The sequence below is a fragment of the Geodermatophilus sp. SYSU D01105 genome (genome assembly GCF_054050095.1).
The window spans coordinates 56,571-112,171 of the sequence record NZ_JBJGYR010000014.1; the positions used below are offsets into that span (position 1 = coordinate 56,571).

Annotated in this window: 57 protein-coding genes and 1 pseudogene (2 of these 58 cut by a window edge); 26 read left to right on the top strand and 32 right to left on the bottom strand. The window is 74.6% G+C overall.

All coding sequences use genetic code 11. The features are described from left to right. Window positions 1–1,008, top strand: the 3' portion of a protein-coding gene (locus ACI79I_RS14710; protein ID WP_456993050.1) for a zinc-dependent alcohol dehydrogenase family protein. Its footprint begins 15 nt before the window's first position; only the last 1,008 of its 1,023 coding nucleotides appear in the window; the start codon falls outside the window, past its left edge; its stop codon occupies window positions 1,006–1,008. Between the two features lie 71 nt (window positions 1,009–1,079). Here ACI79I_RS14710 and ACI79I_RS14715 read toward each other — a convergent pair whose 3' ends face one another. From ACI79I_RS14715 to ACI79I_RS14730, 4 genes are all read right to left on the bottom strand, one after another. Further along, window positions 1,080–1,922: an ABC transporter permease gene (locus tag ACI79I_RS14715; RefSeq protein ID WP_456993051.1), complete on the bottom strand. Its 843-nt coding sequence runs from the start codon at window positions 1,920–1,922 to the stop codon at window positions 1,080–1,082. Further along, window positions 1,919–2,902 (bottom strand): ATP-binding cassette domain-containing protein, encoded by a 984-nt coding sequence (locus tag ACI79I_RS14720; RefSeq protein ID WP_456993052.1) that lies wholly within the window; start codon window positions 2,900–2,902, stop codon window positions 1,919–1,921. Before ACI79I_RS14720 ends, ACI79I_RS14715 begins: the two co-directional genes overlap by 4 nt. A 117-nt stretch (window positions 2,903–3,019) precedes the next feature. Next, the gene (locus tag ACI79I_RS14725) at window positions 3,020–3,676 is read right to left on the bottom strand and encodes a DUF2306 domain-containing protein (RefSeq protein ID WP_456993053.1); all 657 of its coding nucleotides are present in this window, start codon (window positions 3,674–3,676) and stop codon (window positions 3,020–3,022) included. Window positions 3,677–4,074: 398 nt separating this feature from the next. Continuing rightward, on the bottom strand, window positions 4,075–4,239 hold the full coding sequence (locus ACI79I_RS14730; protein WP_456993054.1) for a hypothetical protein: 165 nt from the start codon (window positions 4,237–4,239) through the stop codon (window positions 4,075–4,077). Window positions 4,240–4,614: 375 nt separating this feature from the next. Between ACI79I_RS14730 and ACI79I_RS14735 the strand changes: the two genes are divergently transcribed. Genes ACI79I_RS14735 through ACI79I_RS14750 form a run of 4 tightly spaced genes read left to right on the top strand, consistent with a single transcriptional unit; the run spans window position 4,615 to window position 8,612 of the window. Next, window positions 4,615–5,643, top strand: coding sequence for an ABC transporter substrate-binding protein (locus tag ACI79I_RS14735; protein ID WP_456993055.1), 1,029 nt, complete (start codon window positions 4,615–4,617; stop codon window positions 5,641–5,643). Then, window positions 5,640–6,683: a FecCD family ABC transporter permease gene (locus ACI79I_RS14740; RefSeq protein ID WP_456993056.1), complete on the top strand. Its 1,044-nt coding sequence runs from the start codon at window positions 5,640–5,642 to the stop codon at window positions 6,681–6,683. The genes ACI79I_RS14735 and ACI79I_RS14740 overlap by 4 nt, the downstream gene beginning before the upstream one ends. Beyond that, complete coding sequence (locus ACI79I_RS14745; RefSeq protein ID WP_456993057.1) at window positions 6,680–7,732, top strand: FecCD family ABC transporter permease; 1,053 nt, start codon at window positions 6,680–6,682, stop codon at window positions 7,730–7,732. Before ACI79I_RS14740 ends, ACI79I_RS14745 begins: the two co-directional genes overlap by 4 nt. Before the next feature lie 34 nt (window positions 7,733–7,766). Then, entirely contained in the window at window positions 7,767–8,612 is an 846-nt protein-coding gene (locus ACI79I_RS14750; protein WP_456993058.1) for an ABC transporter ATP-binding protein, read from the top strand. Window positions 8,613–8,640: 28 nt separating this feature from the next. Here the strand turns inward: ACI79I_RS14750 and ACI79I_RS14755 are convergent, their stop codons facing one another. Then, on the bottom strand, window positions 8,641–11,310 hold the full coding sequence (locus ACI79I_RS14755; protein ID WP_456993059.1) for a PEP/pyruvate-binding domain-containing protein: 2,670 nt from the start codon (window positions 11,308–11,310) through the stop codon (window positions 8,641–8,643). Between the two features lie 212 nt (window positions 11,311–11,522). Here ACI79I_RS14755 and ACI79I_RS14760 point away from each other — a divergent pair, with 212 nt between their 5' ends. Next, the gene (locus ACI79I_RS14760; protein WP_456993060.1) at window positions 11,523–12,089 is read left to right on the top strand and encodes a hypothetical protein; all 567 of its coding nucleotides are present in this window, start codon (window positions 11,523–11,525) and stop codon (window positions 12,087–12,089) included. 171 nt (window positions 12,090–12,260) lie between these two features. Here the strand turns inward: ACI79I_RS14760 and ACI79I_RS14765 are convergent, their stop codons facing one another. The 11 genes from ACI79I_RS14765 to ACI79I_RS14815 form a co-directional block, all read right to left on the bottom strand. Continuing rightward, window positions 12,261–12,521 (bottom strand): CsbD family protein, encoded by a 261-nt coding sequence (locus ACI79I_RS14765; protein WP_456993061.1) that lies wholly within the window; start codon window positions 12,519–12,521, stop codon window positions 12,261–12,263. Window positions 12,522–12,594: 73 nt separating this feature from the next. After that, a complete protein-coding gene (locus tag ACI79I_RS14770) occupies window positions 12,595–13,614 on the bottom strand; it encodes a hemolysin family protein (RefSeq protein ID WP_456993062.1) in 1,020 nt (339 codons plus the stop codon). Further along, complete coding sequence (locus ACI79I_RS14775) at window positions 13,611–14,996, bottom strand: hemolysin family protein (protein ID WP_456993063.1); 1,386 nt, start codon at window positions 14,994–14,996, stop codon at window positions 13,611–13,613. Before ACI79I_RS14775 ends, ACI79I_RS14770 begins: the two co-directional genes overlap by 4 nt. A gap of 205 nt (window positions 14,997–15,201) precedes the next feature. Continuing rightward, on the bottom strand, window positions 15,202–16,092 hold the full coding sequence (locus ACI79I_RS14780; protein ID WP_456993064.1) for an alpha/beta hydrolase fold domain-containing protein: 891 nt from the start codon (window positions 16,090–16,092) through the stop codon (window positions 15,202–15,204). Window positions 16,093–16,129: 37 nt separating this feature from the next. Beyond that, window positions 16,130–16,888, bottom strand: a complete 759-nt coding sequence (locus ACI79I_RS14785; RefSeq protein ID WP_456993065.1) for an SDR family NAD(P)-dependent oxidoreductase — start codon at window positions 16,886–16,888, stop codon at window positions 16,130–16,132. Window positions 16,889–16,898: 10 nt separating this feature from the next. After that, window positions 16,899–17,873: an ABC transporter substrate-binding protein gene (locus tag ACI79I_RS14790; RefSeq protein WP_456993066.1), complete on the bottom strand. Its 975-nt coding sequence runs from the start codon at window positions 17,871–17,873 to the stop codon at window positions 16,899–16,901. A 73-nt stretch (window positions 17,874–17,946) separates the two neighbouring features. Further along, entirely contained in the window at window positions 17,947–19,068 is a 1,122-nt protein-coding gene (locus ACI79I_RS14795; protein ID WP_456993067.1) for an LLM class flavin-dependent oxidoreductase, read from the bottom strand. Between the two features lie 219 nt (window positions 19,069–19,287). Next, window positions 19,288–19,752 (bottom strand): MarR family winged helix-turn-helix transcriptional regulator, encoded by a 465-nt coding sequence (locus ACI79I_RS14800; RefSeq protein WP_456993068.1) that lies wholly within the window; start codon window positions 19,750–19,752, stop codon window positions 19,288–19,290. 26 nt (window positions 19,753–19,778) lie between these two features. Beyond that, window positions 19,779–20,408, bottom strand: coding sequence for a cysteine hydrolase family protein (locus ACI79I_RS14805; RefSeq protein WP_456993069.1), 630 nt, complete (start codon window positions 20,406–20,408; stop codon window positions 19,779–19,781). Window positions 20,409–20,602: 194 nt separating this feature from the next. After that, window positions 20,603–20,869 (bottom strand): hypothetical protein, encoded by a 267-nt coding sequence (locus ACI79I_RS14810; protein WP_456993070.1) that lies wholly within the window; start codon window positions 20,867–20,869, stop codon window positions 20,603–20,605. Window positions 20,870–21,823: 954 nt separating this feature from the next. After that, window positions 21,824–23,044, bottom strand: coding sequence for a PucR family transcriptional regulator (locus tag ACI79I_RS14815; RefSeq protein WP_456993071.1), 1,221 nt, complete (start codon window positions 23,042–23,044; stop codon window positions 21,824–21,826). A 165-nt stretch (window positions 23,045–23,209) separates the two neighbouring features. Here ACI79I_RS14815 and ACI79I_RS14820 point away from each other — a divergent pair, with 165 nt between their 5' ends. Further along, complete coding sequence (locus ACI79I_RS14820; RefSeq protein WP_456993072.1) at window positions 23,210–23,581, top strand: hypothetical protein; 372 nt, start codon at window positions 23,210–23,212, stop codon at window positions 23,579–23,581. 196 nt (window positions 23,582–23,777) lie between these two features. Here ACI79I_RS14820 and ACI79I_RS14825 read toward each other — a convergent pair whose 3' ends face one another. From ACI79I_RS14825 to ACI79I_RS14840, 4 genes are all read right to left on the bottom strand, one after another. After that, window positions 23,778–24,233 (bottom strand): anti-sigma factor antagonist, encoded by a 456-nt coding sequence (locus tag ACI79I_RS14825; RefSeq protein WP_456993073.1) that lies wholly within the window; start codon window positions 24,231–24,233, stop codon window positions 23,778–23,780. Between the two features lie 46 nt (window positions 24,234–24,279). Then, the gene (locus ACI79I_RS14830) at window positions 24,280–25,560 is read right to left on the bottom strand and encodes an NAD(P)/FAD-dependent oxidoreductase (protein ID WP_456993074.1); all 1,281 of its coding nucleotides are present in this window, start codon (window positions 25,558–25,560) and stop codon (window positions 24,280–24,282) included. Between the two features lie 169 nt (window positions 25,561–25,729). Continuing rightward, on the bottom strand, window positions 25,730–26,059 hold the full coding sequence (locus tag ACI79I_RS14835) for a TraR/DksA family transcriptional regulator (protein WP_456993075.1): 330 nt from the start codon (window positions 26,057–26,059) through the stop codon (window positions 25,730–25,732). Between the two features lie 76 nt (window positions 26,060–26,135). Further along, entirely contained in the window at window positions 26,136–26,327 is a 192-nt protein-coding gene (locus ACI79I_RS14840) for a hypothetical protein (RefSeq protein WP_456993076.1), read from the bottom strand. A gap of 411 nt (window positions 26,328–26,738) precedes the next feature. On the opposite strand from ACI79I_RS14840, the gene ACI79I_RS14845 reads away from it, so the two are divergent. From ACI79I_RS14845 to ACI79I_RS14865, 5 genes are all read left to right on the top strand, one after another. Further along, on the top strand, window positions 26,739–27,374 hold the full coding sequence (locus ACI79I_RS14845) for a TetR/AcrR family transcriptional regulator (protein WP_456993077.1): 636 nt from the start codon (window positions 26,739–26,741) through the stop codon (window positions 27,372–27,374). Between the two features lie 302 nt (window positions 27,375–27,676). Continuing rightward, entirely contained in the window at window positions 27,677–28,687 is a 1,011-nt protein-coding gene (locus ACI79I_RS14850; RefSeq protein ID WP_456993078.1) for a phosphotransferase enzyme family protein, read from the top strand. Between the two features lie 45 nt (window positions 28,688–28,732). Next, a complete protein-coding gene (locus ACI79I_RS14855; RefSeq protein ID WP_456993079.1) occupies window positions 28,733–30,049 on the top strand; it encodes an aspartate aminotransferase family protein in 1,317 nt (438 codons plus the stop codon). 103 nt (window positions 30,050–30,152) lie between these two features. Then, window positions 30,153–31,634: an APC family permease gene (locus tag ACI79I_RS14860; protein WP_456993080.1), complete on the top strand. Its 1,482-nt coding sequence runs from the start codon at window positions 30,153–30,155 to the stop codon at window positions 31,632–31,634. Between the two features lie 87 nt (window positions 31,635–31,721). Continuing rightward, window positions 31,722–32,492, top strand: coding sequence for an SDR family NAD(P)-dependent oxidoreductase (locus ACI79I_RS14865; RefSeq protein ID WP_456993081.1), 771 nt, complete (start codon window positions 31,722–31,724; stop codon window positions 32,490–32,492). A gap of 49 nt (window positions 32,493–32,541) precedes the next feature. Here ACI79I_RS14865 and ACI79I_RS14870 read toward each other — a convergent pair whose 3' ends face one another. Next, on the bottom strand, window positions 32,542–33,528 hold the full coding sequence (locus tag ACI79I_RS14870) for an ABC transporter substrate-binding protein (RefSeq protein ID WP_456993082.1): 987 nt from the start codon (window positions 33,526–33,528) through the stop codon (window positions 32,542–32,544). Between the two features lie 291 nt (window positions 33,529–33,819). Between ACI79I_RS14870 and ACI79I_RS14875 the strand changes: the two genes are divergently transcribed. Further along, a complete protein-coding gene (locus ACI79I_RS14875; protein WP_456993083.1) occupies window positions 33,820–34,836 on the top strand; it encodes a zinc-dependent alcohol dehydrogenase in 1,017 nt (338 codons plus the stop codon). Window positions 34,837–34,898: 62 nt separating this feature from the next. On the opposite strand, the gene ACI79I_RS14880 is transcribed toward ACI79I_RS14875, so the two are convergent. The 5 genes from ACI79I_RS14880 to ACI79I_RS14900 all read right to left on the bottom strand — a co-directional run bounded on the left by ACI79I_RS14880 (window position 34,899) and on the right by ACI79I_RS14900 (window position 39,673). Continuing rightward, complete coding sequence (locus ACI79I_RS14880; RefSeq protein WP_456993084.1) at window positions 34,899–36,077, bottom strand: 3,4-dihydroxy-2-butanone-4-phosphate synthase; 1,179 nt, start codon at window positions 36,075–36,077, stop codon at window positions 34,899–34,901. A 165-nt stretch (window positions 36,078–36,242) separates the two neighbouring features. Continuing rightward, window positions 36,243–36,932, bottom strand: coding sequence for a GntR family transcriptional regulator (locus tag ACI79I_RS14885; protein ID WP_456993085.1), 690 nt, complete (start codon window positions 36,930–36,932; stop codon window positions 36,243–36,245). A 29-nt stretch (window positions 36,933–36,961) separates the two neighbouring features. Next, window positions 36,962–37,465, bottom strand: a complete 504-nt coding sequence (locus ACI79I_RS14890) for a flavin reductase family protein (protein ID WP_456993086.1) — start codon at window positions 37,463–37,465, stop codon at window positions 36,962–36,964. 32 nt (window positions 37,466–37,497) lie between these two features. After that, the gene (locus tag ACI79I_RS14895; RefSeq protein WP_456993087.1) at window positions 37,498–37,929 is read right to left on the bottom strand and encodes an ester cyclase; all 432 of its coding nucleotides are present in this window, start codon (window positions 37,927–37,929) and stop codon (window positions 37,498–37,500) included. A gap of 46 nt (window positions 37,930–37,975) precedes the next feature. Continuing rightward, a complete protein-coding gene (locus ACI79I_RS14900; protein WP_456993088.1) occupies window positions 37,976–39,673 on the bottom strand; it encodes a BCCT family transporter in 1,698 nt (565 codons plus the stop codon). A 282-nt stretch (window positions 39,674–39,955) separates the two neighbouring features. Between ACI79I_RS14900 and ACI79I_RS14905 the strand changes: the two genes are divergently transcribed. From ACI79I_RS14905 to ACI79I_RS14940, 8 genes and pseudogenes are all read left to right on the top strand, one after another. Then, window positions 39,956–40,675 (top strand): amino acid synthesis family protein, encoded by a 720-nt coding sequence (locus ACI79I_RS14905; protein WP_456993089.1) that lies wholly within the window; start codon window positions 39,956–39,958, stop codon window positions 40,673–40,675. Between the two features lies 1 nt (window position 40,676). Then, complete coding sequence (locus ACI79I_RS14910; protein WP_456993090.1) at window positions 40,677–41,228, top strand: amino acid synthesis family protein; 552 nt, start codon at window positions 40,677–40,679, stop codon at window positions 41,226–41,228. A gap of 9 nt (window positions 41,229–41,237) precedes the next feature. Further along, window positions 41,238–41,969: an alpha/beta fold hydrolase gene (locus ACI79I_RS14915; RefSeq protein ID WP_456993091.1), complete on the top strand. Its 732-nt coding sequence runs from the start codon at window positions 41,238–41,240 to the stop codon at window positions 41,967–41,969. Beyond that, window positions 41,962–43,449: an aldehyde dehydrogenase gene (locus tag ACI79I_RS14920; RefSeq protein ID WP_456993092.1), complete on the top strand. Its 1,488-nt coding sequence runs from the start codon at window positions 41,962–41,964 to the stop codon at window positions 43,447–43,449. The genes ACI79I_RS14915 and ACI79I_RS14920 overlap by 8 nt, the downstream gene beginning before the upstream one ends. A gap of 2 nt (window positions 43,450–43,451) precedes the next feature. Next, window positions 43,452–43,667, top strand: a complete 216-nt coding sequence (locus ACI79I_RS14925) for a 2-hydroxymuconate tautomerase (RefSeq protein WP_456993093.1) — start codon at window positions 43,452–43,454, stop codon at window positions 43,665–43,667. 39 nt (window positions 43,668–43,706) lie between these two features. Beyond that, complete coding sequence (locus ACI79I_RS14930; protein WP_456993094.1) at window positions 43,707–44,750, top strand: LLM class flavin-dependent oxidoreductase; 1,044 nt, start codon at window positions 43,707–43,709, stop codon at window positions 44,748–44,750. Window positions 44,751–44,946: 196 nt separating this feature from the next. Continuing rightward, on the top strand, window positions 44,947–46,152 hold the full coding sequence (serA, locus tag ACI79I_RS14935; protein WP_456993095.1) for a phosphoglycerate dehydrogenase: 1,206 nt from the start codon (window positions 44,947–44,949) through the stop codon (window positions 46,150–46,152). Between the two features lie 173 nt (window positions 46,153–46,325). Further along, window positions 46,326–46,520, top strand: a pseudogene (locus ACI79I_RS14940) (ABC transporter permease subunit); the annotation flags it as partial. A 242-nt stretch (window positions 46,521–46,762) separates the two neighbouring features. On the opposite strand, the gene ACI79I_RS14945 reads toward ACI79I_RS14940, so the two are convergent. The 5 genes from ACI79I_RS14945 to ACI79I_RS14965 form a co-directional block, all read right to left on the bottom strand. Next, the gene (locus ACI79I_RS14945) at window positions 46,763–47,095 is read right to left on the bottom strand and encodes a YnfA family protein (protein WP_456993096.1); all 333 of its coding nucleotides are present in this window, start codon (window positions 47,093–47,095) and stop codon (window positions 46,763–46,765) included. Window positions 47,096–47,766: 671 nt separating this feature from the next. Beyond that, on the bottom strand, window positions 47,767–48,210 hold the full coding sequence (locus tag ACI79I_RS14950) for a DUF5313 family protein (RefSeq protein WP_456993097.1): 444 nt from the start codon (window positions 48,208–48,210) through the stop codon (window positions 47,767–47,769). A gap of 115 nt (window positions 48,211–48,325) precedes the next feature. Then, window positions 48,326–48,844 carry a MarR family winged helix-turn-helix transcriptional regulator gene (locus ACI79I_RS14955; protein WP_456993098.1) on the bottom strand — a complete coding sequence of 173 codons (519 nt, stop codon included), beginning with the start codon at window positions 48,842–48,844 and terminating at the stop codon, window positions 48,326–48,328. Window positions 48,845–48,853: 9 nt separating this feature from the next. Beyond that, window positions 48,854–49,687: a CPBP family glutamic-type intramembrane protease gene (locus tag ACI79I_RS14960; RefSeq protein ID WP_456993099.1), complete on the bottom strand. Its 834-nt coding sequence runs from the start codon at window positions 49,685–49,687 to the stop codon at window positions 48,854–48,856. Window positions 49,688–49,853: 166 nt separating this feature from the next. Then, complete coding sequence (locus ACI79I_RS14965; RefSeq protein WP_456993100.1) at window positions 49,854–51,038, bottom strand: acyl-CoA dehydrogenase family protein; 1,185 nt, start codon at window positions 51,036–51,038, stop codon at window positions 49,854–49,856. 168 nt (window positions 51,039–51,206) lie between these two features. Between ACI79I_RS14965 and ACI79I_RS14970 the strand changes: the two genes are divergently transcribed. The 5 genes from ACI79I_RS14970 to ACI79I_RS14990 are packed head-to-tail and all read left to right on the top strand — an operon-like array spanning window position 51,207 to window position 54,781. After that, on the top strand, window positions 51,207–51,686 hold the full coding sequence (locus ACI79I_RS14970; RefSeq protein WP_456993101.1) for a DUF2975 domain-containing protein: 480 nt from the start codon (window positions 51,207–51,209) through the stop codon (window positions 51,684–51,686). Continuing rightward, window positions 51,686–51,931, top strand: a complete 246-nt coding sequence (locus ACI79I_RS14975) for a helix-turn-helix domain-containing protein (protein WP_456993102.1) — start codon at window positions 51,686–51,688, stop codon at window positions 51,929–51,931. Before ACI79I_RS14970 ends, ACI79I_RS14975 begins: the two co-directional genes overlap by 1 nt. Further along, window positions 51,928–52,866 carry an ABC transporter ATP-binding protein gene (locus tag ACI79I_RS14980; protein ID WP_456993103.1) on the top strand — a complete coding sequence of 313 codons (939 nt, stop codon included), beginning with the start codon at window positions 51,928–51,930 and terminating at the stop codon, window positions 52,864–52,866. Before ACI79I_RS14975 ends, ACI79I_RS14980 begins: the two co-directional genes overlap by 4 nt. After that, on the top strand, window positions 52,863–53,660 hold the full coding sequence (locus tag ACI79I_RS14985) for a hypothetical protein (protein ID WP_456993104.1): 798 nt from the start codon (window positions 52,863–52,865) through the stop codon (window positions 53,658–53,660). The genes ACI79I_RS14980 and ACI79I_RS14985 overlap by 4 nt, the downstream gene beginning before the upstream one ends. After that, window positions 53,657–54,781 (top strand): NAD(P)/FAD-dependent oxidoreductase, encoded by a 1,125-nt coding sequence (locus ACI79I_RS14990; protein WP_456993105.1) that lies wholly within the window; start codon window positions 53,657–53,659, stop codon window positions 54,779–54,781. Before ACI79I_RS14985 ends, ACI79I_RS14990 begins: the two co-directional genes overlap by 4 nt. Window positions 54,782–54,853: 72 nt before the next feature. On the opposite strand, the gene ACI79I_RS14995 is transcribed toward ACI79I_RS14990, so the two are convergent. Continuing rightward, a protein-coding gene (locus ACI79I_RS14995; protein ID WP_456993106.1) for a fibronectin type III domain-containing protein crosses the window boundary here: on the bottom strand, window positions 54,854–55,601 show its 3' portion. It continues 812 nt past the right edge of the window; the window shows 748 of its 1,560 coding nt (coding positions 813–1,560); the start codon falls outside the window, past its right edge; it ends in the stop codon at window positions 54,854–54,856.

A 55,601-nucleotide genomic window follows, 5' to 3' on the forward strand; every position in this document is an offset into this window, starting at 1 on the left:
CTGTACGCCCCCGGCGACGTCCGCGTCGAGGAACGCGACATGCCGAGGATCGAGGAGCCCACCGACGCCGTCATCCGGCTGGCCGCCGCGTGCGTCTGCGGCTCGGACCTGTGGCCCTACCGCGGTGTCGAGGCCGTCGACGGGCCCGCGCCGATGGGCCATGAGTACGTCGGCGTCGTAGAGGAGGTCGGCAGCGAGGTCCGCACGATCCGGCCCGGCCAGTTCGTCGTCGGCTCGTTCTTCGCCTCCGACAACACCTGCGAGATCTGCCGCGCCGGCTACCAGACCCACTGCGTCAACCGGCAGCCCGGCGCCGCCACCGGCGCGCAAGCCGAGTACACGCGAGTCCCGCTGGCCGACGGCACCCTCGTCGCCACGCCGGGCATGCCGTCGGACGACCTGGTCCCCGGCCTGCTCGCCGCCTCCGACGTGCTGGGCACCGGCTGGTTCGCCGCGGTCGCCGCCGAGGCCGGACCCGGGAAGACCGTCGCCGTCGTCGGTGACGGCGCGGTGGGACTGCTCGGCGTGCTGGCCGCCCGGCAGCTCGGCGCCGAGCGGGTCGTCGTCTTCAGCCGGCACGAGGACCGGCAGCGGCTGGCCCGCGAGTTCGGTGCCACGGACATCCTCACCACCCGCGGCGACGAGGGCGTCGCCGAACTGGAGGAGCTCACCGGCGGCCTCGGTGCCCACTCGGTCATCGAGGCCGTCGGCACCCAGCAGTCGATGCTGCAGGCGATCCGCTCGGCCCGCGCCGGTGGGCACGTCGGCTACGTCGGCGTCTCCCACGACGTGACGCTGCCCGGTGAGGAGCTGTTCTTCTCCGGCGTGCACCTGCACGGCGGCCCCGCTCCGGTGCGCCGCTTCCTGCCGGAGCTGATCGACCTGATCTGGCGGCGCGAGATCGACCCCGGCCGCGTCTTCGACCTCCAGCTGCCCCTCGACCAGGCCGCCGAGGCCTACCGGGCGATGGACGAGCGCCGCGCGATCAAGGCCCTGCTGCACCCCTGACCCACCCCCTGAGGAGCACCGTGCAGATCACCCGCAGCTCGATCCGCACCGTCTTCGTCACCGGCCTCGGGTCAGTCGCGGGAGCGACGTCGGAACGCCGTGACGGCGAGCGGCGCGAAGACCGCGGTGAGGACGACCGACCAGCCGACCGACACCGCGACCGGGTGCTGCAGCGGCCAGGCGGCATCCGGCGCCGCAGCCGGGCCGTTGCCCCACAGCTCCCGGCAGGCCTGGGTGACCGCCGAGACGGGGTTCCACTCGGCGATGGCCCGCAGCCACGCGGGCATGCTCTCCGGCGGCGCGAACGTGTTCGCGACGAAGGTCAGCGGGAACATCACCGTGAACATGAAGCCCTGCACGGCCTCGACGGTCCGCATCATCGACCCGACCCAGATGCCGAGCCAGATCAGCGCGAAACCGAACAGCAGCAGGAGCAGGAACGCGAGCAGGCCCTGCACCGCGCCGTTGCGGATCCGCCAGCCGATCAGCAGGCCGGTCAGGGCCATCACCCCGACGCCGATGCTGGAGTGGATCAGGCTCGAGATGCTCCGGCCGACCAGGACGGCCGACCGTGCGATGGGCAGCGACTTGAACCGGTCGACGATCCCCTTCTGCAGGTCGCTGGTCAGGCCCATGGCCACGATCGCCGAGGAGAACACCATGGTCTGGACCATGATCCCGGGTAGCAGGAACTCCTTGTAGTCGGCGCCCTGCACCGCGATCGCCCCGCCGAAGACGTAGGCGAACAGCAGCACGAACATCACCGACTGCACCGTGACGTCGAGCAGCATCTCCGGCATCCGCCGGATGTGCAGCAGGTTGCGCCAGACGATGGTCGACGACGCCCGCAGCAGGGACGGCGGGGAGATGGGCGGCCGGGTGGCCGGTGCCCGGGTGGTCTGGACGGCGGTCACGGAGTGGCTCCCTCGTTCGTCAGGTCCGAGGCGTCCTCGTCCTCGGCCCGGTGTCCGGTGAGGTGCAGGAAGACGTCGTCCAGGCTCGGCCGGGCCAGGCCCAGGTCGTCGAGCTCGATGCCACTGGTCTCGAAGACCGCGGCGATGCGGGTCATGTCGCCGAGCCCGCCGGCCTGCGCGGTCAGCCGCCGACTGCCTCGTTCGACGTGCACCTCCTGGCAGCAGGAGTTCATGAGCTCCGCCGCCCGGTCGACGTCTGCGGCGTGGGTCAGGGTGACGACGACGCTGGCCCGGCCCGCCTGGTCCTTGAGCTGTGTCGGCGTGCCGGCGGCGATGACCCTGCCCTTGTCGACCACGACGATCTCGTCGGCCAGGTGGTCGGCCTCCTCCAGGTACTGGGTGGTCAGGACGAGGGTGGTGCCCTCGCGCACGAGCTCCCGGAGGACCGCCCACAGCCCCGACCGGCTCTGCGGGTCCAAGCCGGTCGTGGGCTCGTCCAGGAAGAGGATGGGCGGTGCGGCCAGGAGGCTCACCGCCAGGTCGAGACGGCGACGCATCCCGCCGGAGTACGTCTTCGCCATCCGGTCAGCCGCGTCGAGGAGGTCGAAACGGGTGAACAGCCGCTCGGTGGCCTCCCGGACGTAGCGCTTGGGCAGCCCGTAGAGACTGCCGATCAACTTCAGGTTCTCCCGCCCGGTGAGGACCTCGTCGACCGTCGCCGCCTGCCCGGTGAGGCCCAGGCTGCGGCGGACCTCGGTCGGCTGCCTGAGGATGTCGAAACCGGCCACCCGGCCCGTTCCGCTCGTGGGGATGCTCAACGTGGTCAACATCCGCACGAGGGTGGTCTTGCCCGCCCCGTTGGGCCCGAGCAGGCCGAGGACCGAGCCCTCCGGGACGACGAAGCTGACGCCGTCGACGGCTCGGGTCGCCCCGAAGTGCTTGACGAGGTCGATCGCCTCGACGGCTGGTGCGGCGTTCATGCCGCGATCCTGCTGCCGGGCACTGACGATCCGAGGGCGCGGGTCATGCGGCCAGCATGCAACCTCGAGTTCCCTCGAAGGCAAGGGATTTCCAGGACCCGAGGGGGTGGGTGTCGCTCAGCCGGTGAGCGCGGGCGTGTGCCGGAGCCACCACTCCGCTGCCGAAGCGTGCAGCGCGAACGACAGCCAGAACGCGACCGCGAACGAGCCCTCGAAGGTCAGCAGCCCGGTCGCCTGGAACACCCCGATCCAGATGCGGATCGTGCCCACCGCCACCCCGATCGCGAACGCGCGGATCATCCAGCGTCGGTGCTGGGCCACGTCGTCGCGCCGGATCGCCCGGAAGGCCAGCACCAGGCAGGCCAGGAACCACACACCGAACACGACCGTGGCCGCGGCCTGCCACGACCCGCCGAACGCGAACGGCACCCCGAACGCGAGGGCGAAGACACCGCTGACCAGCGCGAGGCCCAGCAGCACTCGACCCAGCCGCCGGTGCACGGCGTAGTGGCGGGTGCGGAACCGGCGGGAGAGCTGCAGCGGTGCGCCGACCAGGTAGAGGACGCCCGGCACGATGTGCAGGTACGCCAGCCACGGGTGCTCGACGTACCGCCGGTCGAAGGAGTCCTCCGGCAGGCTGCCCGCCGCCAGGTTCGGCACGTCGACGACCAGCCGGTGGGCGAAGAACCCGAGCACGATCGCGATCAGCACGGCCAGGACGCCTGCGACCACCCGCAGCCGGCCCCGGCCGAGCGTCGTGACGGGTGTGCTCACGACCACCACCTCCCGCGGGTGCGCCGTCATGGCGACCGGTCGATCCACACGGGTCGGGACGACCCCTCGTCGACGGGCTCATCAGTCTCGGTCGTGTCGGTCTCTCGACGTGCCGCCTGGTTCGGGACACCACCACGATCGGCGCGACGGCGGTGTGGGACAACGTCGGAGTGCGCGACGGTCGTCGACGCAGACGTCCACTGTTCGAGCGCGCCAGCTCGAGTGGAGCCGACACCGATCGGTCGCCGGCCGGGCGACGAGAGGCGGCCCGCTCACCAGCAGGTCCCAGACGCTGTCGACCGGGCGGTGACGGCCGGCTCCGACCCCCGGGCCGGGCGCGTCCGTGGTCGGGGACGGCGTCAGCGCGGCCGGCCACCGACCCGACGGACGCGCCGACCTCAGCAGGGACGAGAGGTCGCCGGCCGGCCCAGGTGCACCAGCTCGTCGGGGTCGACGATGTCGCTGGTGCTCCGGATCCCGCCCGTCGGCGACGTCGATCGCGCACGCGCCGACCAGCTCCGGCCCCACCGCAGCTCGTCGAGCAGCTGCTCGCGGGCGGTCATGCCGCGGCCAGCCCGTGCCGCCAGCTCGGGTGCGCCGGCTGCCACCCGAGCTCGCGCTCGGCCTCGGCGTTGGAGGCGCCGCGGAGCCGCCGCCTCGTCCGAGCGGCCCGCGCGGGACGCCTGCCCGCGGTCCCGGGTGGGCTGTCGAGGCGCTGACCAGCCATGGCGCGGGACCCTGCCCATTGGATCTCGATGCAGGTAAGGCTAGCCTCAGCTCACATCGAGAGACCGGCACGGGGCGTCTGCCCCCGTGTCCCCTGGGCGTGTGCCAGCCGGTCGCTCGGTGTCGCGCGCCCGAACTGGGCCGCGCGCCGAGGACCGGACCTCGGCCGGGCCGGCCTGCCACGGCCCGGCCGGCACGACTGGAAGGACACCATGCACCGCGCACCCAGACTGGTGGCCCTGGCCGCCGCCTCGCTCCTCGCCGGCGGGCTCGCCGCCTGCTCCTCGTCGTCGGCCGACGACGGCGCCGCGGCGGAGGGCTCGGGGGACTTCACCCCCGTCACCATCGAGCACGCGCTCGGCACCACCACGATCGAGTCGGAGCCCGAGCGGGTGGCCACCGTGAACTGGGCCAACCACGAGGTGCCGCTGGCCCTCGGGGTCGTGCCCGTCGGCATGGCCGCCGCCAACTTCGGTGACGACGACGGCGACGGCCTGCTCCCGTGGGTGAGCGAGCGGCTCGAGGAGCTCGGTGCGGAGACGCCGGTGCTGTTCGACGAGACCGACGGCATCGACTTCGAGGCGGTCGCCGACACCGACCCCGACGTGATCCTCGCCGGCTACTCCGGGCTGACCCAGGAGGACTACGACACGCTGAGCGACATCGCCCCGGTCGTGGCCTACCCGGAGGGGCCGTGGGCGACGCCGTGGCGCGAGATGATCGAGGTCAACTCGGCCGGGATGGGCATGGCCGAGGAGGGCGAGCAGCTCGTCGCCGACATCGGGGAGCAGATCGCCCGGACGGTCGGCGAGCACCCGCAGCTCGAGGGCAAGGCGACCATGTTCCTCACCCACGTCGACACGACCGACCTGAGCGAGGTCAGCTACTACACCCCGTTCGACACCCGCAGCGCGTTCTTCCAGGACCTCGGCCTCACCACGCCGTCCAGCGTCGCCGAGGCATCGACCGACAGCACCCAGTTCTCGGGCACCGTGAGCGCCGAGCAGGTCGACGTCTTCGACGACGTGGACGTCATCGTGACCTACGGCGACCAGGCGCTGGTCGACGCCCTGAAGGCCGACCCGCTGCTCTCGCAGATCCCCGCCGTCCGGAACGGGGCGCTCGTGCTGCTGCCGGACACCCCGCTGGGCACCGCGGCGAACCCGACCCCACTGGCGATCCCCTGGGTGCTCGAGGACTACGTGTCCATGCTCGCCGAGGCAGCCGACAAGGCGCAGTGACCGCGCTCGACCCCGGTCCGACCCCGGACGCCGCCGTCGCGCCGCGCCCGGGGTCGGTGCGGCTCCTGTGGCTGCTGGTCGTGCTCGGGGTCCTCGCCCTGGTGGTGGCCGCCTCGGTCACCGTCGGCTCCCGGGAGGTCGGCTGGTCCGACATCGTGGCGGCCCTGGGCGGGTCGTCGGAGAACCTCGGTCAGGCGGCGGTCACCAAGCGCCTGCCCCGCACGGTGCTCGCCGTGGTGATCGGCGCGGCGCTCGGCCTGGCGGGCGCGGTCATGCAGGGCGTCACGCGCAACCCGCTGGCCGACCCGGGGGTCCTCGGGATCAACATGGGCGCCTCGCTCGCCGTGGTCTGCGGCCTGGCCTGGTTCGGGCTGTTCTCGGCGACCAGCAGGGTGTCGGTGGCCATCCTCGGCGCCGCGCTCTCGGCGGTGTTCGTCTACGCCGTCGGGTCCCTCGGGCGCGGCGGCGCGACACCGCTCAAGCTCGCGCTGGCCGGCGCCGCGACCTCGGCCGCGCTGGCCTCCTTCGTCACGGCCGTGGCCCTGCCGCGCGGCGACATCGCCGCCAACGTCCAGTCCTGGCTGATCGGCGGCGTGGGCGGCGCCACCTACGACACCGTCGGGCCCGCGCTGCCGTTCCTGGCCGCGGGGTTCGTCGTCAGCCTGCTGTCGGCCCGCAGCCTCAACTCCCTCGCCCTCGGCGACGAGCTCGCCGCCGGTCTCGGCGAGCGGGTGGCCGTGGCGCGCGGCCTCGCGGCGTGCGGCTCGGTCCTGCTGTGCGGCGCCGCCACCGCCGTCGCGGGACCCATCGGGTTCGTCGGGCTCGTCGTCCCGCACCTGTGCCGGCTGCTGGTGGGCGTGGACCACCGGTGGCTGCTGCCGTTCTCCGCGCTGACCGGCGCCTGCCTGCTCACCGCCGCCGACGTCCTCGGCCGGATCGTCGCCCGGCCCAGCGAGCTCGACGTCGGCATCGTCACCGCGCTGATCGGGGCGCCGTTCTTCATCTACGTCGTCCGCCGGCAGAAGGTGCGCGAGCTGTGAGCGCCGGGATCGCGCCGGCTCCGTCGGCCGTCGAGGTCGTCGTCGGCAACCGCACCCGCCGTGCCGCCCGCTGGCGACTGGTCGTGACCGTGCTCGCCGTGGCGGTCGTCGTCGTCTTCGCCGTGACGCTCATGGTGGGGCAGACGTTCTACCCGCCGGGGGACGTGCTCCGGGTCGTCCTCGGCGAGCAGGTGCAGGGGGCCTCCTTCACCGTCGGGCGGCTGCGGCTGCCGCGGGCGGCCCTCGCGGTGGTCGCCGGCCTGAGCTTCGGTCTGGCCGGCTGCACCTTCCAGACGATGCTGCGCAACCCGCTCGCCAGCCCGGACGTCATCGGCATCAGCACGGGTGCGAGCGCGGCCGCCGCCGTCGCGATCGTGGTGTTCGGACTGGGCGGGACGGCGGTGTCGGCCTTCGCCATCGTCGCCGGCCTGGTCGTGGCGCTGGTGATCTACCTGCTGGCCTACAAGGACGGGGGAGCGGGGACCCGGTTCGTCCTCATCGGCATCGGCACCGCGGCGATGCTGCACAGCGTCATCGCCTACGTGCTCTCCCGGGCCGGGTCGTGGGAGTGGCAGGAGGCGACGCGCTGGCTGAACGGCAGCCTCAACGGTGTCACCTGGGAGCGGGCGCTGCCGGCCGTCGTCGCCCTGGCCGTGCTCGCACCGGTCCTGCTGGCCCGCACACGGGAGCTGTCCGCGCTGCGCCTGGGCGACGACACCGCCTCCGCGCTCGGCATCCGGGTGGAGCGGACGCGCGTGGTCGCGATCGTCGCGGCCGTCGGGCTGATCGCCTTCTCCACGTCGGCCTGCGGCCCGATCGCGTTCGTCGCGTTCCTCTCCGGGCCGATCGCGGCGCGGATCGTGGGGCCCAACGGGTCGCTGCTGGCGCCCGCCGCCCTCGTCGGGGCGCTGCTGGTGCTGGTCGCGGACCTCGTCGGCCAGTTCGCGTTCGGGACACGCTTCCCCGTCGGTGTCGTCACCGGCGTGCTCGGCGCTCCCTACCTCATCTACCTGATCGTCCGCACCAACCGCGTCGGGGGCTCACTGTGAGCGCGGCGTCCCGCGGGACCGAACGGAGGGCGTCGTGACCACGGACCACTCGCTGGCGGCCGAGGACCTGACCCTGGGCTACGGCGACCGCACGGTCATCGAGGACCTCGACCTGGCGGTGCCCGCCGGGAGGATCACGGCGATCGTGGGCGCCAACGCCTGCGGAAAGTCGACCCTGCTGCGGTCGATGTCGCGCCTGCTCGCGCCGCGCAGCGGTCGGGTGCTCCTCGACGGCAAGGCGGTGCACCGGCTGCCCGCCAAGGAGCTGGCCCGCACGCTCGGCCTGCTCCCGCAGTCCCCGATCGCGCCGGAGGGGATCACGGTCGCCGACCTGGTCGGCCGCGGTCGCCACCCCCACCAGGGCCTCTTCTCCCGGTGGAGCGCGGAGGACGACGCCGCCGTGGCCGTGGCGCTCGAGGCGACGCGGACGACCGCCCTGGCCGACCGCGCCGTGGACGAGCTCTCCGGGGGGCAGCGCCAGCGGGTGTGGATCGCCATGGCGCTCGCCCAGCAGACCGACGTGCTGCTCCTCGACGAGCCCACCACGTTCCTCGACGTCAGTCACCAGATCGAGGTCCTGGACCTGCTCACCGACCTCAACCGGACGCGGGGTACGACCATCGTCATGGTCCTGCACGACCTCAACATGGCGGCCCGCTACGCCGACCACCTGGTCGCCCTGGCCGACGGGGGCGTCCACGTGGCCGGGGATCCCGCGCAGGTGCTCACCGCCGACAGCGTGCGCGCCGTGTTCGGCCTGGACAGCCGGATCATCGTCGACCCGACGTCGGGCAAGCCGCTGATGCTGCCCATCGGCCGGCACCACACGGCGCCGTCGGCCGGTGCGGTGGACGGCGACCTGGCGGGGGAGCGGCGATGAGCGGGCCGCGGACCCGCTGGGACGGTGCTCAGCGCGTGTCCTGCCGCGCGGCGGGGGACGACGGCGCGGCCGCCGAGTCCCGCGTGCGCTGTTCGGGCAGCCGGCCGGCCGGGTCGGCCAGGACGGTGACGGTCCCGGCGCCGCCGTCCACGCGCACCCGCTGACCGGTGCGCAGCCGCCGGGTCGCGTCCGGCACCGTGGCCACGGCGGGGATGCCGTACTCCCGGGCCACGATCGCCCCGTGGGAGACCACCCCGCCGACCTCCATCACCAGGGCCCCGGCGAGCTGGAACAGCGGCGTCCAGCCCGGGTCGGTGCTCGCGGCGACGAGCACCTCCCCGGCCGCCAGCGCGGCGCCGACGGGGGAGTCGAGGACCCGGACGACGCCCTCGTGCACCCCGGGCGACACCCCGGTGCCCGCCAGGGTGCCCGGCGCGCTCGCCGCCGGGGCGGCCGGGCCGTACACCGTCTCGCCGTCGCTGGTGAGCAGCAGCGGGACGACCCGCCGGTCAAGCTCCCGCTCGTACTCCTGACGCCGGCGGCCGGCGCGCTCGCGCAGGTCCGGCGCCGTGCCCTCCACGGCCGCGCGCAGGTCGGCCGGATCGAGGAAGAAGACGTCGTCGGGGTCGTCGAGCCGGCCGTCCGCGACGAGGGCGGCACCGACCTGCTGCAGCAGGCCGCGGCCGAGGGCGAGCACGCGGACGAGGTCGAACTTCGGCCGCTCCCGCAGTCCGGCCAGGGCCCGGTACCGGCTCAGCACCGCGCGCAGCAGCAGCGCGCGCAGCCGCCCCCGCGCCCGGCGGACGGCGGCGACCAGGTCCCGGGCCGCCGCCTCGGCCTGCTCGGCGCCGCGCCGCTGCCGGTCGATCAGCTCACCCGGGTCGCCGGCGGCGAGGTACCCCCTAACCAGCTCCACGACGTAGGTCGGGTCGTCGCGGAAGCGCGGCAGCCCCAGGTCGATCTCCCGGTCCGGCGCCCGGTGCCCGAAGGTGGACAGGAACTCCGCCATGCCGGGAGCGGTCTCCGACGGTTCCTCACCCGCCTCGCGGCAGGACCGCGCCAGCCGGGCCAGGGCGGTGCCCATCGCCAGCGTGGGGTCGTGGGGGAGCCAGCGGCGCACCGGCTCCATCCCGGCGGAGGTGCCCAGCCACCGCTCGCACAGCTCCGCGGCGAGCGCGCCGGCCAGCAGTCCCACGTACACCTGCGGCAGCTGGGCCCAGGCCACGTCGAGCGTCCGCTGCGGCAGGGTCGCGAGGACGTACTCGGCCTGCTCGCGCGGTCCGGTCAGCGCCGCGGCCTCGTCCCGGACCCGGCGCACCGAGTCCTCCGCGCGGGCGAGCAGCCGCCGGCGTGCCCCCACCGGGGCGGCGGCCGCCGCGATCAGGCCGGGGACCTCCCGGGCCACCCACCAGGTCAGCCCGGCCGGCAGCGCCACACCGCGAGGCCGCACCAGCCGGTGTCCCTCCCGGTCGAGCCACTCGCGCAGGACCGCGGCGGTGGCGGGGTCCTTCAGGCCCATCCGGTCGGCCAGGCTCCGGCCCAGCCGGGGGGAGGCCAGCAGCGGGGTGATGTCGTAGAAGAGGCGCCCGGCCACCTGGGACACCCAGGGCGGGACCTCCCGCGCCGGTCGGCGGCGCAGCGACCACAGGGACGACACCGCGGTGACCAGTCCGGTGAAGGCGGCGTTCCCGGCGGGGGTCATGGGTTCGGCCACGCCCTGCGCCGCGAGGGTCAGCGGGATGTACACCCGCAGCCCCGGTCCCGCCGGCGGCCCGGGCGGCAGCGGGAACAGGGTGGTGACCGGCCGCGACTGGAGGAGCCAGCACCGCCCGTCGGCGATGGCCCACTCCAGGTCCTGGGGTCCGCCGGACAGCGTGGCGGCGCGCAGCCCCAGGTCGGCCAGTTCGCGCAGGTGCCCGTCGTCCAGCAGCGGGCGGACCGCCCCGTCGGGGCCGTCCAGGACCGCGTGCTTCCCGGCGTCCAGGACCCACCGCTGCGGGGTCGCGCGCCCGCTCACCAGCGCGTCGCCGAGCCCGCGCACCGCTTCGAGCACCACGCGGTCGCGGCGCCCGGTGAGCGGGTCGGCGGTGAACAGCACCCCGGCGACCTCGGCGGGCACCATCCGCTGGACGACGACGGCCACGGCGGCCGCGGCGGAGGGGGTCCCCTGCCGGGCGCGGTAGGCCAGGGCCCGCGCCGTCCACACCGAGGACCAGCAGCGCCGGACGGCGTCCACCACCTGCTCGGCACCCGTCACGTCGAGGAACGTGTCCTGCTGGCCGGCCGAGCTGGCACCGGGCAGGTCCTCCGTGGTGGCCGAGGAGCGCACCGCCACCGGCCCGCCGCCCAGCCGGCGCCAGGCCGCGACGACCGGCCCGGCCAGGTCCCCGGGCACCGGCGCGGCCTCGAAGGCCGCGCGCAGCGTCGCCGACGCCGCGGCCAGCGCGTCGGCGTCCCGCCCGTCGAGGCCGGCGGTCACCCGGTCGACGAGCGGTGCCAGACCCGACACCGCCACGAACCGCCGGTAGGCCCCGGCGTCGACGACGAAGCCGTCGGGCACGGGCAGCCCGGCCCGCCGCAGCCGGGCGAGGCCGACGCCCTTGCCCCCGGCGCGGGCGAGCTCCGTGGCGCGCTGGTCGTCCAACGGGACGACGGTCGTCGCCGGTGCACCCAGCGGCGAAGACGGCTGCTCGGTCATCGCATCGACCCCCTGCCACCCGACCACCCACGGCGACCAGGGTCTTGGGCGTCGCGATGCGCCCCCAGGGTCCGAGGTCACCGGGCCGCGGGACGGGGTCGTGTCGCCGCGGTGGTCACAGGGACGACACCGCACGGTCCCAGCCTCCGCACAGGCCGTCCCCGCACGGTGGGACGGAGGGTCGGAGACACCGGCCCGGACGAGGAGCACCCGTGCGCAAGAAGATCGTCATCGCCGCCACCGCCGGTGCGCTGGCCCTCACCGGCCTGGCCGTGGCCGGCCCGGCGCTGGCCGACACCGGCACGACCGAGGACGCGACGTCGACCCCGATCGACCGGATCAGGGACGCGCTGGCCGGCCTGGTGGGCGACGGCTCGATCACCCAGGAGCAGGCCGACGAGGTCGCCACGACGTTGAGCGAGGCGGGACTCGGCGGCCGCGGCGGGCACCACGGCGGTGGCAGGGACCTGGCGGCCGCCGCCGAGGCGCTCGGCATGAGCGAGGACGACCTGCACACCGCCCTCGAGGCCGACGGCGCCACGCTGGCGCAGGTCGCCGAGGACCAGGGGGTGGCCGTCGACACCGTCGTCCAGGCCCTGGTCACGGCCGAGCAGGAGCGGATCGCCCAGGCCGTCACCGACGGCCGGATCACCCAGGAGCAGGCCGACGAGCGACTGGCGGACCTGGAGCAGCGCGTCACCGACCGGGTCGAGGCGGTCGTCGGCGACCGCGGGCCGCGCGGGGACCGGGACGAGGCGGACGGGTCCGCGGACGACTGACCGCGCCCCACGCGGTCGGGCGGCGCCGTCCTCTCGGGCACGGCGCCGCCGGGCCGTTCCCCGACGTGGACCGGCGCCCGGCCCGCGGCACCGTCGCCGGCCGCGGGACGCACCCCCGGTCGAGAGCCGCTCGCGCGACGAGCCGAGCCCCCTGGGGGCGGGGGAGCGGGTCTACTTCCTGAAGGCGTCCTTGACCTTCTCGCCGGCCTGCTTGAGGTTGCTCTTCGCCTGCTCCCCGCGGCCCTCGGCCTCGAGGTCGCGGTCGCCCGTCGCCCGTCCGACGGCCTCCTTGCCCTTGCCCGCCAGCTCGTCGATCTTGTTGCTGATCTTGTCCTCGGCGCTCATGACGATCCCGTACCCGACGGTGCCGGCCGCATGCCGGCGGGCGCCGAGACTCCCCCGGACGGAGCGCTCCGGGGAGGTGGGGAGCACCCTCGCGACCCTGCGGCCGGGCGTGCGGCCGGACCCCGTACCGGGGCCCGCCGCACCGCCGTCCGGGCCGGCGTCAGGCGACCGCGGGGGTCGCCTCCGGGAACAGCCGGCGCAGCACGTCCGAGAGGGTGATGACGCCGAACACCGCGCCGTCGTCGGTGACGACGGCGAGGTGGTTGCGGGTCTCGCGCATCGCCTTGAGCGCGGCGTGGACGGTGGTGTCGGCCTCGAGGGCGAACACCGGCCGGGCGAAGGACGTCGCGGGTGCGCCCTCGGGAGCGGTGAGGGTGTCGCGGACGTGCACCACGCCGGTCAGCCCCGCGCGGGTACCGAGCAGGATGCGCAGGTGTCCGGTGCGCCGGCTGGCGTCGCGCACCTCGGCCACGGTGGCGGCGGTCGGTACCGCACCCAGCGGCGTGTCGGCGGTGACCAGCTGCCGGATCGTCATGCGTTCGAGCGCCAGGGCGCCGGAGATCTGCGCGGAGAAGCTCGCGTCGAGCGCGCCGACGTTGGCCGAGTGCTCGACCAGGTGGCGCAGCGCGTCCGGGCTGTGCCCGATCGCGACCTCGTCGGCCGGCTCGACACCGACCCTGCGCACCAGGGCGTTGGCCGCGGTGTTCAGTGCCCGCAGCAGCGGCCGGGACACGGCCATGAAGGCGCGCATCGGTCCGGCGAGCAGGGTGGCCGATCGCTCGGGGTGCGCGATCGCCCATGACTTGGGCGCCATCTCGCCGACCACCAGGTGGATGAACGTGACCACCAGCAGCGCCAGGACGAAGCCCGCGACGTCGGCGGCGACCAGCGGCAGACCCCACGCCTCGAACAGCGGGGTCAGCCAGTGGTGCACCGCCGGCTTGCTGATCGCGCCCAGGGCCAGGGTGGCGGCCGTGATGCCCAGCTGCGAGCCGGCGAGCAGCAGCGTCAGCTCCGAGGAGTTGCGCAGTGCCGCCCGCGCCGAGCGGCTGGTCGGGGCGGCCTCCTCCAGCCGGTGTCGCTTGGCCGCCAGGGCGGCGAACTCCACCGCGACGAAGAACGCCGACAGGGCGACGATGACGACGGTGGCGACCACGACCACCCACGGGTCGTCGCTCATCGGGAGGTCTCCTCGACGGTCGTGGTCGCGCGGTCGGGCAGTTCCAGGCGCACCCGGGAGGGGACGTGCCGGTCCACGGTGAGCACGTCGACCCGCAGGTGCCGGGGTGCGGGTTCGTCGGCGTGGACGAGGTCGCCCGGGTCGGGGGGCAACTCGATGTCCAGCCGGGTGCCCGGCTCGGGCAGGGTGCCCGCGGCGGCGATGACCAGGCCGGCGATCGTCTCGTAGTGCCCGCGCGGCAGGTCGACGCCGAGTGAGCGTTCGACCTCGTCGACGTGGACGTCGCCGGTCATCTCCCACACGCCGTCGCCCTCCACGGGCACGTACCCGGGGTCGACGTCGGTGTCGTGCTCGTCGGTGATCTCGCCGACCAGCTCCTCGGCGAGGTCCTCCAGGGTGATCACGCCGGCGAAACCGCCGTACTCGTCGATGACGCAGGCCAGCTGGTTGCCGCTGTCGGTGAGCAGGCGCAGCGCGTCGGGCAGCGGGGTGAACGTGGACACGACGGGGCACTCGCGGGCGATGGCGGCCACCGGCGCGGTGTCGGGCTCGGGTGTGACGAGCAGGTCGGGCAGGTGCACCACGCCGACCACGTCACCGGTCTCGGCGTCGAGCACGGGGTAGCGGGAGTGGCCCGACGCCATGAGCTCCCGCAGCCGGCCGAGGGTGTCGGTGGTCTCGACGGTGTCCACCCGCGGGCGGGGGATCATCGCGTGCTCGACGTCGCGGTCCGGGAAGTCGAGGATGCGGTCGACCAGCATCGACAGCTCCGTGGGCAGGTTCCCGCTCTGCCGGGACTCCTCGACGATGTGCTCGAGGTCGCGGGCGGTCGCGGCGTGCTCGACGTCGTGGACCGGCTCGATCCTCAGCGCGCGCAGCAGCAGGTTCGACGCCTGGTCGAAGACCCAGATCAGCCAGCCGAACACCGTCAGGTACGCGGTGGTGGAGGCGGCCAGCCGACGGGCGGCCGGCTCCGGGCGCGCGATGGCCAGGTTCTTGGGGAACAGCTCGCCGAACAGCATCTGCACGATGGTGGAGAACAGCAGCGCCAGCACCGCGCCGACGCCGACGCCCACCGCGGTCGGGATGCCGACGCCGCCGAGCAGCGCGCCGAGGGACTCCCCGATCAGGGGCTCGGCGACGTAGCCGACGAGGAGCCCGGTGACGGTGATGCCCAGCTGGGCGCCCGAGAGCATGAAGGAGGTGCGGCGGGTGACCCGCAGTGCGCGCTCGGCGGCGGGGTCACCGGCTTCGGCGCGGGCCGCCAGCGTCGCGCGGTCGACCGCCATGTAGGCGAACTCCTGGGCCACGAAGTAGCCGGTGGCCACCGTGATGGCCAGCACCACGAACACCCCGAGCAGGAGGGACAGCACCTCGGTCACCGGCCACGCACCCCCTCAGCGAGCTGGGGGACCGTGGCCTGGGGACTGTGACTGGAGCTCATGTCTCTCTTCGCCGGAGGGAACGGGGCGGGTCGGACGCCCCCGTTGCCCAACGCGGCGTCGGCGGTCGGGGTTCCCGGCGGCGCCGCGTGCACCCGAGCCGGTCCGGCCGGCGGGAGGCGAGGACCCGCCTGCCGGGATGCGGTCAGGCCTCCCCGGCCGCGCCGGCGGCACCGTCGAGGAGCGTGGCGCGCAGGAAGCCGCTGACCGCGGCCAGGCCGGCCGGCTGGTCGAAGCCGGGGTCCTCGTGGTTGGCGCCGTGCAGCAGCCACAGCTGCGCCGGCACGCCCTGCGCACGCAGCGCGTCGAAGAGCCGGCGGCTGTGCTCGGACGGGATGAGCCCGTCGCCGTCCCCGTGCACGAGCAGGAACGGCGGCGCTCCGGCGTGGACGTGGGCGATCGGGCTGGCGGCGCGCGCCTCATCCGGCCGGGACGCCGCCGAGTCGGCGCCGAGCAGCCGCGCCTCGTACGGCGGCTCGGGCGGCGGACCGGTCAGGAAGGGCGGCCGCGGCCCCTCGGGGACGTCGCTGGCCATCCGGAGCAGGTCCGACGGGGCGAACCACGTGACGGCGGCCTGCACCGACGAGTCGCCCAGCTCGGCGTCCCGCTCGTCACCGGTCAGCGCCAGCAGCGCGGCGAGGTGACCGCCGGCCGACGCGCCCCAGGCACCGACCCGGGTGGCGTCCAGTCCGTGCTCGCCGGCGTGCGCCCGCAACCACCGGACCGCGGCCCGGACGTCGTCGAGCGGCGCGGGGAACGTGGCGGCGTCGCTGAGCCGGTACTGGACGGCGGCCACCGCCACGCCGCTGCGGGCCAGGGGGAGGAGCCGCTCGGCGGCGCGGTCTGCCCGTGACCCGCGCAGCCAGCCGCCGCCGTGCAGCCAGACGGTGAGCGGGGCGGGACGGGTGGCGGGCAGGTACAGGTCCAGGTGCAGGTCGGTCCCGTCGACCTCGGCGTAGACCACGTCGCGGACCACCGTGACGCCGTCGGGCCGCCCGTCGTCGACGGGAGGTGCTCCGGCTGCCGAGCTGGTCATGTCTCTCCTCGGTGGTCCCTGGCCGCGTCCGGGGGCGTCAGCTGAACGCGACGCCGCCGTCCACGATGAGCGTCTGGCCGGTGATGAACCCGCTGCTGCGGGAGCACAGGAACGAGATGGCCGGGCAGAGGTCGGTCGGCTCCATCCGGCGGGGCACCGCCCGCCGCACGGCGGCGACGGACAGGTAGTCGTCGTCGTTGAGGGCGCGCGTCGCCTCGGTCTCGACCAGCCCCGGGGCGATCGCGTTGACGGTGATGCCGTCGGCGCCGACCTCGCGGGCCACGCTCCGGGTGAGCGCGATGACCGCTCCCTTGGAGGCGGTGTAGTGGGCGAAGTACGGCACCCCCATGTGCACCGTGGACGACGCGATGTTCACCACCCGGCCGTGGCCCTGCTCCTTCATGGCCGGGTGCACGGCGCGCATGCCGAGCCACACGCCGCGGGTGTTGACCGCCAGGACGCGGTCCCACTCCTCGACGGTGATCTCAGTGAACGGGCGCTTGGACCCCAGCCCCTGGTAGATCGCCGCGTTGTTGACCAGGGCGTCGACGCGGCCGTGCCGCTCCAGGGTGGTGGTGACGAGGTCGGCCCACGAGGCCTCGTCGCTGACGTCGGCCCGGACGTGGGTGACGCCCTCGGCCGCCCACCCCGCCGCGACGACGTCCGCCGCGACGACGGCCGCTCCCTGCGCCGCCAGGTGCCGGCTCACCGACTCCCCGATGCCGTGCGCCGCGCCGGTGACCAGGACGACCGTCCCCGGCTCGACGCTGCCGTGCCCTCCGCCGACGACGTCCACGGGTGTCCTCTCAGGCATCGGGGAGCAGGGCGTCGAGGTCCGCGGGCTGCTCGAGGATCCCGTAGCGGGCCCCGACCTCGGACATGTACTCGAACGAGCCCCGCTCGAGCTCCTGCGGCCAGCCGGCCAGGGTGATGGCCCCGGCGAGCTCCGGGCTGAGCTCGGTGAAGCTGCCCAGGATCCCGCGCGCCGCCTCGGGGTTCTCGCTGGCGTAGGCCAGGGACTCCTGCACGCCCGCGACGAAGGCGTCCACCAGCTCGGGGTCGGACTGCACGGTCTCCGCCGTCGTGAAGTAGGCGCCGATGAGCAGGGGCTCCTCCGTGGCCTCGGCGAAGACGTTGGACAGGCAGCGGGCGCCCTGCTGGATCGCGATCGTCTTGAACGGCTCCACCGCGGTCGCGGCGTCGACCTGACCGCCGGCCACCGCCTGCGGGACGTCGGGGTGGGCGATCTCCAGGAACTCGATGGTCGAGGAGTCCCCGCCGGCACGGTCCACCGCGTCGCGGATGACGGCGACGTTGATGTTGTTCAGCGTGTTCGTGCTGACCCGCTTGCCGGCCAGGTCGGCGAGCGACTGCAGCGGGCTGCCCGCGGGGACCAGCACGCAGCCGAAGTCGTCGGTGGGGTCCCCGGTGGAGGAGTTCCCCGGCGCGACGACCTGGATCGGCAGGCCGGCCTCCTGCGCCACCAGCAGCGACAGGGTGTTGCTGAAGGCGAAGTCCTGCTCGCCGCTGACCACGGCGGGGACCAGCGCCGCGCCACCCTGGCCGGTCACCACCTCCACGTCGAGGCCACGCTCGGCGAAGAAGCCCTGCTCGACGCCGAGGTAGAGCGGGGCGACGTCGGCGATCGGGACGACGCCGACGGTCACCTGGCGGGGCGCGTCGGTCGAGCCGGCGCCGGCCGGATCGTCGCCCCCACCCCCGCCGCAGGCGGCGAGCAGCAGCGAGCAGGACAGGACGGCGGACACGCGCAGGCGGGACATGGAGAGCCTCTCGACGGTGGGGGATCGCATGGCGCGGTGCAGGGGTGCCGGTCGTGCCGACCGGCGCGTGGGCTCAGGCAGGGGTCGCGGTCGCGGCCGGGCGGGCGGTCCCGGAGAGGACGGCGGGGACGACCTCGTCGCGGAACAGCCGCACCGAGGAGAGGACCGTGTCGACGTCGAGGGAGCCCCACGCGAACGCGCCGGCGAGGTAGTTGATCTCCCCGATCGTCACCGCCTCGGTGACCTGGGCGGTGACCGTCTCCGGCGACCCGACGAACAGCTTGCGCTCGGCGACCAGCTGGTCGAAGTCGATCGGGCCGGCGAACCGCTCGCTGCCGTGGAGCCGCCACAGGTGGGTGAAGCTCTCGTAGTGGGCGTCGAACGCGGGCCGGGCGAGCGCGACGGCCTCGTCGTCGGTCGGGGCGACGAGGACGTGGCGCAGCATGCCGAAGCGGGGCGTCACCCCCGGCAGGCTGTAGCGGACGGTGCCGCGCTCGGCGGACTCCCGGAAGTGGGCGAAGAAGACCCGGCTCTGCTCGCGGACGACCTCCAGCGGCGGGGACGCGAAGCCGAACCCGAACAGCACGTTGTAGCCCTGGTCGCCGAGCCGGGGGATGGAGGCGGCGTTGGACGACGGGTACCACAGCGGCGGGTGCGGGCGCTGGTACACCGGCACGTGCAGGGGGATCTCCTCGGCCGCGGCCCCCTCGGCGCCGGGGCGGCGGAACCGGCCGGTCTCCATCGCCTCGACGATGGCCGGGAACAGCTCCTCGAAGCGCTCGGCGGTCTCCGGCGCGGTCAGCCCGAACATGGCCGCCTCGATGGGGGAGGAGCCCTTCCCGACCCCGACGTCGAGCCGGCCGTGGCTGAGCTGGTCGAGCATGCAGATCTCCTGCACCAGCCGCAGCGGGTCGTACAGCGGGACGATGAAGGTGGTCGGCGCCAGCCGGATGCGCTCGGTCTCGCGGGCGGCGGCGGCGATGAACACCGACGGGGACGGCGACAGCCCCAGCGGCGTGCCGTGGTGCTCGGCGATGTGGTAGGTGCTGAACCCGCCCCGGTCGGCCTCGGCGAGCACCCGCAGCCGGGCGTCGTAGACCTCGGCCGGCGTCCTCCCGGGGGTGGCGTCGATCCAGTCGAAGAGACCGAACTCGAGGTCGTGCGCGGTGGCGTGCTCGGCCGGCTGTGCGGACATCCGCCCTCCTGGGTCCGGGTCGCTGAGGGAGCTGGGGCTGTGCGTCGGGCGTCGCGGCGTCGTGGCCCCGCGGGCGTGGCCGAGGCGGGGTGGCTCTCGGCCGGGCGTCGCGGGCGGGGTCACCACCGCTCACCAGGATGGCGACTGGGGGTGTGACGCGCCTCATTGAAAGGGCCGATCGTTAGTTCGTCAAGAAACCATCCCGGTGGGCGGGAGGTCTCAGTCGGCGGTGACGAACTCCTCGAGGAGCCGCAGGAAGACGGTCGTCTTCTCCGGTGGGAGGCGTGCCTCGAAGGCCTGGCGCAGCTGCTCGACCCGCGGCTCGAGGTCGTCGCGCAGCGCGTGGCCCGCCGCGGTGAGCCGCAGCTCCACCCGGCGGCCGTCCTGGGCCGACCGCTCCATGGTCAGGTAGCCGGCGGCCTTCAACCGGTGGACGACGGCGTGCGTGCTCGCCGGGTCGAGGGCGACCAGCCGGGCGACGCTGGCCTGGTCGAGCGGCTCGTGCCGACCGAGCGTGGACAGCACCGCGTACTGGACCGACGACACCGAGCCCGAGACGTGGCGCGTCCACATCTCGTTGTGGACCTGGCCGGCCCGGCGGATGAGGTGGCCGGGCAGGCGGGCGAGGTGCGGCGCCACCGTCTGGGCTCCGGTCCGGGCCACGGTCTCGTCGCCGGTCGCCACGGGTGGAGTCTAGGGAGCGCCGGCGCTCAGCCGGTCCGGACGGCCCAGGAGGAGAGCAGGTCCTCGGTGGTCACCACCGGGCCGATGGTGGCGGCGAACTCCGCACAGGCCGTGGCCTGGGGGACCACCCCGACCGTCGCCGTCGCGTCGCCCACCAGCACCGGCCGGTAGCCGCGGGACACCGCGTCGACGCCGGTCGCCCGGACGCACACGTCGGAGGTGAGCCCGACGAGGACCAGCGTCGGGCGGGCCTGGGCGCTGAGCACGAGCTCGAGGGGCGTGAACGCGAACGCCGAGTAGCGGTGCTTGACGAAGGTGAAGTCCCCGTCGGCGACCAGGTCCCCGTACGGCTCGGCGCCCCAGCTGCCGGCGGCCACGATGGGGTCGGTCTCGGGCTCGATGGTCGCGCCGCCCTGTCCCCGGCGGCGCCACCCCGGGGTGTCGGTCCACCGCGAGTGCTGGGTGTGCACGTGCAGGACCGGGACCCCGGCCTCCCGCGCGACCGGCAGGAGGGTGCCGATCCGGTCGACCGCCGTGAGCGCCTCCGCGCAGTCGACCCCGCGCCGGCCGAGGGTCCCCTCGGCGTGGCAGTAGTCGTTCTGCACGTCGACGACGAGGACGACGGCGTCGTCGGGCGCGATCCCGGCTGGGGGCATGGTCACTCTCCGCTGCGGCAGTGGGGCGGGACGCCGGGCAGCGTATGTCCCGGGTGCCGACCGCGGCCGCTCGGCCCTCGGCCGAGCGGCCCTCGGCCGCGAGCACCTGCGTGTGCAGTCGGAGCGGCGCCGCGAGGCCGTCGGGCCCACGCGGGGACTCCCGGCACGCCTGCCCGGCGGGGAGGCCCGTGGGGTCAGGGCGTGCGGGTGCTGCGACCCCTCCAGGTCAGCCGTCGGGGGGCCCGGTCGCGGACGCGCTCGTGGGGCACGTCGGCGTCCTGGGAGGTGAGCTGACCGTCCGGGTCGGCGGCGACGAACCGCACCGCCGCCCGCCAGCCCGTGCCGTCGTCGTACATGCGCCAGGCGTGCTGGACGCCGGGCCACCACCGTCCTGCGGACTCGACCTCGACGTGGCGCGGGGGAGCGACACGGCGTTCGACGAGGACATGACCGTCGTTCACGTCACGGACGGTAGTGGCGTGAGCTGGTCCACAGGAGCCCGACCCGGGCCTGGCGAACCGGGGCGGACCGGCGCCGGGAGTCCCCGCCTCCCGCCGCCTTGACGGGACCCCCACGCCCTCCCTCCCCGCGGGGAGCGGTCCGGCCGCGGACGGGACCTGGCGTCGGCCTGGAGTCCGGTGCCGACCGCGGACAGGAGTGCAGGTGGCCACCACGACCGAGAGCCGGGCACCGGCGCCGACGACGTCGCCGGTGCGTGACTGGCTGTTGCAGGGCCGGCCGGGCAGACGCCGGGGGTTCCCCGGGCCGCACGCCCCTCCCGAGGCGGCGCACCGGACGCACCGATGGCGGCAGATCGTGTGCCTGACCGGCGTCGACTGCTTCTCCACCCTCGGCCACCAGCCGGGCATCGCCTTCCTGGCCGCCGGGCTGCTGTCGCCGATCGCCACCCTCGCCCTGGTCGCCCTGACCCTCTTCGGCGACCGGCCCGACGAGGACATGGTCTTCGTCGAGGTCACCCTCACCGACCCCTCCGAGTTCGAGACGGCGCTGATGGCCCGCGGGGAGATCGTCCACGAGCGGTACCGGGTGATCCGGATGGAGAGCTCGAGCGTCGCCAACGCGCCGGCGGCGCTGCTGCCGCACGTGCGCGACGAGACCGTGCGGATCCCGCACGTCCACCTCGAGTGGACCGAGGGCAACCCGCTGGTCACCCTGCTGCGGTTCGTCTTCACCGGCGTCGGTGGACGTGCTCGAGCTGAACCTGGCCCTGGACCGCGAGCTGCCGTGAGGTCCCGTGCGGTCCCCGCCGCCCGGAGCCGGACGGCGGGGACCGCGGCGGGCCACGGACACCGTCGACTCCTCGGGTGTGCCGTCCCTGGCGCAGGGGCGCCGAGTCCACGGTCCGACGGGTGCCCGCCGGTCGACCGCCGCGAGCACCGAGCCCCGGCCGGCCGTCACGCCTCGCCCGGCAGCGGCGTCGTGGGCCAGTCGAGCAGCCGGGCACCGAGGACGGCGACCTGCAACGCGAACCGCTGGTCGGTGCGGGAGACGCGGTACCCGGTCAGCTGCGCGACGCGGGCGAGCCGGTAGGTGACGGTGCGGACCGAGACGTGCAGCCGCCGGGCGGCCTCGGTGGCGACGTCGCCGGCGTCGAAGTACCCCTGCAGGGTCTCCAGCAGCACACCGGCGCCGCTGCGCACCTGCTCCAGCGGGCCGAGGACGTCGCGGACCAGGTCCACGATGGCCGCCTGGTCGCGGGCGAGCACCCGGTACACCAGCACGTCCCGGGCGTGCACCACCTCGTCGTCGGAGCCCAACCGATCGGCGAGAGCCAGCGCCTCGCGGGCCTCCTCGTAGCTGCGGGGCACACCCCAGACGCCGGGGAACGCGCGTCCGGCCGCCACTCGCCAGCGGCCGGCGATCCGCAGCCGTCGCAGGTCCTGCTGCAGCAGCTCGCCGATGTCCGCGCCACGCGCGGCGGCGCCGGCGGGGGTGTCGGCGCTGGGGACGAGGACCACGACGCGGCCGTCCTTCACCGCGACCAGCACCTCCCGGTCCCCGAACCGGTCGACGACCGCCCGCTCGAGAGCGGTGGCCGTCCGGTCGACCGCGGCACCGGGGTCCCGCGGGGTGACCAGCGCGACGTGGTGCGGCTCACCGAGGTCGATGCCGAACAGCTCGGCGCGCTCCACCATCGCCGACACGTCAGCGTCCCCGCGGAGCAGGTCGTCGACGAACTCGGCCCGCATGGCCTCCTCGCGGCGGATCATCTCGCGGCGTTCGGCCTGGTGACCGTCGACGAGCACGCCGACGGCGTCGTCGAGGACGCGCAGCACCGCCTCCGCGGCGGCGCGGACCTCCTCCGGATCACTGGAGCGCTCGACGACGGGCAGCTGCCGCCACAGCCGCCAGGCCGCGGACAGGTACAGGTCGACCGCACGGCGGGCGCCGACGCCTCGGGCGGCCGCCTGCCGGCCGAGCTCCCGGACCGCGTCGAGCGCCTCCGGGCCGGGTCGGCGGCCGTGGATGGCCGCGTCGGCGAGCATCGGCAGGTACTCCCCGAGCAGGCCGGTCGGCGCCTGCGCGGCGGCGGCCGCCGCCGCGCCGACCGTGTCGAGCCAGTCCTGCGGGGCCGGGGTCTGTCCCGCCTTCCGCGGGGGGACGCTGCGGGTCACGGGGCCGCTCCTCATCGCTCTCGGCGGTGCGCCGCCCGGGGGGCGCGGGCCGGGCCGGCGGTTGCCGACGATCGGCAACGGGAGCATGCCGCACTCGGCCGGTGGGAGCCCTGGTGGCGCCGGTCCGGCGGCGGGCATGGTCGGTGTCCGGCAACGGAGGTGGTCATGCTCAGCGATCCCGAGCAGCGGGTGTGGGACGACGTCCAGCGGTTCTGGGCCGAGGACGCCGTGGAGCCACCGCTGCCCGTGCCCGGTGCACGGCCGGCGTCCCGGGACCTGGCCGACCCGCCGGCCGTCGTGGTCGCCGGCGTCTGGGGTGCGATCCTGCTGATCCTCCTCGGGGCGCCGGCCGCCGGCCTGTCGGTCGGTCTCGCCACCGCCCTCGGCTGGGCGCTGTGGCGGTACTGGCCCCGGCTGGACCGGACGGACCCGACGACGACCTGGTCGGCCCTCGGCGAGGGCCACCGGGGCCTGCAGGCGCCACGCCGACCCGCGCAGGAGGCGCGGCGGCCGCACCCCGGCCGGGAGGACCGATGAGCACTCGGGGGTGGCCGGAGGGCTGAGGCCTGCTGGGCGCCGCGGCGCGGGCCGGCGACCCGGTCGAGCGCGGTGGCGACCTCGGCCAGGGCGACGCTGCCGAGGACCAGCAGCGCGGGCAGGGCGAACAGGCTCTCCCGGAACCTGTAGGCGGCCGTCGAGGCACGCATCCGCAGCGGCGGCCGCCCGGTCCCGGTCACCGGCACACCCGTCGAGGACGCCGCGCCGATGGACGTCGTGGCGTCGTCCGGAGCCGCGGGCCGCGCGGCGGCGGGGGTTCGGCGTCGGCCGGGTCGACGGCCACGACGTCGGCCAGCCCGGTCAGCTGCAGCGGCGGGAGCACGCGACGACGACCGCCGGTGCGGATCACCATCCGGGCGCCGCGCACCCGGCAGCGGCGCTCCGCCCGGGCCAGCGCCCTGACCCCGGCCGCACCGAGGAACGTCACCTGCCCCAGGCAGACGACCAGCTCGCGGACGCCGCGCTGCCCCGCCTGGGACGTGAGGCAGACGTCCAGCGCCGGGGCGGTGTAGCTGTCGACCTCGCCGGCGACCTCGACGACCACGCGGCCGGGGCGGGGGTCGGGAACGGTGGTGACCGACAGCAGGTGGCCGGGATCCGGGGCGGGCCGGTGGACGGGGGTGCGCAGCACGGGGACTCCGGACGGGGAGGGCGCCGCCGACGGCGGGGTGGGCGGGTCAGCGCAGCGGGTCGAACGGCGCCAGCTCGGGTGGGGCCTCGCCCTTGAGCACGGCCTGGGCGACCAGCTGCCCGGTGACCGGGCCGAGCGCGATGCCCCACATGCCGTGGCCACCGGCGACGAACACCCGCGGCGAGGCGGTCGCCCCGAGCAGTGGCAGCCCGTCGGGCGTGCACGGGCGCGAGCCGACCCACTCGTCGCGCCGCTCGTCGAGGTCCACCCCCGTCAGGAACGGGCGGACGGCGTCGACGATCGCGGCGATCCGTCGCCGGTCGAGCGGGTCACCGGGGCGGCGGAACTCCATCATCCCGGCCACCCGCAGCCGATCGCCCAGTGGCGTGCAGGCCACCCGCTGGACCGGGAAGTACAGCGGGCCGCGGGGCATCTGCTCCACCGGCACGCTGAAGCTGTAGCCGCGGCCGGCCTGCACCGGGCACCGCACGCCGAACCGTCCCGCCAGCCGGCCGAGCTCGGCGCCGGTGGCGAGGACGACCGCGTCGTGCTGCTGGCGCTCTCCAGCGGTCGGAACGACGGTGATCCCACCGGCGGCGTGCTGGAGGTCGGTCACGTCGACGCCCTCGACCAGCTCACCGCCGCGCTGCCGCACCGCGGAGGCCAGGGACCGCACGAACTCCGGCGGGTGCAGGTACCGCTGGCCGTGGACCTGCACCGCCGCACCCACCCGGTCGGTCAGCGCCGGCTCCAGCGCCCGGGCCCGCCAGCCGGTGACGGGGTGGCCGCTGACGTCCTGGCCGGCGTCCCGGATCGCCTCGAGCTCGGCGCACAGCCGGTCGGCCTCACGTTCACGACGGAAGCAGGCCAGGAACGGCCGGGCCGGGTGGGTGACCGCGGGTACCCCGGCGGCGGCCAGGACGTCGAAGGCCTCCAGCGCCCGCTCGTTCAGCGGTACGTGAGCGGCCATCCCGGCCCTCCACCGCCGGGCGGTGCTGTGCCGGACGAAGCCGGTCAGGAAGCGCAGCAGCGTGCGGTCGGCACGCAGCGGCAGGTACACCGGCGACCGGGGGCTGAGCACCGCGCGCAGCCCGTGGCGCAGCACCGCCGGCTCGGGCAGCGGCGCGGTCAGCGCGGGGGTGAGCCAGCCGGCGTTGCCCCAGGACGCGCCGGCGCCGACGGAGTCGCGCTCGTAGACGGTGACCTGCGCGCCGGCCTCCTGCAGGAACCACGCGCAGGAGAGCCCGACCATGCCGCCGCCGACCACGGCGACCTGCCGGGGTGCGCCGGGTACGAGGACGGGACCGTGCTGCTGGGGCGAGGACATGCCGGCTCCTTCTCCGGCGACCGGGGCGCCGGGACGGGGTCCCCCGGGCGGGGGCCGGCGCAGGACGTGCGCCGGCCCCGGTCCGACGCGGCGGTCGGACCGGGGGTGCCCGGGAGGTGGGTGGCTGGGGGAGGACCGCGCCGGGAGGCGCGGACGGGGCGCCGGTCGCTCAGCGCGCTCGCTGGCAGGAGACGCAGCCGGCCGCGAACGGCCGGAACTCCAGCCGCTCGGCCGGGATGGCCTCGCCGCAGTGCACGCAGCTGCCGTAGGTGCCGGCGGCGATGCGCTGCAGCGCCGCGTCGATCTCCTCGATCCTGCGCAGCAGGCTCGCCGCGCGGTTGACCGCGACCGGGTCGGGCGTCGACGTGGCCGTCTCGGCCAGGGCGAGCTCGCGCTGCCGGACGCAGTCGGCCCGCTGGGTCTCCAGCAGCGCCCGGAACGGCGCCCAGTCGGTGTCCTGGGCGGAGGTCGTCGTCGCGGGGGTCAGCAGGGTGGTCATGAGGGGCTCCTGGTGTGACGAGAACGCGTCCCACCGGGGCGGGACGCGTGTGGCGCGGACCGGCGACCCCGAGGGGTCAGGAACTCGCCGGGGGCGCCCGGTCCTGGCTGCGGCGCAGCGCGTCCAGGCCGCGCAGTCCGCGCGCTCGGAGGCTCATCGCCAGGGCCAGCCGTCCGCCGCCGGTCACCGGCGAGCGATGGCGCGCGGGTGACTCGGCAGGCACGAGCGCCTCGGCCGGGCCCGAGGCGGACCGGGTCTGCGTGGTCATCCCGGTCACCCCCTCCACCCTCCGCACCGACACGTGGCTGCCGACAGCCCTGACCCGTCAGAGGGGGAGCTGCCACGCCCTCCGCGGGCCTGAGCCCACCGTGCCCGCCCGGCGCCGGCGGTTCCATGGCAGCGGCCGGTCAACTCAGCCCGGAGGAGGTTGCCGACGACCGGCAAGCAACCGTGTGTCGGACCGCCCCTCCGGCGTCGGCAGCCGCTTCGCACGGCGTGCCCGAGCGACTCCTGGGCGTGCCCGGCCGGGGACCGGTCGTCTCTAGGATGAGGTCGTCCGGGTCGACGCCGGGTCCCCGGGGACGTCCCGCAGAGCCCCGCCGGACCGTGATCCACCCGGGCCGCGGTGCTCCCGGGCCCGTGTACCCAGGGGCTCACCGCGGAGGAGGGAGTCGGCGGCATGACCGGTGCGCAGCCGACACCGCAGGGGGATGCGCCGCTCTCCCTCCGCGAGCGCAACAGGCTGCGGACCCGTCGGGAACTGCTCGACGCGGCCCTCCGGGTGTTCGCCGAGAAGGGGTTCGCCGGGGCCGCCGTGGAGGCGATCGCCGCGGAGGCGGGGACGTCGAAGGTGACCCTGTACGCCTACTTCCCGGCGGGGAGGGACGACCTCTTCCGCGAGCTGTACGAGGAGATCAACACCGAGTACGTGGAGCTGGCGACGGCCCGGCACGCGGCGGCGACCGGACTCGTCGACCGGGTGACCGCGCTGGCCGCACCCCTGCTCGAGATCGGCAGCCGGCCACTCGTCGGGATCTTCTACTCCAACAGCGACCCGACCATCGAGCCCGCCCTGGCCCCGGTCCGGGGGCACGCCTCGGGGGTCAGCGCCACGCTCATCGCCGAGGACGTCGCCGCGGCCCGCGCCGAGGGCGCCATCGCGTCCGGGGCCGACCCGCACACCCTCGCGGTGCTGCTCGTCGGTGCGCTGCGGGCGGCCCTGGTCGAGGTCGCGGCCGACCCCACGAGGTCCGAGCAGCTGCTGGCCGGCATCGCCGACCTGGCGCGCGGCCTCCAGCGGCGCGACGGCGCCTGACGGTCCTCGCGCCCCGGTCGCGGGACGACCCGTGGAACGGCGTCGCCGTGGCTCGTCCCGCACGCCGGGTCGTTGACGTCGGTGCGGCCCCTCGGCACCCTGTCGCCCCAGCCTCGCCGGCTCGCCCCGATCGGCACCGGACGCCACGGTTTGTGAACGATGCGTAAAGGGTCTTGACGACCCGTTCAGGTGCTGCGAACCTGCCTGTGAGCCCGGACACATCCCGGGGCCTCACCCCGCTGTTTCGTCGCCCGCCGGGTGCTCCCGGGCGAGCGCGCAGCAGCCCGACCAGGAGGTCGCACGTGGTCGCCCTCGACGAGCAGGCAGCCCGGCGCATCGCGCACCGGGCGCTGACGCGGTACGGCCTCGAGGAGGTGGCGCTCCACTTCGTCAAGTACCGCGAGAACTACGTCTTCCGGGCGGAGTGCGGCGGCGAGGCGTTCGCCGTCCGCCTGCACCGCCCGGGCCTGCACTCCGTGGCCGAGGTCCGGACGGAGCTGGCCTACCTCGAGGCCCTCCGGCAGCGGGGGTTCGCGGTCCCCGAGCCGCTGCAGACGACGGACGGCGAGCTCATCTGCCTGGTCGACGACGGCACGGGCGGCGAGGTGCAGGTGGACCTCCAGCGGTGGGTCCCCGGTGCCGCTCCGCTCGGGGACATCGGCGAGGCGTTCGAGGGGACGAGCGCACTCACGCCCGGGGACTTCCACCGGCTCGGCGCCATGGCCGGCGCCCTGCACAACCACACCGAGCACCTCGGCCGGCTCCCCGGGTTCAGCCGCGCGGCGTGGGACGTCGAGGGCCTGGTGGGGGAGCGGGCGCTGTGGGGGGACCCGCTGGAGCTGCCCGCCCTGTCGACGGCCGACCGGGCACTCCTGGCCGAGGCCGTCGCCCGGCTCACCACCGACCTCACCGAGCTGGGGACGGGCCCGGCGGTCTACGGCGTCATCCACGCCGACTTCACGCCGGAGAACATCCTCGTGCGGGGCGAGGACCTCGTCCTCATCGACTTCGACGACTTCGGCGAGGGCTGGCACCTGTTCGAGCTGGCCACGATCCTGTTCTTCTACCGGCCACACCCGCGCTTCGGCGAGTTCGTGGACGCCGTCGTCGCCGGCTACCGGACGCAGCGCTCCCTCGACGAGCGGCACCTGCGCGCCTGGCCCGGGGTGCTGCTGGCCCGAGGGCTCACCTACCTCGGCTGGGCGGCGCAACGCCCGGGCGAGGAGACCGCCGCCTTCATCGCCGAGCACGTGGCCCCCGTCGTCCTCGCCCTCGCGCAGGACTACCTGGCCGAGCGAGCCGAGCTCGTCTGAGCCCTGCACCCGCGCCCCCGTGCAGTGACCACAGAACGGAACACCATGTCCCACCCCGTAGCACCTCCGGACCCCGACCGACGGGACGCCCTCCTGGCCCGCCGGGCCGCGACCATCGGCCGGCGGTCCCCGCTGTTCTACGACACCCCGCTCGAGTTCGTCCGAGGCGAGGGCGTGTGGCTCTTCGACGCATGGGGGCGCCGCTTCCTCGACGCCTACAACAACGTGCCGCACGTCGGCCACTGCCACCCCCGCGTGGTGGAGGCCCTGTCCCGGCAGGCCGCCGAGCTCAACGTGCACACGAGGTACCTCAACGAGCGGGTCCTGCAGTACGCCGAGGAGCTGCTCGCGACCTTCGGCGCGGAACTGGACCGCGTCTTCTTCGTCAACAGCGGCTCCGAGGCCAACGAGCTGGCCCTGCGTCTCGCCCGGCAGCACACCGGTGCCACCGGCGTCCTCGTGACCGACTTCAGCTACCACGGCAACACGACGTCCCTGGCCGAGCTGACCACCGGCCTGACGGTCGCCGAACCCCTGGGCGCGCACGTCCGGGCGCTGCGGATCCCCGACCTGGACGACCCCGGGACCGACGAGGAGCAGGCCCTGCGTGAGGGCCTGGCCGCGGTCGAGGACGCCATCGCGTCGCTGCAGGAGGCCGGTCACGGCGTCTCGGCGCTGCTCTTCGACCCGCTGTTCACCACGGAGGGGATGCCCCGGGTCCCCGCGGGCTACGTCGAGGGGGTCTGCCGGAGGGTCCAGGCGGCCGGCGGCCTGGTCGTCTGCGACGAGGTGCAGTCGGGGTTCGGCCGGTCCGGGGACGCCCTGTGGGGCCACGAGCTGTTCGACATCACGCCCGACCTCGTGACCCTGGGCAAGCCGATGGGCAACGGGCACCCGATGGGTGGGGTCGTCACCCGCGAGGAGCTGCTCGACGAGTTCGGACGCCGGAACACCTACTTCAACACCTTCGCCGGCAACCCGGTGAGCTCGGCGGTCGGGCTGGCCGTCCTGCACGTCATGCGCGACGAGGGCCTGGTGGGGTCGGCCAAGCGGGTGGGGGCCGTGCTGCGCGACGAGCTGGCCCGTCTGGCCCGGACCAGCGCCGTGGCGGGATCGGTCAAGGGGCGCGGCCTCTACGTGGGGCTCACCTTCGTCGAGCCGGACGACCCCGCCCGGGCGAACGCGTCGGCGGCGCGGGCGGCCGTCGAGGGCATGGTCGCCGAGGGCGTGCTGATCAGCCGCATCGGCCGATCCGACAACGTGCTCAAGATCCGGCCGCCGCTGGTCTTCGGCGACGAGCACGCCGCGCTGCTGCTCGACCGCCTGGCGGCCGTCCTGGACGGCGCCGGCCGGCCCGGGTGAACCCGGTCCGCCCCGGCACCTCGCTCCACCCGCACAGCACCGATCCCAGCACTGGTCCGTCACCCCCCGGGGCGCCGTCGTCCCGTCACGGAAAGGAAGCGGAATGGCCGCGTCCCCCGCCGATCCCGCCTCTCGGCTCGCTCGTGACCAGCTCGGCGTGCCCGGGGTGGTCTTCCTCGTGCTCGCCGCCGTCGCACCCCTGACCGGCGCCATCGTCGTGATGTCGCTGGCCATCGCCCTCGGCAACGGGGGTGGCGTCGTCTTCGCCGTCCTGGCCGTCGCGGTGATCCTGCTGCTGTTCGCCGTCGGGTACGCGCAGATGTCCCGGGTGGTGGTCAACGCCGGCGGCTTCTACGCCTTCGTGGTCAAGGGCCTCGGCCGGCCGAGCGGGCTGGTCGCCGGCTTCATCGCCACGATGGGCTACAACTTCTTCGTCGCCGGCGCCGTGGGCACGGGCGGCTTCTTCACCTCGGTGGTCGTCGCTGACCTGACCGGGTTCGAGGTGCCCTGGTACGTCGCCGGCCTGGTCCTGTTCGTCGCCGCGTTCCTCCTCGCGCGGGGCGGCATCGACATCAGCGCCAAGGTCCTCGGTGTGGCGCTGGTGCTCGAGACGCTCACGCTGCTGGTCTTCTGCGTCTCGGTGCTGGTGCGGACCGGCTTCAGCGTCGACGTCTTCACCCCGGACGTGGTGTTCAGCGGATCGGTCGGTGTCGCCCTGCTCCTGGCCGCCACGGCGTTCCTGGGCTTCGAGGCGACCTCGCTGTTCAGCGAGGAGTCGCGCGACCCGCTGCGCACCATCCCGCGGGCCACCTACGCCGCCATCGTCGTCATCGGCCTGGTCCACGCCCTGACGGTCTGGGCGCTGGTCAGCGCTGCCGGGGTGGAGGACGCGCAGCAGGTCGCCCTCGACCACCTGGCCACCGGTGACCTCGTGTTCGTGCTGTTCGAGGAGTACCTGGGCTCGCCCCTGCTGGTCGTGGCCGAGGTGCTGCTCGTGGTGAGCCTGTTCGCCGCGCTCCTGGCCTTCCACAACATGGCCGCTCGCTACCTGTACTCCCTCGGCCGGGTGCGGATCCTCCCGGCCGGGCTCTCCACCACCCGGGCCAACGGCGTCCCGCAGAACGCGCTGGTGGCCAACGCGGTCTTCGCGTTCGTGGTCGCCGGTCTCTTCGCGGTCCTGGGACTGGACCCGATCACGACCCTGGTGCCGGTCATGATCGGGTTCGGCACGCTGTGCGTCCTCGTGCTGCAGCTGTTGGCGTCCTTCTCCATCGTCGTGCACTTCCGCCGTCGTCGTGACCCGCGTTGGCTGACGACGTTCGTGGCACCGGGCCTCGGTTTCCTGGGCCTGCTGGCGATCTGTGTCATGGCGATCGACAACTTCCCCCTGCTGGCCGGGTCCGACGCGCTCTACGTGCGGCTCCTGCCGTGGCTGCTGGTCGTCGCGCTGGTCGGCGGCCTGGGCTACGCGGCGTCCCTGCGCCGGCGCCGTCCGGAGGTCTACGAGCTGCTCGAGACCGACCTCGAGCGGTTCCAGCCCGCTCCGGTGCCCGCCCGGACGCAGACCTCGTCGGCCCAGCAGTAGAAGCGGGCGCCCCTGCCGCCCGGCCCTGCGCAGGTCCGGGCGGCAGCCGGCCCCACTGCCACCCACCGTGATCGGGAGGAGAACAGCATGGTCAGTCTCGGGTTCGAGGGCAGCAGGGTGCTCGTCACCGGGGGGACGTCGGGCATCGGGCTCGCCGTCGCCGAGGCCTTCCTCGAGGAGGGCGCGGCGGTGGGCATCATCGGTCGCAGCGTCGACCGGCTCTCCGCCGCTCTCGACCGGCTCCGGTCGGCGCACCCGGACGCCACGGTCGTCGGAGCGGCGGGGGACGTGGGGGACGAGGACTCGCTGCGTGCGGCGGTCGAGGAGGTCGCCGGGCACCTCGACGGCCTGGACCACGTGGTCAGCAGCGCCGGCATCGCGGGCACGCTCGGGGACGCCGTCGACCAGGTGCCGGCCGACGAGTTCCTCGAGGTCCAGAAGGTCAACGTCGTCGGCCCGTTCCTGCTCGCGAAGACGGCGTTGCCGTACCTGAAGTCCGGTACCCATCCGACGTGCACGCTGATCGGCAGCGACTCCGGGTTCGTCGCCGTCCCGGGGATGCTCGCCTACAACGCGTCGAAGGGCGCCGTCGCGCAGCTGACCCGAGCGCTGTCGGTCGAGCTGCACGAACCGTTCGGGATCCGGGTCAACAGCGTCTGCCCGTCCATCGTCGACACGCCCATGGCGCGGGACGGCATGGGCATGGAGTCGTTCGCGGACGTCGGTTACCCGGTCAGTGCCCCCGAGGACATCGCCTGGCTCGTGCTGAGCCTCGCGTCGCCCCGGTCGGTGGCGGTCAACGGGGTCTCCCTGCTCGCCGACCACGGGTACCACGCGCGGTCGTCGTTCCCCGCCTGACCGACGACGGGGGCGGGCCCACGGCATCTGTCGTGGGCCCGCCGGCGCGTCAGTCGACGACCATCGTCCGGACGTCGAACTCCTCGCTGATGATCCCGTACTCGAGCATGAGGTCCGACATCTCCTGCAGCTGGGCGACGTCCACCTCGGCGTCCCAGGCCGGCAGGGCGACCTGCTGCACCGTCTCGGCCGGCACCTGGGTGTAGGTGGGCACGAGCTCCACCAGCCGTTCCCGGTTGTCGGTGAGCTCCTCCATCGATGCCGTCATCGCCCGGCGGAAGGCCTCGACGACCTCGGGGTTCTCCTGCGCGTACTGCTCGGTGGTCAGCCACCCGGCGACCGGCATGCCCTCCACCGGGCCGCTGAACAGCGGGAACAGCACGCGCGCGCCGCTGGCCTTGGCCGCGGCCTGGAACGGCTCGACCTGCCAGATGGCGTCGACGTCCCCGGCGTCGAGGGCCGGGGCCATGTCCGGCAGGGGCAGCTCGACGAACTGGATGGTCGAGATGTCCACCCCCGCGTCCTCCAGCACGGCGTTGACGGCGACGGTGCCGACGTTCTGCAGGTTGTTGACGGCGATCCGGGCGCCGGCGAGGTCCGCGGGGGACTGGTACGGCGAGTCGGGCGCCACCATGATCGCGTGGTCGTCGGCGCCCACGTCGTTGCCGGCGATGACCCGGATCGGCAGGCCCTGCTGGGCCGCCAGCAGCGCCGAGGTGTAGTTGCCGTAGGTGATGTCGTACTCGCCGGCGACGAGGGAGGGGATCGCCTGGGCGCCCCCGGAGGTCTGCTCCAGCGTGACGTCGAGGCCGGCGTCGTCGAAGGCGCCGGTCTCCTCCGCCTGGACCGCCGTCGCCGTGTGCACCAGCGGGAAGTAGCCCACCGTCACCGCGGTGGGGGAGTCCCCGCCTGCGGCGCCGCCCGCCTCGTCGTCGCCGCCGCACGCGGCCACCGCGAGGGCGGCCACGCAGCCGACCGCGAGCCCGGGGAGCCAGCGCCCGGCCCCCCGCGTGCGTCCCTCAGCCGACGCGCTCATCGACATCTCCCTCCCGGCTCCCGTCGCCCGGTCCACCCCGGGAGCGGACCGGCGGTCGGTGGGAGCCGCTCTCCGGGGTCCGGGCCGGGCTCAGGATGCACCCGCGCGCGTGCGCGCGGCGTGGTCGTGGCGTCCGGACGGCGACCCGGCACCATTCCAGGCCATGAGCGTCGACCCGCCACCCGGCCTGCACTGCCCGTCCCCGGTCCTCCCGTCCGGGCCGGGCGGCGGCCCCGTCGGCAGCGGCTCCCCTCGGCAGCACGTCCGAGCGTCGCGATGAGCGCGGCCACGATGCGCGCCTCCGTCCTGACCGGGCCCGGCGAGAGCGTGGTGCAGGAGGTGCCGGTCCCGGTGGCCGTGCCGGGGGAGGTGGTGGTCGAGGTCGAGCGGGTCGGCCTCTGCGGCACCGACGCGGAGTTCTGGACCGGGGAGATGACCTACCTGCACTCGGGGCACGCCGCCTACCCCGTGCGCCTCGGGCACGAGTGGTGTGGCCGTGTCACGGCCGTCGGGGAGGGCGTGGACGCGGCCTGGGTGGGCCGGCGGGTCATGGGCGACACGATGCTCGGGGACGGCACCTGTCGTCGCTGCCGTCGGGGGCACCAGCACGTCTGCGAGCACCGGCAGGAGGTCGGGATCCGCGGCGGGCGGCCCGGCGCGCTGGCCGAGCAGATCGCCGTGCCGGCCTGGTCGCTGCACGCCCTGCCCGACTCGGTGGACCCGGCGCTGGGGGCGCTCGTCGAGCCCGGGGGCAACGCCCTGCGCGCCGCCCGGGCGGCCGGAGCGGGACCCGGCGACCGCGCGCTGGTCCTGGGGCCCGGGTCGATCGGCCTGCTGGTCGCCATGTTCCTGCGCGCCGCCGGGGCCGAGGTGCACCTGATGGGGGTCGATCCGGCGTCGCTGGCCTTCGCCCGCACGCTCGGCTTCGCACACACCTGGACCGCGGAGACCCTGCCGCACCTGCCGTTCGACGCCGTCGTCGACGCCTCCACCGCCGCCGGCCTCCCGGCCCTGGCCCTCGACCGGGTCGAACCGGGCGGCCGCGTCGTCTACATCGGCCTGGCGAGCGCCCCGAGCACCGTGGACACGCGGGCCCTGGTCCTCGGGGACGTCACGGCCATCGGGATCCTCTCCGCCTCACCGGGCCTGGAGGCCACCATCGCCGCCTACGCCGCCGGGGAGGTCGACCCGCGGCCGCTGGTGGCGGCCACCGTGGGCCTGGACCGGGTCGGGGCCGTGCTCGCCGGCGAGCGGCCGGAGGGGGCCGGGCCCGGTCCCAAGGTCCACGTCGACCCACGACTCCCGTGAGGGGAGCCGGCAGGACGCCGAGGCGTCGTCCTCGTCACCAGCCGGCGGACGTCGCGCCGGGCTCACCGACCCGGCGCCGCGCACCCCCGGGCGACGAGGTCGTCCAGCAGCCGGGCGTCGCGCACCCCCAGGTCGCGCAGGATCTGGGCCGCGACGCCGCGGTCGCGGGCTGGGCCGTCGGCCACGCCTGCCCGGCGGCCGCCGGGGTCCGGCTGCCAGGGGAGGAGGTCCCGGAGCGGGCCCGCACCCCCCGGACCGCTGCGGAGGTAGACCACGACCCCGCGGCCCACGTCCGCGACGTGGCCCAGCGCGGACCGGAGGTGCGCGCCGCAGCCGCAGGAGGACGAGCCCAGCGTGTCGCCCACGAGGCACTCGCGGTGCACGTGCACCGCGACGTCGTCGCCGCCGACGTCCCCGTGGACCAGCGCCAGGTGCTCGGCGCCATCGACGCGGCTGCGGTAGCCGACGGCCGTGAAGCCGCCGGCGGGCAGCGGCAGGGTCGCCTGCGCGCCCCGCTCGACGAGCGCCTCGAACCGCATGCGGTACGCGACCAGGTCGCTGATGGAGACCAGGCACAGACCGTGCGCCCGGGCGAAGGCGTCCAGCTCCGGGCCGCGGGCCATCCTCGTGGGATCGCTGGTGCTGACCAGCGCGCAGAGCGCGCCGGAGGGCTGCAGCCCGGCGAGGCCGGCGAGGTCGGCCGCGGCCTCCGCGCGACCGGGGGAAGCGAGCAGGCCGCCCGCCCCGACCCGCAGCGGGACGACGTGGCCCGGACGCACCAGGTCCGACGGGACCGTGTCCGGGCTCGCCAGCAGCCGGATGGTCCTCGCCCGGTCGGTGGCCGAGATGCCGGTGCCGCCTCCGGCGCCGTCCACCGCCACGCACTGCGCCGCCCCCGGACGTCCGCGGTCGGACCCGACCATGAGCGGGAGGTCGAGCCGGTCGGCGTCGTCCTCGGGCACGGCGACGCAGACGAAGCCCGCCGTGTGCCGGACCACGAACGACACCACCTCGGGGGTGGCCAGGTCGGAGGCGACCACGAGGTCACCCCCGTCCGCACCGTCGACGAGGACCACCGGGCGGCCGGCGGCGACGTCGGACAGCGCCGCGCGCACCCGCTCGATCGGGTCGCGCTGTCCCGGGCGGGGGGTGCGGGCGGCGAGCGGGTCGGCACCGCAGGGCCGCTCGCCGCGCACCACCGGCCCCGGCGTCACCGGTGCCACGCCTGCGTGTGCCGTCATCGTGTCCACGTCTGCTCCCGGTGGGGGACGAGTCGGTCGGTCATGGCCGTGCTCCAGGGGATCGGGAGGGCGCCGGGGCGGACGTCGGCCCGGCGGGGGTGGACCCGTCGATCGAGCGGTCGGGGTGGGGGGGCGGCGGGCCTGCGCCGGTCCGCGCCGCTCAGCTCACCGCAGGGTCGGCAGACCCGCGAGCACCGCCTGCCGACTGGCCCGGACGTGCTCCCGCATGACCCGCTCGGCGCTGTCACCGTCCTTGGCCGTGATCAGCTCGACCACCCGGTGGTGCTCCTGGTCGGACTGGGCGGGGCGACCGGGCTGGCTCAGCGAGGTGGTGACCAGACGGGAGTAGGCGAGCTGGTTCATGAGGATCCGGTAGTGGGCCTCGAGCTTGGTGTTGTCCGCGCCGACGATCAGGAGGTCGTGGAACTCCTGCACCAGCTGGGCGTAGCGGACCTTGTCGTCCCGCGCGACCGCGGCGTCCTCCTCGCGGAGGTTCTCCTCGAGACGGTCGAGCTCGGGCACGCGTCCCCGCTGGGCCAGGAGCCGCGCCGCCGCACCCTCGAGCAGCTCCTTCATCTCGAACAGCTCGGTGATCTCGCGGCGGGACGGCGTGGTCACGAAGGTCCCGACGCGGGGACGGATCTCGACCAGCCCCTCGGTCTGCAACTGCTTGAGCGCCTCGCGGACGGGGGTGCGGCTGACGCCGAACTCCTCCGCGAGCGTGAGCTCCGAGAGGTTGACGTCGGCCCCGATCTCGCCGTTGATGATGCGTCGTCGCATCTCGGCGATCACCCGGCCCTGCATGTTCAGGCCGGTGCCGTTGCCGTTGCCGTTGCTCGTCAGCCCCTGGCTCATGAGTTCCCTTCCCCGCCCGACTGTCCTCGTCATCCCAGTGGGGTCAGCTCTCCGCTGTCGAAGAACCGTCCCGCGGAGTACACCATCGGGTTGCGTTCGGTGACCGTCGCCTCGACCACGCGGCAGATGAACACCGTGTGGGTGCTCGCCTGCAGCCGCTCGCGGATCTGCACCTCCATCTGCGCGCTGCTGCGGTCGAGGAAGGGGCTCCCGAAGGGGCCGGGCCGCCAGTCGAGCCCGGCGAACTTGTCGGCCGACTTCGTCGCGAAGCGCTGCACGACGTCGAGCTGGTCGGTCGACAGGATGTTGATGGCGAGGTGGTCGGCCCGGAACAGGCAGTCGTGCGTGGAGGAGGTGCGCTGCACGCAGACCATCACCGTCGGGGGCTCGAGGGAGACGCTGGCGAACGCGTTGACCGCCAGCCCCTTCGGGACGTCGCCGTCCATCGCGGTCACCACGGTGACACCGGTGACGAAGCGCCGGTTCACCTGCTTCATCAGGTCGGGCTCCAGGGCCGTGGGCGTGCCGGTCATGGGGAGGTCTCCTCTCGTGCTCGCCGGGCCCATCAGCCGTCCTGCCCGACGGTGATGATGCCCAGCGCGGACAGCAGGGCGCGGGGGTCCCAGGTGACGAACTCCTCGACGACCCGGTCGCCGTCGAAGCGGGCGAAGGTCGCGCCGCTGACCTCGACCTGACGGTGGGTCGGCGGCACCCCGAGGAACGGGCGGTCGTGGCGTCCCGAGCTGTGCCAGCGCACCGCGGCACGGTCGCCGTCGACGAGGATCTCGTCGATCGTCGTGGTCAGGTCCGGGAAGGCCGCGCGGGTGGCGGTGATGGACGCCTTGAACCCGGGCAGGTCCAGACCCTCCTCGGCGGCGGAGGTGCGCCGCCGGTAGGCGGGGCTGAGCACCTCGTCCAGGGCGTCGACGTCCCCGTGGTCCCAGGCTGCGGCCCAGGCGTCCGCGATCAGCTTCCGGCGGGTGTCCGCGTCGGACATGGTGGTCTCCTCTCGGGGGTGTCGTGCGGGGGAGTGGCGGAGCCGCTCAGTCCTCGCGGTGTCCCTCGGTCCGCGACTCGGGCGCGGCCTCCGCCGTCCCGGCGCCCGAGCGGGGGTGCGGGACGGGGGCAGAGGCGGCGGCGAGGGCTGCCGCGGCCGCGCGCCGGTCGTTGGTGAGCTCCTTCCAGAAGGCCACCGCCAGGCCGGCGATGATGACCAGGAACGGCGCCGAGGTCACGATGACCGTGTTCTGCAGGGCGTTGAGTCCGCCGCCCAGCATCAGGACGATCGCGGTGACGCCGGTGAGGGTCCCCCAGAGGACGAGCACCGAGCGCCGCGGGTTCAGCGACCCGCCCGAGGTCAGCATGCTGAGGACGTAGGTGTTCGCGTCCGCCCCGGAGACGAAGAACATCACCACGAGGATGATCGCGACGACCGAGGTCACGGTGGCCAGCGGGAAGTGGTCGAGCGTCGCGAAGAACGCGCTGTTGATGTCCGCCGTCGTCTGCGCGGCGATGTCGCCGCCCTCGAACATGTCGACGTGGATGGCGGTCCCGCCGAAGACGGTGAACCAGGTGAAGAACACGACGCTGGGGACGACGAGCACGCCGGTGATGAAGCCGCGGATGGTCCGCCCCCGGGAGATCCGGGCCAGGAAGACCCCGACGAAGGCCCCCCAGGAGACCCACCAGGCCATCATGAAGTAGGTCCACCACTGCATCCACTCCAGCCCGCCGAAGGCGGTGCCCTGCAGGCTCATGCGGAAGAAGTCGGTGAGCCACATGCCGATGGACTCGACGTAGAGGTTGGCGACGAAGACCGCCGGGCCGACCACCAGGATGAAGACGAACAGCGCGATGGCCAGCGCGGCGCTGCCCTGGCTGAGGTACTTGATGCCCTTGCTGACGCCGGTCACGGCCGAGAGCGTGAAGACCGCGGTCACCGCCGCGATGATCAGCACCTGGGTCACCGAGGTGACCGGGACGCCGAACAGCGAGCCGAGGCCGTTGTTCACCTGGAGCGCGCCCAGGCCCAGGGACGTCGTCGTGCCGAAGAGCGTGGCGAACACGGCGAGGACGTCGATCGCCTTGCCGATGGGGCCGTTGACCCGGTCACCGAGCAGCGGGACGAACAGCTGGCTGACCAGCGTGCGGCGGCCCTTGCGGTAGGTGCTGTAGGCGATCGCGAGACCGAAGACGGCGAAGATCGCCCACGCCTGCAGACCCCAGTCGAAGTAGGAGTACTGCAGCGCCCGGATGGCGGCCTCCGGCGTCCCCGGCTGCGCGAGGTCGTGCGGCGGCGCGGCGAAGTGCGAGATCGGCTCGGCGACGCCGTAGGAGATCAGGCCGATCCCCATGACCGCACTGAGGATCATCGCGAACCAGGCGGGGGTGGAGAACTCGGGGCGGTCGGTGTCCTTGCCCAGGCGCACGTCGCCGGCGGGGCTGAAGGCCAGGAAGACGAGGAACACGAGCAGTCCCAGCGTCACCACCAGGTAGGTCCACCCGAAGGTCGACGTCAGCCAGTTCAGCGAGGACGTCGTGACCGTGGCCAGGTTGTCGGTGAACAGCGCCCCCCACGCCACGAAGACCGCGGAGATCCCGACCGAGGTCCAGAAGACCGAGCCGAGCCTCCCCTTGTCGGCGGGGTCGGGCTGGCCGTCGACCGGCATCGTGGAGAGGTCCGGCTCAGGCGCGGGGGCGGACACGTGCTGGGGCACGCGCTCCCCGAGGTGACTGGACATGGGGCTCCTTGGGTGCGGGAACGACGCCTCGTCAGCCGTCCCTGGTATGCCAGCAGACGTTAGAGCGGTCACATCTTGCATGTCAATGGTCCGTCGGCGCGTCATCGGGGCCGGCCCGGGCCCGGCCATGGCGGCGAGCCCGTCGTTGCGGGGAAACCGCAGGTTGGCGGGCTAGCCGGCCATTCTCTGCACCGGGTGTGTCCGGCTCGTTGCCGCACCGTTCCGCGCGGGAGTCAGGGGCGCTCTTGACCCGTGGTACACCAGCGGCCTACCGTCTCTGGCATGCAAGAAGCCGTCAGCGGCGGGGTGGCCACCATCGGCCCCCGGCGCCGCGAGCACCACCTCCCGGGGGCGCCCGTCGTCCCCGACCCTCCCGTGGAGGCGGCCGAGGACCGGGCGGGCAGCCTGGTCCGCGCCGGCATCCGGAAGGTCGTGCTCTACCGCGAGACCGTCCTGTCCGAGAACGGCCGCGAGCCGGCCCGGCCGGCGCAGCGCGCCACGGCTGCCGCCGTCCTGGCCAACCCCTGGGTCGGCACCGGCCCGGACACCGACCTGTCCCCGGAGGTGGCCGAGATCGCCCCGGTGCTCGCCCGGGTGCTGACCGACCGGCTGATCGCGGCCCTCGGTGGGGTCGACCGGATCGAGGCCTTCGGCAAGGCCGCCGTGGTCGGGACCGCCGGGGAGGTCGAGCACGCCGGGGCGCTCATCCACACGCCGTACTTCGGCAACCTGGTGCGCGACTTCCTCGAGGGCGAGTCGATCATCTGCTTCGCCGACACCCGCGCCGACGCGGGGGAGGCGCTGGTCGTGCCCATGTGGCACAAGACGCACGCGGCGACCCGCAGTCACTACCAGACCGTGACCGCCCGCGTGCCCGACGCCCCGCGGGCCGACGAGCTGGTGGTCATCGCGGCCGCCTCCACTGGTCCCCGCCCGCACGCCCGCATCGGGGACCGCGCCACCGACCCCGTCGTCACCGCCGAGAACCTGGGAGTCCGCTGACATGAAGGTGCGCAAGATCGTGACCGTCGTCGAGGAGGTCTGCGCCGAGGGCGGCCGTGAGGTCACCCCCGCGGCTCGGGTCGCCGTCGTCGCCGCCGTCATCGAGAACCCCTGGGCCGGCCAGGGCTTCGTCGAGGACCTCCAGCCCGGCATCGAGCAGAACGCCTCCGCGCTGGGTGCCCTGCTGGCACCGCAGGTGCTGGAGGCCCTGGGCGCGCCGGCCGAGGCCTACGGCAAGGCGGGCATCGTCGGGCTCGACGGGGAGATCGAGCACGGGTCCGCGCTGATCCACACCCTGAAGTTCGGGGACCACTTCCGGAAGGCGGCCAACGCCACCACGCTGCTGCCGGCGGTCGAGAAGCGCGGCCCCGCGGGGGTCGTCTTCGACATCCCCCTCAAGCACGTCACCGACGCCACCATCCGGTCGCACCACCAGACGATCGAGGTCCGGATCGCCGACGCGCCCCACCCGGGCGAGCTCGTGGTCGCCCTCGCCGCCGCCGCACAGGGCCGGCCGCAGCAGCGCCTGGCCGCCCTGTCGACCGAGCAGTGAGCCGCGGCCATGCCCGAGCCCACGATGGTCCTGCTGCACGGGGTGGGTCTGGACTCCACCATGTGGGCGCCGGTCAGGGCCCTGCTGCCGGACGACGTCGAGGTCCTGGCGCCGGACCTGCCCGGGCACGGTCGGCAACGACCGGCTCCGGACGGCGTCACGCTCGCTGACCTCGCCGACGAGGTCGCCGCCTCGGTGCCGCCCGGTTCGCACCTGGTCGGCTTCTCCCTGGGCGCGCTGGTGGCCCAGCACCTGGCGCGCCACCGCCCCGACCTGGTGGCCACGCTGACCTCCGTGAGCTCGGTGTGCCGGCGCACGGAGGCGGAGCGGGCCGCCGTCCTGAGCCGCCTGGCCACCGCCGCCGCGGACTTCCCCGCCAGCGTGACGGCCTCCCTGCAGCGCTGGTACGCCGGGACCTCCGTGGACGCGGAGACGGTGCGCCGGACCGAGACGACGCTGCTGGCCAACGACGTCCCGTCCTACCTGGCCTGCTACCGGGTGTTCGCCACCGGCGACGCCGAGATCGCCCCCGAGCTGCCGCGGATCACGGTGCCCGCGCTCGCCGTCACCGGCGAGCACGACCCCGGGTCCACCCCCGAGATGACCGCCCGGCTGGCCGCCGCGATCCCGGACTGCCGGGCCGTCGTCGTCCCCGGCGCACGCCACATGCTCCCCGTCGAGCGCCCGCAGGACCTGGTCACCTGCCTGACCACCTTCATCGGAGAGAGGGCTCATGTCTGACCTCAAGCAGTACGAGCACCACATCGGTGGCGAGTGGGTGGCCCCCTCCGCCGGCGAGTACTTCGAGAGCACCAACCCCGCCACCCGCACGCCCCTGTACACCGCGGCGCGCGGTGACGCCGCCGACGTGGCGCGGGCGGTCCACGCCGCCCGGGCGACGTTCGAGGACCCCCGCTGGCGGGACCTCAGCCAGACCCGGCGCGGCCACCTGCTGCGCCGGCTCGGGGACCTGATCGGGGAGCACGCCGACGAGCTGGCGCGGATGGAGACCGAGGACAACGGCAAGCTGCTGCGCGAGATGCGGGCGCAGCTGGCCACCCTCCCGGAGTACTACTGGTACTACGCCGGCCTGGCCGACAAGATCCAGGGCGACGTCATCCCGACCTCGGACCGGCGGGTCCTGAACTACACCACCCGCGAGCCGCTGGGCGTCGTCGGTGCGATCACCCCGTGGAACTCGCCGCTGACCCTGACCACCAGCAAACTGGCCCCCGCGCTGTGCGCCGGCAACACCGTCGTGGTCAAGCCGTCGGAGTACACCTCGGCGACCGTGCTCAGGCTCGCCGAGCTCGTCGTCGAGGCGGGCTTCCCGCCCGGTGCGGTCAACGTGGTGACCGGCTTCGGTCCGGAGGCGGGCCAGGCACTGGTCGACCACCCCGACCTCGCCAAGATCTCGTTCACCGGCAGCACCGGCACCGGGGCGCGGATCGCCGCGAGCACGGCGTCACGCTTCGTCGGCTCCACCCTGGAGCTGGGCGGGAAGTCGCCCAACATCGTCTTCGAGGACGCCAACGTCTCGAACGCGGCGATGGGCGTCGTGGCCGGCATCTTCGCCGCGGCCGGGCAGACGTGCATCGCCGGCAGCCGGGTCTTCGCGCACCGGGCGGTCTACGACGAGCTGCTCGAGCGCGTCACCGAGCGGGCGCGCAGCATCCGGATCGGCGACCCGCTCGAGGACACCACCGAGCTCGGTCCGCTGGCCTTCGCCGACCAGCGGGACAAGGTCGCCGGGTACGTGGACCTGGGCCGCAGCGAGGGCGCCCGGGTCCTGACCGGAGGGCGTCCCACGGACGGCGGCCTCGGTGGCTGGTTCTACGAGCCGACCGTGCTGGTCGACGTGGACAACTCCATGCGGGTCGTCCGCGAGGAGATCTTCGGCCCGGTGGCGGCGGTCATGCCGTTCGAGAGCGAGGACGAGGTCGTCCGCCTGGCCAACGACACCGAGTACGGGCTCGCGGCCGGGGTCTGGACCTCGGACCTGTCCCGGGCGCACCGGATGGCCTCGCGCCTGGAGGCCGGGACCATCTGGGTCAACACCTACCGGGCCATGTCCCCGATGTCGCCGCGCCAGGGCTTCAAGAACAGCGGCGTCGGCGTCGAGCACGGGACCGAGACGATCAGGGAGTACACCCGGCTCAAGAGCGTCTGGGTCAACACCAGCGAGGAGCCGGTGGCCGACCCGTTCGTCATGCGGAGCTGACGGTGCCGTTGATCGAGGTGACGCTGGGCGCCGGCCGGAGCCCCGACCAGGTCCGCGCCCTGATCCACGAGGTGCACGAGGCCGTGGCGCGGACCGTGGGCGCCCGGTCGGACCACATCCGGGTGATCGTCCGCGAGGTCCCGCGCGACCACTGGGCCACCGGCGACGTGACCCTCAGCGAGATGGACGCCGCGGCGCGGTCCTCACCGTCGCCCTGAGCACCGCCCGGACCACCCACCAGGAGACGAGGAGTCGAAGTGAAGTTCTCTCTGTTCGTGCACATGGAGCGCTGGGACGAGCAGGTCAGTCACCGGCAGCTGTTCGAGGACCTGACCGAGCTGACCCTGATGGCCGAGGCCGGTGGCTTCAGCACGGTCTGGATCGGCGAGCACCACTCGATGGAGTACACGATCTCCCCGAGTCCGATGCCGCAGCTGGCCTACCTGGCCGCGCGGACGTCGACCATCCGGCTGGGGGCGGGCACGATCATCGCCCCCTTCTGGAACCCGATCCGGGTCGCCGGCGAGTGCGCCCTGCTCGACGTGATCAGCAACGGACGGATGGAGGTGGGCCTGGCCCGCGGCGCCTACCAGTTCGAGTTCGACCGGATGGCCGGCGGCATCCCCGCCTCCGGTGGCGGTGCGCACCTGCGCGAGCTCGTGCCGGCGGTGCGGCAGCTGTGGCAGGGCGACTACGCCCACGACGGCGAGATCTGGCAGTTCCCCACGTCGACCAGCGTGCCCAAGCCGGTCCAGCAGCCGATGCCGCCGATGTGGGTCGCGGCGCGCGACCCCGACTCGCACGACTTCGCCGTCCGGACCGGCTGCAACGTCATGGTCACCCCGTTGATGAAGGGCGACGAGGAGGTGCTCGACCTGACGCGGAAGTTCGAGAAGGCCGTGGCCAACCACCCCGAGGTCCCTCGCCCGCAGCTGATGGTCCTGCGCCACACCCACGTCCACCCCGCCGACGAGCCCGAGGGCTGGCGGCCGGCCGCGGAGGCGATCTCGCGCTTCTACCGGACCTTCGACGCCTGGTTCGGCAACAAGACCGCGCCGGTCAACGGCTTCCTGGACCCCAGCCCCGAGGAGAAGTTCCAGGGGCGGCCGGAGTTCGAGCTCGAGTCCCTCCACCGGACGGCGATGATCGGGACCCCGGACGAGGTCATCGAGCGCATCCGCCACTACCAGGAGCTCGGCGTCGACGAGTTCAGCTTCTGGTGCGACAACAGCCTGCCGCACGAGGAGAAGAGGAAGTCCCTCGCGCTGTTCATCGAGCAGGTCGTGCCCGCCTTCGCCTGACGGGCACGCACCCGGTCGACCCGACGACCTCCGGGACCGGGGTGGTCCGCCCACCCCGGTCCCGGAGGTCGTCCGCCGTCCCGGCACGGACCCCCGCCGTCCCGGGGGCGCTGGTCGCCCTGCCGCCCCCGGCGGGCGCTCCCGCCGGTGCTGGGAGGATCGGCGGCACCACGCTTCTCGAGGGGGACTGCCCGACATGCCCAGAGCTCTGCTGCTGGAGAACATCGACCCGGTGGCCGTGGAGCTGCTGTCCTCGGCGGGCTACGAGGTGGAGTCGCTGCGGGGAGCGCTGGACGAGGCCGACCTGGTCGCCGCGCTCGACGGCGTCGACCTGCTGGGCATCCGGTCGAAGACGCAGGTGACCGAGGCGGTCGTGGTGGGCCACCCGGGGTTGACGGCGGTCGGCGCGTTCTGCATCGGCACCAACCAGATCGACCTGGCCGCGGCGGCCGGTGCCGGGGTGGCGGTGTTCAACGCGCCGTACTCCAACACCCGCAGCGTCGTGGAGCTGGCGATCGCCGAGATCATCAGCCTGGCCCGGCGGCTGAGCGACCGGGACCGCGCCCTGCACGCCGGGGTCTGGGACAAGTCGGCCAAGGGCAGCCACGAGATCCGCGGGCGGACGCTGGGCATCGTCGGGTACGGCAACATCGGCAGCCAGCTGTCGGTGCTGGCCGAGGCGCTGGGCATGCGGGTGCTGTTCTACGACCTGGAGGACAAGCTCGCGCTGGGCAACGCGCAGGCCTGCGGCAGCCTGGAGGAGCTCCTGGAGCGCGCCGAGACGGTGACGCTGCACGTCGACGGGCGGGCCGGCAACGCGGGGCTGTTCGGCGCCGAGCAGTTCGCCCGGATGCGCCGGCGCAGCCTGTTCCTCAACCTCTCCCGCGGCTTCGTCGTCGACCACGAGGCGCTGCGCGACCACATCGAGAGCGGCCACATCGCCGGCGCGGCGGTCGACGTCTTCCCTGACGAGCCCCGCGAGCAGGGCGACCCGTTCGACTCGGTGCTGCGCGGGCTGCCCAACGTGATCCTCACCCCGCACGTCGGCGGGTCCACCCAGGAGGCCCAGTACGACATCGGGCGGTTCGTCGCCGGCAAGCTGGCCGACTACAGCCGCACCGGGACGACGACGCTGAGCGTCAACCTGCCCGCGGTGGCGCTGCACGGGTCGTCCGCGGCCCGGTTCGCCCTGCTGCACCGCAACGTGCCCGGCGTCCTGGCCGGGGTCGACGCGCTGGTCGGCGAGCACGGGCTCAACGTGGACGGCCAGGTGCTGGCCACCCGCGGTGAGCTCGGCTACGTGGTCACCGACGTCAACGGCGACCTGCCCCCGGCCCTGCTCGCCGCGCTCCGGGCGCTGCCCGAGACCGTCCGCCTCACCACCTTCCCCGCGCGTTCCTGAGGGCGGCTCCCCGCGCGGGGGCCGCACCGCCGGAGGCCGAACAGTTCCCTCGGGGACGACTGCAGTGCTCTGAGCGACCACTGCGCCTGCGCCCGGTCTGGTGTGGTCCTCGCCCTGACAGTGGCGGGCCCTGACCGGTGGTGGCGGCCCGCCGTGTGGCGGCGGGAGGCGGCGTGAACGTCCTGATCGAGGTCCTGCTGTCGGGCCTCACCCAGTTCGGGCTGTACGCGCTGCTCGCGCTGTCGCTGGCCCTGGTCTTCGGGGTCAGCCGGATCGTCGACCTGGCCGTCGGGGACCTCGCGGCGATCGGCGCCTACGCCATGATCGCCACCGCCGCGCTGCCGTTCTGGCTGCGCGTCGCGGTCGGCCTGGTCGTGGTCACCCCGCTGCTGTACCTCCTCGAGCGCGGCCGGCTCGGCCGCATCACCGACGGCCTGGCCGGGATGCTGGTCACCCGGGGCATCGGCATCGCCATCCGGCAGGTCTTCGAGGTGGTCTACGGCGCCACCCCCCGCTCGGTGCAGGCCCCCGTCGACGGGTCGCTGTCGGTGCTGGGCACGACCTACCCGTGCGGCCGGGCGCTCCGACGACGGTGCCGCCGGCCGGATCCCTACGACCGGGGCGCGTACATGATCACGGCGACGCCGATCAGGCAGATCACGGCGCCGGTGAGGTCCCACCGGTCCGGACGGAAGCCGTCCACGAGCACGCCCCAGGCCAGCGACCCGGCGACGAACACCCCGCCGTAGGCGGCGAGGATGCGCCCGAAGTGCGCGTCGGGCTGCAGGGTCGCGACGAACCCGTAGACCCCGAGCGCGATGACGCCCAGTCCCGCCCACACCCAGCCCCGCTGCTCGCGCACCCCCTGCCAGACCAGCCACGCGCCGCCGATCTCCGCCAGCGCGGCGAGGGCGAACAGCAGCAGGGAGCGGGCGACGGTCATGGCGGCGATGCTGCCAACACGGCCGCGCCGGCAGCGCCGGGGAGGGGCAGACCGGGCGCGGGTCGGCGGACGGTCGTCGGCGTCCGCCGCCTCCGCCGGTCCACGACGCCCCCTCGGCGCCTGCGTCGCCTCGCGCGCGGTCGCCGGACCCGTGCCGCTGCTGCGCCGGCACCGTGGGTCCGGGGCGGGAGGTAATCGTTCAGCAAAGTGTCCCGGCGTCCGTTCCGGTCGTCTCCGGGGCTGCCTACCGTCCCCGACCGTGGCCTTCCCCGTCACCCCCGCCGTCGAGGCGATCCGCCCCCCGCGCTCGCTCGAGCGCCGGGGGTGGGGCGACCCCGCCCGGTCCGGTGCGGTGGTGGGGAGGTCCGCCGGGCGTCGCCAACAGGCCGACGCCCGATCCGCTGACCACTCGCACGGGCGCGTGCAGCGCCGTCGTGACGACCGGACCGACCGGTGCAGCGCATCGGTCGGCCGTCGTTCCCACCAAGGAGATCGGAGGGGGAATGGACCTGCTGTTGGTGGCCGTGATCGTCGTCGTGGGCCTGGTGGTCCTGCTGGGCCTCATGCTCTGGGTGACCGAGAAGCGCCGCTGAGACCGCGGCAGCGGGCGCGTCCGCGATCGGCACCGTTCCCGTCCGGGGCGGTGCCGATCGGCGTCCGGGGCCGGCGGGTCAGCGACCCGTGCGGTCGCGGTAGCGGGCGGCGCGCCTGGCGTTGGCGGCCCGGCGCCGCTCGCTGTCCCGCAGGTCGCGCTGGTGGGCGGCGCGCTCGCGGTGGGCGGTGGCCGTGCCGGCCGGGTAGCCGGCCTTGACGACCCGGTTCTCCGTGGTCTCGGGCATGTAGGCCAGCGAGTAGATGAGCCCGAGGAAGACCCCGCCGCCGGCCACCGCCGCCCGCAGCCCCAGCGGGGCGGGCAGGAAGACCATGATCAGCGCGATCGGGATCGACATCTGGACGAGCATGCGGGCCACGTGCCGCAGGCCCCAGGTGCCGGTGGTGGTGTCGAACAGCACCCAGCCGCGGTGGCGAGCGGGTAGTCCGCCACCGAAGGCGTACCACAGCCAGCGGTGCGGAGCGGGCCGGATGACCGGCTCGGTCGGATCGTGCTCTGCCATGACGCTCGTGTGCTCCTGCCCCGGCGACGGTTCCGCGTCCATCGTCCCGCAGATCGCTGGGACGCCAACGGTTGGGGTGCCAAATGTCAGCAGCCTCACAGCCGGCGGCCAGCGGTCAGGCGACCGTGGCCTCCGGCCCGGCGCCGTCGGCGGTGGCGCGGTGGTCCAGGGCCTGCTGGGACGCGGCGATCACCTGGGTGAGCGCCTCGTGCAGGCTCATCAGCTGCTCGACCGGCATGCCCAGGCGCTCGACGATGCCCGCGGGGATCTGCTCCGCTCGCTCGCGCAGCGCCGCGCCCTCGTCGGTCAGCGCCAGTGCCAGGTTGCGCTGGTCCCTGGGATCCCGTTCCCGGCGCAGCAGACCGGCCGCCTCCAGCCGCTTGAGCAGGGGCGAGAGCGTGCCCGGGTCCAGCTGCAGCAGGCCGGAGAGCGCCTTGACCGACAACGTCCCGTGCTGCCACAGCGCCAGCATCACCAGGTACTGCGGGTGGGTCAGGCCCAGTGGCTCCAGCACCGGTCGGTAGACGGCGACCACGTTGCGAGCGGCCACCGAGAGGGCGAAGCACACCTGCCGGTCCAGGGCGAGCACGTCTCCTGACCCGGGCGGGACCGGGGGTGTGTGGCTGGTCGTCACCGGTCCAGCCTAGGGCCGGTGGTGGCCCAAGCGTTGGGCCGCCAACCGTCGCACCACGCCCCGGACGCGCGCGGTGCGGTGCTGCCCGGCGAGCGCGGCGGCGACGGTCAGGACGAGGGTGACGGGTGCGGGGTCGAGGTCGGCGCCGCCTCCGGGCAGTGCCGCGGTGGCGAGGTTGAGGGCGGCGTGCAGGGCGACCGCGAGGGGCACGCAGCGGCCGGAGCGGGCGTGGACCTCGACGACGAGGACCCGGGCGGCCACCGTCGCCAGGCACTGCCAGGCGATCCACCCGGTGTCCCGGCCGGCCTGCAGGTAGGGCACCAGGTGCCAGGCCGCCCAGGGGGCACCGAGGAGGAGCCCGGTGCCGGCAGTGCCCAGGCGGGGGAGCAGCCGGTCGGTCAGGTACGCCGTCCAGCCGACCTCCTCGGCCAGCGCCGCGGCCAGGTAGGCCAGGGCGAGGACGGGCACGGCGGCCGGCGCCACCGGCGACGGCGGGAGCGGCCACCCGTGGTCGAGCAGCGCCGCGAGCAGGACGAGCGCCGGGACGACGGGCACGGCGGCGGCGGACCGGCCGGCGTGCCGCGCGGCGGGGACGTCGACCGATCGGCGCCACAGCGTCGCGACCTCCGCGCGGCCGCCCTCGGCGGCCGCGAGCGCCGTCGCGACCAGCGCGGGGCAGACGACCGCGAGCGCGCTCGCCGGCAGGAGCAGCCCCAGCCCGGTCAGCCGCACCTCACCGAGCAGCCACCAGAACGGCAGGGACGACAGGACGAGTGCGCCGACGAACGCCGACAGTGCACCGCCTGCCGGCCACGCCGTCCGGGCGCACCTGCGGCGGGTCACTCGAGGCCTCGCACGTGGTCATGGTCTCCCGGCCGGAGGTGGTGACCGACGTGATCGGCACGGCGCTCGGGGTCGTCGCCGCGGCAGTGGCGGTCCCCGGGCCCCCGCGGCCCCAGGAGGCAGAGACGACCGCGCCGGCAGGAGGGCGGCCCCCGAGCGGACGTGCTCAGTAGGACCGGGGGAGCCCGAGCACCTTGGTGGCGACGAAGGCCTTGACCAGGTTGTTGTTGACCGGGGCCACCTGGTAGATGCGGGTCTCGCGGAACTTCCGCTCGACGTCGTACCGGTCGACGAACCCGTTGCCGCCGTGGGTGTCCAGCGCCGCGTTGCCGGCGGCCCAGCTGGCCTCGGAGGCCAGGTGCTTGGCCATGTTGGCCTCGGCGCCGCACGGCTCGCCCGCGTCGAACAGCCGGGCCGCCTCGTACCGCATGAGGTCGGCGGCGCGCACCTCCATGTACGCGTCGGCGAGGGGGAAGGCGACGCCCTGGTTCGCGCCGATCGGGCGGCCGAACACCCGCCGCTCGGTGGCGTAGGCGACGGCCCGCTCGACGAACCAGTAGCCGTCGCCGATGGCCTCGGCGGCGAGCAGGATGCGCTCGGCGTTCCAGCCGTCGACGACGTGGCGGAAGCCGGCGCCGACCTCGCCGACGACGTGGTCGGCCGGGACGCGCACGCCCCGGTAGGAGACCTCGTTGGTGGCGTAGTTGAACATCGTGCGCACCGGCACGACCTCGAGGGCGTCGGGCTGCTCGGCGCGCACCCGCCGCAGGTCGACGAGGAAGAGGGTCAGCCCGCGGGTCCGGTCGGCGGCCTTCTCGCTGGTGCGGGCGAGGACGAGCGCGAGGTCGGACTGCTCGATGCGGCTGGTCCAGTTCTTGTGCCCGGTGAGGACGTAGTCGTCCCCGTCGCGGGTGGCGGTGGTGGCGATGCTCGTCGTGTCCGACCCGGCGTCGGCCTCCGTGATCGAGAAGGCCTGCAGTCGCAGCTCGCCCGTCGCGATGAGCGGCAGGTAGGTGGCCTTGAGCTCGTCGCTGCCGTGCCGCAGGAGGGCGCCCATCGTGTACATCTGGGCGTGGCAGGCGGCCGAGTGCCCGCCGGACCGGTTGACCTCCTCCATGACCACCGAGGCCTGGGTCAGGCCCAGGCCGGCGCCCCCGTACTCGGGAGGGATCAGGACGGCGAGCAGTCCGGACGCGGTCAGGGTGTCGACGAACTCCTGCGGATAGCGGCGGTCCCGGTCGGTCTCGCGCCAGTACTCGTCGGGGAACCGCGCGCACAGCGCGCGGGTGGCGGCACGGAGGCCGGCCAGGTCGGTCGCCGTCCCGCCGTCCACGGAGCCGGTGTCGCGCATCGTCGGTCCTCCTCGGGTCGCGGGTCCCAGCCTGGCCGGAGGACCCGCTCCGGGCGAGGCGAGCGCCGCCCCGCGGTGACCGGGTTGTGCGGTGTGACCGGATCGGCGGCTGTCGTTCGTCAACATCCATCGATTGACTTTCGATAGATAGCGAGCGAAGGTCGACGCATGGTCACCGAGCGCCGGGCCGTCGCCCTCCTCCGCGTCTTCCTCGTCGTGCTGTTCGGGGTCCTGGTGTTCTTCCAGGTCGTGTCGCTGCCCGGGCAGTTCGCGCACATGGCCGAGGAGTCGCCGGACCTCGCCCACCTGAGGTGGCCGCTGACGGCGGTGTCGGTGTTCTGGGTGCTGTGCGTGCAGGTGGTGGTCGTGTCCACCTGGAAGCTGCTGACGCTGGTCGAGCAGGACCGCATCTTCAGCGAGGCCTCCATGGGCTGGGTGGACGCCATCGTGCGGGCCATCGTCGCGGCGGGCGTGGTGCTCTTCGGCGTGGACCTCTACGTCGCCGTCCACGCCGACGACCCCGGCCTGCCACTCGTGCTGTTCCTGCTGTCGATCGGGGTGGCCGTCCTCGGCCTGCTCATGGTCGTGATGCGGGCGCTGCTGCGCCGGGCCACGACGCTGCGGACCGACATGGAAGCGGTCATCTGATGCCCATCGTCGTGCGCATCGACGTCGAGCTGGCCAAGCGCAAGATGAGCGTGGGGGAGTTCGCCGAGCGGGTGGGGCTCACGCCGGCGAACGTGGCGGTGCTCAAGAACGGCCGGGCCAAGGCCGTCCGCTTCAGCACGCTGGAAGCGATGTGCCGGGTGCTCGACTGCCAGCCCGGCGACCTGCTCGAGTGGGTCCCCGACGACCAGGACGCCCCGCAGGCCGTCTCCGAGGCCCACCGGTGATCGAGGTCCGCGGGCTGACCAAGCGCTACGGCGACGTCCTGGCCGTCGACGACCTGAGCTTCGACGTCGCGCCGGGGAAGGTCACCGGCTTCCTCGGGCCGAACGGCGCCGGGAAGTCGACCACGATGCGGATGGTGCTGGGCCTGGACCGGCCCACCTCGGGGGAGGCGCTCGTCAACGGCCGGCCGTTCGCGACGCTCGCCGAGCCGCTGCGCGAGGTCGGCGCGCTGCTCGACCCGGGCGCGGTGCACCCCGGCCGCACCGGCCGCGACCACCTGCGCGTGGCCGCCCGGGCCAACGGACTGCCGGAGCGCCGCGTGGACGAGGTGATCGAGCAGGTCGGCCTCGACGGCGCGGCCCGCCGCCGGATCAGGGGCTACTCGCTGGGCATGCGCCAGCGGCTCGGCATCGCGGCGGCGCTGCTCGCCGACCCCCGGGTGCTGCTGTTCGACGAGCCGGTGAACGGGCTCGACCTCGACGGCGTCCGCTGGATCCGCGCGCTGCTGCGCCGGCTCGCCGGCGAGGGGCGCACCGTCCTGGTGTCCAGCCACCTGCTCAGCGAGATGCAGCAGACCGCCGACCGGCTGGTCGTCATCGGCCGGGGCCGGCTGATCGCCGACGCCGCGACGGAGGACATCCTGCGCGGGCTCGGGTCCCGCCAGGTGCGCGTGCGCAGCCCGCGGGCGGACGAGCTGGCCGCCCGGCTGCGGGAGCACGGCTCCTCGGTCCGGCGCGTCGACGCCGACGAGCTGCTGGTCGAGGACGGCACCGCCGGAGCGGTGGGAGAGCTCGCCAACGCCTGCTCCATCCCGCTGCACCACCTCGCCGAGGTCGAGCAGTCCCTCGAGCGGGCCTACCTGGAGCTGACCGGCACGAGCGGGGAGTTCGCCGTCGGCTCCGAGCGACGCGCCGGGACGACGGAGGCGGCACGGTGACGGCCTCCACGACCACGCCCGGCACGGGCGGGATCCGCGCCGGGCGCCTGTTCGCCCGCACCTGCGCCGCCGAGTGGACGCGGCTGTGGACGGTGCAGGCCACCTGGTGGTTCGTGGCGGCGGCGGCCGTGGCGTTCGTGGGCCTGGCTGCCGTCGCCGGCTTCGACGCGGCCGGGGACCCGGTGCCGCCGCAGGGCGAGCCGGCGTGGTCGGCGGTGACCGTCTTCGCCATGCCGGCGCAGTTCGCGATCCTCGGGCTCGCGCTCACCGCGGTCACGGCCGACCACGCCACCGGCGGGATCGTCCCGACCCTGCAGTGGACGCCGCGTCGCACGGTCCTCTTCCTCGCGCGCACGGGGGTGGCGGTGGCCGTGGCCACGGTCCTCTCCGCGCTGCTGGCGCTGGCCGCCGCCCTGGCGGCCTCCGCCGCGGCCCACCCGGGGCTCACCCTCCCCGTCGACGAGGGCCTCGACGCGCTCGGCACCGTCGCGTTCGTCATCGCGGCCGGCACCGCGCTGGCGGCCGGGCTGGGCTTCCTGCTGCGCAACACGGCGGGCGGCCTGGTCACGGTCTTCCTCCTGGTGCTGGTCCTCCCGCTGTTCCTGCCGCAGTTCGGCCACGCGTGGCTGGCCGCGCTCGCCCGGGTGCTGCCCGGGTCCGGCGCGGCGCACCTGCTGCTCGGGGAGGTGCCGGGCATGACGGTCGTGTCGTCGGTCACGGTCCTGCTCGCCTGGGCCGGCGGCGCGCTGCTGCTCGGCTGGGCCCGGCTGACCCGCGACGACGCGAACCGGTGAGCACCGCGGAGAGCGTCGACGTGCTGGTCGTCGGGGCCGGGCTGGCCGGGCTGCACACGGCCACCCGACTGGCCGAGCGCGGTCACGACGTGCTGCTCGTCGAACGGCGACCCACCCTCACCGGCGCCGTCCGCACCACGGGGATCTTCGTCCGGAAGACGCTCGACGACTTCCCCCTGCCGCCCGGGTGCCTGGGGCCGCCGATCCGGCGCGTCGTCCTGTACCCACCAGGGCTGCGGCGCCCGGTCACCCTGGACAGTGCGCGCGACGAGTACCGGGTGGGGGACATGGCGCCGCTCTACGCAGCGGCGGCGCGCGCCGCGACCGCCGCCGGCGTGCGGATGGCGTTGGGCACCCGCTGCGCCGGTCGCCGGGACGGCACCGTCCTGCTGGCCGGTCCGGAGGGACCGACCCGGGTGCGGGCGCGGTTCGTCGTCGGCGCCGACGGGGCCCGCTCGCGGGTCGCCCGGGACCTCGGCCTGGACCGCAACACCTCCCTGCTGGTCGGCGGCGAGGAGGTGTTCGAGGTCCCGCCCGGCGAGCAGCCCCCCGCCTTCCACTGCGTGCTCGACCCCTCGCTGGCACCCGGCTACCTGGCGTGGGTCGTCAACGACGGGCGGCACGCCCACGTGGGGGTGGCCGGGTACGCCGACCGCTTCCCCGACGGGCTGCGCCGGGCCGTCGAGCGCTTCGGCGCCCGCGCGCCCGGACTGCCCGGCGTCGTGCGGCCCGAGCGGGTGGAGCGGCGGGGCGGCCCGATCCCCGTGGGCGGCCTGCTGCGCCGGATCAGCTGCGCCGACGGCCTGCTCGTCGGGGATGCGGCCGGTGCGGTGTCCCCCCTCACCGCCGGTGGTCTCGACCCCTGCCTGCGGCTGTCGGAGCACGCCGCCGACGTCCTCGACGACGCCCTGCGGGCCGGCCGGCCCGACCTGCTGGCCCGCTACGACGGCGCCGCGCTGCGGGCCTCCTTCCGGGGACGGCTGCTGCTGCGGCGGGGGCTGGCCCAGGTGCGCACGCCCGCCGCGGCCGCCGCGGTGTTCCCGCTGCTGCGCACGCGCCTGGGGCGGGCCGCGGCCCGCCGCGTCCTCTTCGGCGACCGCTCGTTCCCCACCCCGCGGTGACGCGCGAGGGCCCGCCACCGGCTGGTGACGGGCCCTCGACGTGTCAGGTGCGGTTCTCCGGTCCCCCCTGCGTCACGGTGCGACCGGGGTGACCGTCACCGGCGCGGACGACGGCCCGACGCCGGAGCCGTTCACCGCCCGGACCCGCACGGTGTACCTGTCCCCGTTGACCAGGCCCTCGACCACCGCCGAGGTGGTGTCCGGCGTGGCGAACGCCCGGTAGACGACGCCGGCCGGGTCGGTGGCCGTCACCAGGTACCGGGTCAGCGGTGAGGTCCCGGTGCTGGCGGGCGCGACCCAGGTGACGCTCGCCTGCGCGTCCCCGGCCGTGGCCTGGACGCCCGTCGGGGCGCCGGGCAGCGCGGCGGGGTCGGGGGTGGTGCCGCCACCGGTCGGCGGGCCGGTCGGGGTGGCCGGGCCACCCGTGATGGTCACCGGGAGGCCGGCCGTGGTCCCCGCGGCGTCCTTGACCGTCACGGTCGCCGGCGGCGCGAGGACGGGGACGGTCACGGGCTCGGCCGAGGTCAGCGTCACCGCTGCTCCGGTGGCGTCCTTGACGCCCACGACCTCCAGCGGGTAGGTGGCCGGGGCGATGGCCGTGGCCGCCACGGTGAGGTTCGTGCCGTCGTAGCCCGCCTGGCTCACCGTGACCCCGCTGATCTTGTAGACCTTGCTGCTCACCGGGTTGTCACCGATGTTGCGCACGGTGACCTCGGTGGGCAGCGCGCCGCCGGCCTGCAGCGCGATGCGGGCGTAGAACCGGTCGCTGCCGGGGTCCTTCACCATCGGCGTGGTGGCGAAGCGCCCGTCCTGGCCGGAC

Bases quoted from the DNA above. Each gene is read 5' to 3' on its own strand.
- ACI79I_RS14840 (WP_456993076.1), bottom strand. From the start codon at position 26,327: ATGACCACGCAGACCCGGTCCGCCTCGGGCCCGGCCGAGGCGCTCGTG.
- ACI79I_RS14895 (WP_456993087.1), bottom strand. From the start codon at position 37,929: ATGTCCGACGCGGACACCCGCCGGAAGCTGATCGCGGACGCCTGGGCC.
- serA (WP_456993095.1), top strand. From the start codon at position 44,947: ATGCCCAGAGCTCTGCTGCTGGAGAACATCGACCCGGTGGCCGTGGAG.
- ACI79I_RS14780 (WP_456993064.1), bottom strand. From the start codon at position 16,092: ATGACCAGCTCGGCAGCCGGAGCACCTCCCGTCGACGACGGGCGGCCC.
- ACI79I_RS14880 (WP_456993084.1), bottom strand. From the start codon at position 36,077: ATGACGGCACACGCAGGCGTGGCACCGGTGACGCCGGGGCCGGTGGTG.
- ACI79I_RS14830 (WP_456993074.1), bottom strand. From the start codon at position 25,560: ATGTCCTCGCCCCAGCAGCACGGTCCCGTCCTCGTACCCGGCGCACCC.
- ACI79I_RS14755 (WP_456993059.1), bottom strand. From the start codon at position 11,310: ATGACCGAGCAGCCGTCTTCGCCGCTGGGTGCACCGGCGACGACCGTC.
- ACI79I_RS14860 (WP_456993080.1), top strand. From the start codon at position 30,153: ATGGCCGCGTCCCCCGCCGATCCCGCCTCTCGGCTCGCTCGTGACCAG.
- ACI79I_RS14805 (WP_456993069.1), bottom strand. From the start codon at position 20,408: ATGCCCCCAGCCGGGATCGCGCCCGACGACGCCGTCGTCCTCGTCGTC.
- ACI79I_RS14835 (WP_456993075.1), bottom strand. From the start codon at position 26,059: ATGACCACCCTGCTGACCCCCGCGACGACGACCTCCGCCCAGGACACC.
- ACI79I_RS14730 (WP_456993054.1), bottom strand. From the start codon at position 4,239: ATGACCGCCCGCGAGCAGCTGCTCGACGAGCTGCGGTGGGGCCGGAGC.
- ACI79I_RS14975 (WP_456993102.1), top strand. From the start codon at position 51,686: ATGCCCATCGTCGTGCGCATCGACGTCGAGCTGGCCAAGCGCAAGATG.
- ACI79I_RS14885 (WP_456993085.1), bottom strand. From the start codon at position 36,932: ATGAGCCAGGGGCTGACGAGCAACGGCAACGGCAACGGCACCGGCCTG.
- ACI79I_RS14875 (WP_456993083.1), top strand. From the start codon at position 33,820: ATGCGCGCCTCCGTCCTGACCGGGCCCGGCGAGAGCGTGGTGCAGGAG.
- ACI79I_RS14965 (WP_456993100.1), bottom strand. From the start codon at position 51,038: ATGCGCGACACCGGCTCCGTGGACGGCGGGACGGCGACCGACCTGGCC.
- ACI79I_RS14900 (WP_456993088.1), bottom strand. From the start codon at position 39,673: ATGTCCAGTCACCTCGGGGAGCGCGTGCCCCAGCACGTGTCCGCCCCC.
- ACI79I_RS14845 (WP_456993077.1), top strand. From the start codon at position 26,739: ATGACCGGTGCGCAGCCGACACCGCAGGGGGATGCGCCGCTCTCCCTC.
- ACI79I_RS14820 (WP_456993072.1), top strand. From the start codon at position 23,210: ATGCTCAGCGATCCCGAGCAGCGGGTGTGGGACGACGTCCAGCGGTTC.
- ACI79I_RS14950 (WP_456993097.1), bottom strand. From the start codon at position 48,210: ATGGCAGAGCACGATCCGACCGAGCCGGTCATCCGGCCCGCTCCGCAC.
- ACI79I_RS14770 (WP_456993062.1), bottom strand. From the start codon at position 13,614: ATGAGCGACGACCCGTGGGTGGTCGTGGTCGCCACCGTCGTCATCGTC.
- ACI79I_RS14945 (WP_456993096.1), bottom strand. From the start codon at position 47,095: ATGACCGTCGCCCGCTCCCTGCTGCTGTTCGCCCTCGCCGCGCTGGCG.
- ACI79I_RS14735 (WP_456993055.1), top strand. From the start codon at position 4,615: ATGCACCGCGCACCCAGACTGGTGGCCCTGGCCGCCGCCTCGCTCCTC.
- ACI79I_RS14855 (WP_456993079.1), top strand. From the start codon at position 28,733: ATGTCCCACCCCGTAGCACCTCCGGACCCCGACCGACGGGACGCCCTC.
- ACI79I_RS14795 (WP_456993067.1), bottom strand. From the start codon at position 19,068: ATGTCCGCACAGCCGGCCGAGCACGCCACCGCGCACGACCTCGAGTTC.
- ACI79I_RS14915 (WP_456993091.1), top strand. From the start codon at position 41,238: ATGCCCGAGCCCACGATGGTCCTGCTGCACGGGGTGGGTCTGGACTCC.
- ACI79I_RS14905 (WP_456993089.1), top strand. From the start codon at position 39,956: ATGCAAGAAGCCGTCAGCGGCGGGGTGGCCACCATCGGCCCCCGGCGC.
- ACI79I_RS14720 (WP_456993052.1), bottom strand. From the start codon at position 2,902: ATGAACGCCGCACCAGCCGTCGAGGCGATCGACCTCGTCAAGCACTTC.
- ACI79I_RS14870 (WP_456993082.1), bottom strand. From the start codon at position 33,528: ATGAGCGCGTCGGCTGAGGGACGCACGCGGGGGGCCGGGCGCTGGCTC.
- ACI79I_RS14910 (WP_456993090.1), top strand. From the start codon at position 40,677: ATGAAGGTGCGCAAGATCGTGACCGTCGTCGAGGAGGTCTGCGCCGAG.
- ACI79I_RS14790 (WP_456993066.1), bottom strand. From the start codon at position 17,873: ATGTCCCGCCTGCGCGTGTCCGCCGTCCTGTCCTGCTCGCTGCTGCTC.
- ACI79I_RS14890 (WP_456993086.1), bottom strand. From the start codon at position 37,465: ATGACCGGCACGCCCACGGCCCTGGAGCCCGACCTGATGAAGCAGGTG.
- ACI79I_RS14920 (WP_456993092.1), top strand. From the start codon at position 41,962: ATGTCTGACCTCAAGCAGTACGAGCACCACATCGGTGGCGAGTGGGTG.
- ACI79I_RS14970 (WP_456993101.1), top strand. From the start codon at position 51,207: ATGGTCACCGAGCGCCGGGCCGTCGCCCTCCTCCGCGTCTTCCTCGTC.
- ACI79I_RS14865 (WP_456993081.1), top strand. From the start codon at position 31,722: ATGGTCAGTCTCGGGTTCGAGGGCAGCAGGGTGCTCGTCACCGGGGGG.